Origin of the sequence: Cohnella soli (genome assembly GCF_042655525.1) — a bacterium.
GTDB classification, from domain to species: Bacteria; Bacillota; Bacilli; order Paenibacillales; family Paenibacillaceae; genus Cohnella; species Cohnella soli.
This window is the reverse complement of the sequence record NZ_JBHSMI010000020.1, coordinates 1-57,671: the sequence shown is the minus strand read 5'-3', so window position 1 is coordinate 57,671 and position 57,671 is coordinate 1. Positions and strand designations below refer to the sequence as shown.

The window sequence follows — 57,671 nt, the reverse complement described above, 5'->3', positions numbered from 1 at the left end:
AAGCGTGTCTACTTTCTCTTTAAGCGCTTCGATGCCAAGGTCCGCCTGCGCAGACCGCTTGCGGCCTTCGAAAGTAAAAGGACGAGTGACGACGCCAACGGTCAGCGCGCCGCATTCTTTAGCCAATTCTGCGATAACAGGCGCTGCGCCCGTACCGGTGCCGCCTCCCATGCCCGCCGTTACGAACACCATGTCCGCGCTCTTCAGCGAATTTGTAATAAATTCGCGGGATTCCTCAGCCGCCTTCTTGCCGACTTCCGGGTTCGCCCCCGCGCCAAGGCCACGGGTCAGCTTGTCCCCGATTTGCAGCTTCTGCTCGGATTTCGTCAAGTGCAACGCTTGCGCGTCCGTGTTCACGGTAATGAACTCTACGCCCTTGACGCCGTTCTCTATCATTCGGTTAACGGCGTTGCTGCCGCCGCCACCGACCCCGATGACTTTGATCTTCGCGAGAGGCTCCATTTCAAAATCAAACTCCAACATAATTGCCTACTCCTCCTTGCTTCGTATGAATGGTTCCTTGTTTGCGGCGGCTTAAATGAATTCCTTGAACATGTTCTTGAACCATTCAACTATACCAGGCTTGGGAGCCGCGCTCGCATTGCCGGAGGCTTTCGCCTTCGGTGCGCGCTTCGTTCCCACCGCGCCGCGTGTACGTACATATTTGGTTACGTATTGAATCATGCCAACCCCGCTACTGAAAGAAGGGTCTCTTACGCCGATGTAATCCGGCACCGCGATGCGGACGCTGGACTCAAGCTCGATCTGGGCAAGTGGAAGCACGCTCGGTAAGGACACCGAACCGCCCGTTAGCACGTAACCGTTAATCTTGTCATGATAGCCGAGCCGCTTCACTTCTTGGCGAATCATCTGGAAAATCTCCTGCATGCGAGGCTCGATGATATTCGCAAGATCGAGTTGAGAGAATTCCTTCTCCACGTTGCTGCCGACTCTCATCACTTTGAACTTCAAATCTTCAGCGGAGTCGTCCGTACGGGCACAGCCATACTTCAGCTTTATTTTCTCCGCGTGTTCCGTTTGCGTTTTCAGTCCGTAACAAATATCGCTGGTCACATAGTCGCCGCCAATAGGCAAAGTCGACACGGCGGCCAGGCTGCCGCTTTCGAAAATCGCTAATGTGGTCGAACCCGCGCCGATATCGGCGAGAACCGTTCCCATCATTTTCTCGTCTTTCGTCAGCGCCATCATGCCGGACGCGAGTGACATCAAAATAAGGCCTGAAATACGAAGACCAGCTTTCTCTACGCATCTCATTAAATTATGTACGGCGGCCTTCGTTCCCGTAATAATCGTACATTCGACTTCCAACCTTACGCCAATCATGCCGCGTGGATCTTGAATCCCCGCGAGCCCGTCTACTAAAAATTGCTTGGGGACGAGTCCAATGATTTCCCGTTCAGGCGGTAATGCGACTACTTTAGCCGCTTGCAACACGCGTTCAATATCTTCTTCGCCGATTTCGCGATCTTCGTTGGAAACAGCGACGACGCCGTGATTGCTTTGCAAGGCAATATGATTACCGGATATCCCGACGTAAACCTCGCTAATTCCGATGCCGACCATGCGTTCGGCATGATCGACTGCGTTGCGGATGGACTGCACGGTTTGGTCAATATCTACAATGGCGCCTTTACGAATTCCATCAGAATCCGCGGAACCGACACCAATGATGTTAATGGCCCCGTTGCTGATCTCCCCGATAATCACCCGGATTTTCGACGTTCCGATATCCAAGCTGACAATGAGGTCGTTGTTACTCAACCGGTGGCACCTCCCGTAAATCGGTGAAAATGGCTACGTACAAGGGATGCATCTACTACGTATTCCACATGCACGAGGTTTTCCCTCTTTTTTCTACAATTTTTTTATATGTTCGATTCCGTTGCCGGATCGTGCTCTCGGAAAGCTCTCCCGGTTCGCCCATAAAAGAAATTCTAGCATTATTTTCGCCTATTGAGTAGAGTCCTTTTCCTTAACTTTATCGGCCTCGGGACCATTGTTTGTAACATTTTCCGCCGAATACGGCAAATAACTGTCCGCATCCAACATTGTTATTTTTCCAGGCTCCCGATTTTGCACGATATCGCTGAGAAAAGGAATTTTGTCTTGCAACTTGTCGATTGCCGTTATGACTTCGAACCGAGAACGGGTATACAACTTAATTCGTTTCGGATACGCGTTGGAAGGATCGGGATGAATCTCGGACAAATCCGCAAGCAAGTAGGCAGGAAGCGCGTTCAGCACTTGGCACAGCTCATCCAAATTCGGATCGCCGGCCTTCCAGCCTGAGAGGATCGGCTTGTCCGCCATTTTGCCTTCCGGAATCGGAATCGTCGTTCCGTTCGCGAGAACTGCAATAAGTTTTCCATTCTCCCCAAGCTGCACGGCTACTTGGGCAAATTCTTTTACTTCGACACTCACAACACCGGGAAAATGTTTGGTTACCGTTACGCTTTCGATCGGCTTGAGCTTCAGAACATTACTCTTCAGCTTCCCGGCGCTCGGAAAGAAGAAAGAATCGCCGGCGCCCGCTCCAAGCGAGTTCTTCACCTCTTCGCCCGTGATAAAATTCGTGCCCGTCACTTGCACATCCGTAATTTTGGACATCGAGGAACGGAAAAACAGAGCTACCAGAATGATTGCTACAAGTGCAATCAGTATGACCAGCAGTACCTTCCCTCTGCGCGAACGCGGAACGGCAATTTCCTTTTTTAACGCCGGAATTTTCTCTGTCATGTCCATCCCCCCCCTTTGTCCAACATCGTTTCGCAAAAATCCCCGCGCGGAAAGTGATCTGCGGCGGGGACATTCATACTTGCCGTTAGCTGTATACTTTGCTCTTATGCACTTCGCGCGTAATGTTGCCTCCGAGCTGCTGGAACATCTCTTCGATCCGGTCATAGCCCCGATCGATATGGTGTACATGCTCGACGACGGTCCGACCTTGGGCAGCCAATCCGGCGATAACAAGCGCGGCTCCCGCGCGCAAATCAGTCGCTTCGACAGTCGTGCCGTAAAGCTCGGGAACGCCCCGTATGAATGCATTGTTCAGATCGACTCGAATGTCGGCGCCCATGCGGCACAATTCGTCCACATGCTTGAATCGACCTTCGAAAATCGTTTCCTTTATGACGCTTACTCCGTCGGCCAGAGCCAATAAAGTCATTACTTGCGCCTGAAGATCGGTCGGGAACGCGGGATACGGACTTGTAACGATTCTGTCTACCGCGATCGGCCTCTTCGACGAGACGACTCTCATTATATCATTGGCAGACTCGATTTGAACACCTGCCCTGCGAAGGACATGGACGAGCGAAGTCAAGTGTGCCGGCTGCGTGTTCTCGAGCGTCACGTCTCCGCGCGTAGCCGCCGCGGCGACCATGACGGTTCCGCTGACGATGCGGTCCGGTATGACCTCGAAGTCGCAGCCGCCGAGAGACTCGACGCCATCAATCACGATCGTATCGGTGCCCGCTCCCCTCACTCTCGCGCCCATCGTGTTGAGGAACTGCTGCAAATCTTGAATTTCTGGCTCCCTGGCGGCGCCGACAATCGTCGTTCTTCCGTTCGCCAGCACAGCAGCCATCATCATGTTCTCCGTCGCGCCGACGCTAGGGAAGTCTAGGCTAATCTCGGTTCCCTTTAATCTGCGAGCCGAACAAATAATTCTGCTGCCCTTCTCCTCGATGTGCGCTCCTAGCGCTTCGAGTCCCCTCAAATGCAAATCGATTTTGCGTTCGCCTATAGCGCACCCGCCCGGCTGGTAAATCTGCACTTCTCCGAAACGCGCCAGCAGCGGCCCCATGAGAAATACCGAGGAACGCATTTTCCTCATCAGCGTCTCCGGAATGTGTGACGACGTCGCAAGCGACGTATCAACGGTGACGACCGTCCCGTCGTGACGGGCTTTGCAGCCGATATCCCGCAAAATGTCCAGCATCACCTCGATGTCGAGAAGACGAGGCACGTTGCGTATCGTCACTTTGCCTTCCGCGAGCAAGCTGGCGGCCAATATCGGCAATGCGGCATTTTTGGCTCCGTGGATACGAATGGTGCCCGAAAGCGGCTGTCCGCCTTCAATCACCAAATTGTCCAAGGGTTTCACCTCCGGGTTACCGCTCACCCAACAAAAGTACCTCTGGCACTAACGTTATTCCGTTGCGTTGTTCGATGATAGATTGCACTCGTCGGATGAGGGTTAGGACGTCCTCGGCCTTCGCTCCGCCATGGTTAACTATGAAGTTCGCGTGCACGGTCGACACTTCGGCCGCGCCTTCGCGCAGTCCCTTTAGTCCAGCCTCTTCGATCAGCCTTGCGGCATGATCGTTCGGCGGATTGCGGAATACGCTACCCGCAGTAGCCATTTGCAGCGGTTGGGTTTTACGGCGTCTGTCCTTATAGGTCGCCATCGCCGCAGCGATCTCCTTGCGGTCTCCGGCTGCAAGACCGAATATCGCCCGGGTCACGATTCCCCTTCGTTGCTGCAATACGGAATGCCGATACGAAAATGACATTTCCTCTGACTCGAGCGTCTCGCGACTTCCATCGTCCCAAACGACGTCGGCCGACTTTAAGATACGTGATACGTCCGAACCATGGGCGCCGGCGTTCATGTACACGGCACCGCCGACCGATCCGGGAATCCCCCCCGCGAATTCCAGACCGGTTAGTCCTTCCTTGCCGGCCATGACCGACAGTTTGATAAACGAATACGAGGCTCCCGCTACCACCGTTTCGCCTTCAAAACGCACTTCGTCGAATCCGTCGCCCAGCTTAATAACGGCTCCGCGAATTCCCTTATCGGACACGAGCGTATTGGAGCCTCTGCCCAGCATGCACCACGGTACGCCTTCGCGACGCAAAAGCCGCAACGCCTCCGCCAATTCGTTCTCGTCCTTCGGGACGATAAACAAATCCGCAGGGCCTCCGATTTTCCACGTCGTATGTCCGGCAAGCGGTTCGTTCATCCGCACATGACCGATCCGCGCCTGTTCTAGCTCCGCGACCAATTGCTGCATGGCATTATCCTCCTTACGAAATCCTTCGGGGCTGCGCGTTACCGTCGGTGCCGCCGCCATTGGTCGGCCGTCACGATCACGCTGTATCTTATGACGACCGATCAACGGTGGTGACAAACGCCTATTTCCGCTTCCCCTCCGGGCTTGTTTCATTGGCTGTATTTTTTTCCGCGAATGCGGATAATTTGCTCATAAATATCGGCTGCCGAATGGGGCATTCCGAGAGAACGGGATGCTTTCGACATCCGTTCCTTCTTCGCAGGATCGCTCATAATGCCGGCAATTTGTTCAAAAAGTACGTTGCCGGTGAGATCCCGCTCCAAAATCAAAACGCCAGCGCCCGCGTCAGACAAGCTGCGAGCGTTCGCTTCCTGATGATTGTTCGTCACATTAGGCGACGGAATCAGGATGGATGGCACCCCGAGCGACGTTACTTCCGCAAGGAAAGATGCTCCGGCGCGGCCAACGAACAGCGACGCGGCAGCAAGCACGTCGGGCATATTGCCGACGTAAGGAAGCACCGTCACGCGATCCGCTGCGGACAACGCCTGGCGCTTGATGGCCGCCTCCGCGTCGCGAAAAAAGCGCTCCCCCGTTACGAACACATAGTGAACGCCGCTCAGCTTGCCAAGCTGCGGAGCCATCTGCACGACTGCGTCGTTCAACGCGCGGGCCCCTCCGCTACCGCCGACGACTAGCACGAACGGCGTCCCCGGCTTAAGGCCGAGGGAGGCGTAACCCGCGGTTTTGTCAGCGCCAAGCACCCTTGTCGCGCAAGGATTGCCCGCGTGAATGACATCCGGGCATTTCTTGAACAGCGGCACCGACTCCGTGAAGCTGACGGCGACGCCGTCCACGTAACGGCTCAAAAATTTGTTGGTCAGTCCCGGCACGACGTTCTGTTCGTGGATCAACGTCGGGATCCCGAGCTTGGACGCGGCATATACAACCGGCCCGCACACGTATCCGCCGGTACCGACGACAATGTCCGGCTTAAACGCCCTTAGCAATTCCTTGGAACGCGTGACACCTTTCAGAAAACGCAAGACGGTCCGGACGTTCTCCAGGGAGAGGGAACGCCGGAACCCGGTAATGTCGATCGATTCGAACGGAATACCTTGTTCGGGCACGATTCGGCCTTCCAAGCCGCGACCGGAGCCGATGTAGAGCGTAGCGGAGCCGGGCTCCCTGGCCGAAATTTCCCGGCCGATGGCCAGCGCAGGGTAGATATGCCCTCCGGTGCCTCCTCCGGTTAACACGACGCGCATTTTCGTCACCTCGAATAACGGGATAAATTAAGTAAAAGACCAAGCGCCGTCAACAACAGCGTGAGCGACGAACCTCCGTAACTGACGAGAGGCAGCGTCACGCCCGTTATTGGGAGCATGCCGATGACGACGCCGACGTTAATAAGCACCTGTACGGCGAAAATGCCGACGATGCCCGTAGCAAGCAAACTGCCGAACGGATCGGTAATCGTAATCGCCGTCCGCATTCCCCGCCAAATCAGCAGCAGGAATAACAAAATGAGCAAGGCGCCGCCAATAAACCCGAGTTCTTCCGCCAGGATGGAAAAGATGAAGTCGGTTTGCGGCTCCGGCAAGTAATTGTATTTCTGACGGCTCATGCCTAGACCTAGGCCGACAAGACCGCCGGGGCCGATCGCGTACAGCGACTGGATGGACTGATAACCCGCGCCGAGCGGATCTTGCCATGGATCGAGAAAAGCGGTGATCCGCTGAAGCCTGTACGGCGCCGCCGCAATCAGCGCACCGAGCCCCGCTACGCCGAGAAGCGCCAACCCGCCAAGATGGGCCAGTCTCGCCCCGGACACGTAGATCGCAAGCAGCGACGCGCCGATCATAACCATGCCCGTGCCGAGATCCGGTTGCAGCATGATAAGCCCGAACGCGGTGCCCAAAATCGCCAAAGGCGGCAAAAGCCCTTTCGTGAAAAGCGTAATCTGATTTTGCCGCTCCGACAGGAATTTGGCAAGAAACAAAATCATCGCCAGCTTCATGAACTCAGACGGCTGGATGCCGAACGAACCGATGCCAAGCCAGCTTCGAGCGCCGCCGCGTACGACGCCGACTCCCGGAACGAGCACGATGACGAGCAGCCCGAAGCAGACGAGCAAACCGGGAGCCGCCCATTTGCGCCATCTCGTGTAGTCTACGTTCATCGTGATGAACATGGAAACGACACCCAACACGCCGAACACAACCTGCCTCTTGACATAATAATACGAATCCCCGTAATCGTGGAACGCCGCAACGGCACTGGCGCTGTACACCATAACGATGCCAATGGCCAGAATGCCAATCGTGGCGGCGATCATCCATAAATCGGGAATGGAACGGGTTTTGGCCATGAACCGGACACCTCGCGGAATGCAAAAGTGGGGACGAGCCCCCTTTTACAACGTATGCGCCGATTGCTTAAAAATGCGGCCCCTCACTTCATAGGACGGGAACATGTCCCAGCTCGCACATGCGGGAGACAGAAGCACGATGTCTCCCGGCTCGGCCATCGCGGCAGCTTCCACTACCGCTCGTCGCAACGTGCGCTCGGCGTCCTCTTCAGGTTCGACGATTGAGACGTTCGTTAAACCGGCAAGCGCTGCGACTCGTCCAAGTTTTTCCCGCGTTTCTCCGATTGCGGTCAATCCTTTCAGCCTGTCCCGGAAAATCGGCAGCAGCTCCATGTAGTCGGAGCCCCTGTCGAGTCCGCCAGCAACAAGAACCAGCGGGGCTGGCAAAGACAAAATCGACATCGTCGACGCCATCGGATTCGTCGCTTTGGAATCGTTGTAAAATTTCACTCCGCCAAACGAACCGACGAACTCAAGCCTGTGCTCAACTCCGCGGAAGTCTCGAAGGGGCTGTCTCAGCGCGTCCGGATCGGCCCCTGCAGCCAGCGCTATGGCGATCGCGGCGATTGCATTCGCCGTATTGTGGCGGCCCGGCAAGCCGAGCTCATCAACGCGAATAATGCGAGTTTCCTCGCCGTGAACATCTTTGTACACGATCCAACGTTCAATCTCAGGCTCGCCTTCGACCGGTTTTGTCGATGCGTACGGAGGCTCGACGCAGACGCCGTTCGGCAAACTTTGCGTTACCGAGAAAGGCCAGTGCTGCGCGTTCACGTCTTTCGTCACCTTCCGGCATGTCTCGTCGTCGGCATTGTACACTGCGATGTCGTCCGCGGTTTGCTTTGCGAATATTTTCGCCTTGGAAGCGACATAATCCGCCATCGAGCCGTGGTAATCCAGATGCGTTTCCGCCACGTTCAACAAACAAGCGATACGTGGACGGAAATCGGTTGTCCCTTTCAACTGAAAGCTGCTCAGTTCAGCGACAAGCCAGCCGTCCGCAGCGACTTCAAGAGATGCCTCGCTGAGCGGACGCCCGATATTGCCGGCGACTAGCGGCTTTAAGCGCGCAGCCTCCAGCAGAACGCCTGTCAACGTCGTCGTTGTCGTCTTGCCGTTCGAGCCTGTAATGCCAACAATCGGCGCGGGGGAAAGCTTGCCCGCCATTTCGACTTCCGTGACGACTTCAACGCCAAGTTGCAGCGCTGAGACAACCGGAGGCGCCGAGTAAGGGATGCCCGGATTCTTCACAAGCAGCGCCGTCTCCGGTCCGATCAGATCGTCCGGATGATGGCCGCACACAACAGAAATGCCCAAAGCCGTCAACTCGTCGGCTTCGGGGCATTGATCTCGATCTTTCTTGTCGTTCACCACGACGTCGGCGCCGAAGCCGCGAAACAGCTTCGCGGCCGCCACGCCGCTTCTTGCCAGGCCGAGAACGACGACGCGCCGCCCCCGGTACGATGTCAATTGCTCCATTGCGCTATAGCCCCTTTGCCTTAAACAATAGCAAGCCGGCTGCCGCAAGCAGCAAACCGACGAACCAGAATGTCGTCACCACGCGCCATTCCGACCATCCCGACAACTCGAAATGGTGATGGATCGGGCTCATTTTGAACACCCGCTTGCCTCGCGTTTTGAAAGAAATAACTTGAATGATGACCGAAAGCATTTCCAAGACAAACACGCCGCCGATAACAACAAGAAGCAATTCCGTCTTCGTCAAAATCGCAACAGCCGCGATGCCCCCGCCAAGACCGAGGGAACCTGTATCTCCCATGAAAATTTTCGCAGGGTGTGCGTTATAGACGAGGAAGCCAAGTACCGCGCCGACGACCGCCGCACTGAACACGGCCGATTGCGGCTGTGTCGCCTCTACGGCAATAATCGCGAAAGCCCCGAACGCCAATGCGCTTGTCCCTGACAGAAGCCCGTCAAGACCGTCCGTGAAGTTGACGGCGTTCGTCGAACCGAGGAACATGACGACGACTAACAAATAATACGCCCACCCGAGATCGACCGACCAGTCCGTACCCGGCACGCCGATGGCGGTGCTGTGGTCCATCCTAAAAAGCAAATAACAAAAGACGGCGGAGAACAACAATTGTCCGAACAGCTTCTGTTTCGCGGTTAAGCCGAGCGAGCGCTTGAACACGATTTTGATATAATCGTCCAGAAATCCGACAAGACCGAAGCCGAGACACGCCGTAATCAGCGCCCAATATTCCAGTCCGCGGTCGGCGAATTTCAGAAATGCCAACGTTAAGGCAACAAGGATGATAATACCGCCCATCGTCGGCGTCCCCGACTTTTTGAGATGCGTTTCCGGTCCGTCCGTGCGAACCTGTTGTCCGAATTTCAGCCTGCGCAGCAGCGGGATGAACAGAGGCCCGAACAATACGGCGAGTACGAAGGAGACGCCGAGCGTCCAGAAGATCGATGCATAGTCCATTTCGTTATCCTCTGTCCCCTTTCTGCAATATCGTTACGATTTCTTCCATTTTCATACCCCTAGATGCTTTGACGAGCACGAGATCGTCCGGGTGCAACCGGTTGAGCAGATCGTCCGCCAATTGATATTTGTCTGTATAATGTTGTACGGCGCCCGGCGGAAAGTTGGATACGGCCGCCTTATACCCGTTCTCGGATAACACCCCGTAGAACAGCGCTTCATCGGCTTTGGACGCTTCCACATAAGCGCCGACGTTGGCGTGCATAGCCGCTTCATCCGGGCCGAGTTCGAGCATGTCGCCCAGCACGATCCACTTCCTGCCATAGCCGGTTAAACCTGCGACGAGGTCGATCGCCGCGCGAACGGAAGTCGGACTCGCATTGTACGCATCGTTAAGCACAATCGCACCGTTCTTCGCGACAGTCCGCTCGATTCGCATGCCGGTCAGCTTCGCGTTCTTCAATCCTTCGCGGATATCGTCCGCCGACAGGCCGACGAGCTTGCCTACGGCAATCGCCGCTAGCGCGTTCACTGCATTATGCTTGCCCGGGATCGGCAGCTCGTACGTCTGCTCCGCTCCGTCCGCATCCGCCGCAACGAATGTCGTACCTTCGGCGGAAACTGCAACGGAACGCGCCTTCCAATCGTTGGACGCACCCACGCCGAACGTGATCTCGCTTAATCCGTCCGGCTTTCTTTTGCCAGCCAATTCCTCAACGAGCAAATGCTCGTCGCCGTAATACACAAGCGCTCCGCCCGGCTTGAGCCCGTCAACGATCTCGAGTTTCGCACGAGCGATGTTGCGCCGGGAACCAAGCTGCAGCAGATGCGATTCCCCTACGTTTGTCACAACAGCGATATCCGGCCGTCCGATCGCCGACAGCAACGCGATCTCTCCTTCGCCGCTCATGCCCATCTCCAGCACGAGAGCTTCCGTGTCCGAAGGGGCGCCGAGCAGCGTAAGCGGCAACCCGATATGATTATTGTAATTGCCCTCTGTCTTATGTACCCGCAGCGTGGTAGACAGAACGGAAGCAATTAAATCTTTCGTTGTCGTCTTGCCGTTGCTCCCCGTGACGGCGATAACCTTCGCTTGCAACGTGTTTGCGTAACCGGAAGCGAGCGCCTGAAGCGCCGTCAGCGTATCGTTGACCAGGATGAGCGGAAAACCGCTCTCCGTCAGCTCCGCCGGCACCGGCACGCTCTCGTCCCATAATGCGGCCGACGCTCCCGCGTCACGCGCCGCGACGACGTATTCGTGCCCGTCGAATTTCTCGCCCCTAAGCGGAACGAATAACTGTCCCGGCTGAATGCGCCTCGTGTCCGTCGACACGCCGGCAAGCGCAAGATTACCGTCCTCGTTACGACCTGTCGTTCCGACGGCACCGGCCCATACCGCGACGTCCCGTATGTTTGCCTGCATCACGAGCTTCTACCCCTTATCGCTTCTTTCGCCACGAGGCGGTCATCGAAGTCGTGCGTCACACCGCCGATGATTTGATAGGTCTCGTGCCCTTTCCCCGCAATCAATACTACATCGCCGGGGCTTGCCATTTCAACCGCTTTTTCGATCGCAGCGCGTCTATTGGGCTCTAGCTGATACCTATCCGGCGGTACGCCGTCCGCTTTCAAACCTTCTTCGATGTCCGCTAGGATGGCCTGCGGGTTCTCCGACCGCGGATTGTCGCTCGTCACGATTACTTTGTCGGCGAGGCGCCCCGCAATGCGGCCCATCATCGGGCGTTTCGTTCGATCGCGGTCGCCGCCGCAGCCGAATACGCAAATCACTTCTCCCGTCGCCAGTTCCTTCACCGCATTCAGCACGTTCTCGAGGCCGTCCGGCGTATGCGCGTAATCGACAACGACGGCGTACGGCTGGCCTTCGTCGACCGGCTCTACCCGTCCGGGTACGCCGGGTATGCTCTCAAGACTCCGCAACGCTTCGTCCAAGCCAATCCCTTCGCAGAGGGCCGCCCCAAGCGCCGCCAAGCTGTTGTACACGTTAAACTTGCCGACGAGCCTCAGCTTCACGCTCCTGTTGCCGCGGAAAGTCTCCAGATCAAACGAGGTACCGCTTGCTGTAATCCGCACGTTCGTCGCCTTTAGATGGGCCGGGTTATCAATACCATATGTCAACACTTCAGCCGACGTCATCTTCGCGAATATGCCGGAAGCTTCATCATCGGCGTTCAGCACCGCAAAGCTTCGTTCCGAAGGTTCATCAGCGAATGAATTGCCGAGACGGGAAAAAAACAACCCTTTCGCATCCCGGTAAGCATCCATCGTCAAATGGTAGTCCAGATGGTCTTGCGTCAAGTTCGTAAAGACGGCCGTACGGAACTTCGTTCCTTTCACGCGCCCCTGCTCAAGTGCGTGGGAGCTTACTTCCATAACGCATCTCTTTGTACCGGCTCCAACCATGGAATGGAATAACTGCTGCAATTGGAGCACGTCCGGCGTCGTGCCGGACATCGGTACGCTTTTACCCGCGTAACGGGTTTCAATCGTGCCTATAACACCGGCTTCGATGCCCGCATCCGTCCATATGCGTTCGATCAAATACGTCGTCGTCGTTTTGCCGTTCGTTCCCGTCACGCCGACGGGACGCAATATGTGGGACGGCCTGCCGTAGAAATAATCGGCTAATTGGGCCATCGCTTGCCGGGTGTCAGATACGACGAGCTGCGGAATGTCGAGCGGCAACTCCCTCGTCACGACAAGCGCCGAAGCGCCTGCCGCAACCGCTTGAGGCGCGTAGTCATGACCGTCAACCGTATGCCCGGGCAAACAGAAAAACAAGCAACCGGACGAGACTTTGCGGGAATCCGATTGCAGCGAGTCGATCTCGACGGACGGATCGCCGACGATCCGGCATACGAGCAATTGTTGCGATAATTCGTTCAGTTTCATAGCTACCGGCCTCCAGACGATCTCAATCTCATAAACAACGTATCCTCATTATGGTCCAACGACTCCCTCTCATTCAAGAGGATGAATAAACTTTCATTTAACGATTGCTCGCCGCACGATTGTTCTAATCTAAGGTTACTCCGACGCACCCAAGTAGATTCGAATGACCGAACCTTGTTCAACCTTTTCACCAGGCGCCGGCGCTTGCCGCAGTACAGTGCTGCCGCTTCCAGAAGCAGACAACTGGAAGTTCTGGTTCATATCCTCGTACAAGTCGGATACGGTTTTGCCGACAAGATTCGGAACGGTCACATACTTGACAAGGTCGGAAGGTTTATATTTTTTGTCCACCTGCGTTTTACGCGGCTGAATCCCCATGTACGGGAGCGAGTCAGCCATGATATTGCGTACGATCGGGGCAGCGACGAGTCCCCCGAACTGGATGCCTTGCGGATTATCGACGGCTACGTACACGACAAGCTGCGGATCGTCGGCCGGGGCGAAACCGATGAACGATACAATATGCTCGTTCGGCGAATAGCGGCCGTTCACAACTTTCTGCGCGGTCCCCGTCTTGCCTCCGACACGGTATCCGTCCAGGAACGCTTTGCCCCCCGTGCCTTCGGCAACGACTTTCTCAAGCGCCTCGCGGACTTTCTTCGACGTCTCGGGGCTAATGACTTCTCGAACGAGTTCCGGCTTCGTCTCTTCGAGCACAAGACCGGTGTTCGGCTGAATCCACGCTTTCGAGACGAACGGTTTAAACAGCTTGCCGCCATTGATCGCCGCCGACACCGCGGTAATTTGTTGGATCGGCGTCACCGACACGCCTTGGCCGAAAGCGGTCGTCGCCAGTTCGACCGGACCGACCTGGCTCGGCTTAAACATGATGCCGTTTTCTTCGCCCTGCAAGTCGATGCCCGTTTTTTTGCCGAAGCCGAAGTCGCTAATATAAGAAAACAGTTTCTCTTTGCCAAGACGTTGTCCAAGCAGTACGAACCCCGGGTTGCACGAGTTTTCGACGACTTCGAGGAACGTCTGGCTGCCATGACCTCCCGGCTTCCAGCACCTCAACTTCGCTCCGGCCACTTCGACGGAACCCGGATCGTAGAAATGCTCGTGCTCGAGATCGACTTTGCCCTCTTGAAGCGCGGCCGCTAGCGTTATGATCTTAAACGTCGAACCGGGCTCGTACGTCATCCAGATCGGCAGGTTGCGGTTGTACACTTCCGTCGGCACTTCCTGATACTTATCCGGTTCGAACGTCGGGCGGCTGCCCATTGCCATTATTTCACCGGTTTTCGGATTCATTGCGATCGCGATAACTGCGTTCGCCTGATACTGCAGCATCGCTTGATCGAGTTCTCTTTCGACGATCGATTGGATCGTCTTGTCGATCGTTAATTGAAGCGTCAAGCCGTCTTGCGGCGCCTCGTATTTATTCGTCGAATTCGGCATTTTGCGGCCGGCCGCGTCCACGAGCTGGGAGATGTTCCCTTTCGCCCCGGTCAGCCTGCTGTCGTAACGCAGTTCAAGGCCGGTGAGTCCTTGATTGTAGCTGCCGGTAAAACCGAGTACGTGCGAGGCCAAGTTGCCGAACGGATAATATCGTTTGTTGTCTTCGGCCACGACGATGCCGGGCAGCTCCAAAGACGCGATCTGTTGCGCCTTCGCTTCGGTCAGCTTGCGCCCCCCCGGCTTCAGTTCGACGCTGGACACGTTTTTGGACAGCAGCTTAAACAGCGAATCCTCCGACATGGCGAGCGGTCCCGCCAGCTTGCGCGCCGTCTCTCTCTTATCGATGACTTGAATCGGGATTGCATATACGGTCGGAGCGCTAACGTTGTATGCAAGCTTCGTGCCGTTGCGGTCAACGATTTCTCCCCTCTTCGCCTGAAATGGAATGTTGCGCCTCCATGAATCCTCGGCTCTTTTCGTGATTTCTTCCCCTTTGACAAGCTGCACGTAACCGAGCCGGATAACAAGCGCTCCGAACGCGAACACCGCGAACACAAGCGCGACATACAATCTTTTGCGGACGGTGACCTGAGAAATTTTCACAAGAAAAACCCCCTCCGAGGGAACATCTGGACGTGCTTTCGCCTAGTTCCAGACTATTCCCGTACGTTGGGGGTTAGAACAAGCCCCTGTCAGCCACCGGGCGAAGCTTAATCGGCTTCGTTATCAGCAGGCGGCACCGACGATCCGTTCGCCGGCGCGAGCTTGAGTTGCAGTATCCATTTGTTGTCGGCATTCTTGACCGCCTTCTGGCTGACGACATAACCTTGGCCCTCGACCGTGAACTCCACCTTCAACAGCGAGCACATTTCCATCGCGTCTCTCAGGCTAAGCCCTTTTAGATCGGGCACGTTGCCCGGCTTCGTGTCCGTCAGCAAATAAATCCGTTGCGTCGCAGGCAAAACGCTGCCTGCTTTCGGCAACTGCTGCAGCACCTTCGCGCCGCCCCCGTGTACGCCGACCGGGAATTTGCCTTGCTTAAGCCTGTCTTTCGCCTGCGCAACGGTCATACCCGTCACGTCCGGCACGATGGCTGTCACGTCGTCCGAATTTCCTTTTGTCTCGGAAGTCTTGGATTTTGGGTCCGTCTTCTCGTCTTCCGACAAGCTCGGCTTAATACCCAGATGTTGGAGCGACTTGCCCATAATTTCTTTGAAAATCGGTCCCGCAATCGAACCGCCGCCCGCATTATCTACTTGTGGCTCGTCAACGACAACGTACAGAACGACCTTCGGATTCTCGACCGGCGCGTAGCCGATAAAGGAAACGACATAACGGTTCGCCGAGTACTCGCGTTTACCCGTTTTCTCGTTCAAAACGACTTTCTGCGCCGTCCCTGTTTTGCCTGCGATCCGGTAACCGGGGATATATGCGCTTTTACCCGTGCCGATTTCCTTATCGCTGACGACCGTCTCGAGATATTCGCCGACTTTGCGCGAAGTCTCTTCGGAAATGACTTGCCTCACAACTTGCGGTTCCGTTACTTCCTTATCGCCAGTGGTCGGATCGCTGATCGTTTTCACGATATGCGGCACCATCAGCTTGCCGCCGTTCGCGACGGCAGCAACGGCCGCCACTTGCTGAATCGGCGTCACAAGCACGCTTCCTTGACCGAACGTCGCACGTGCCACGTCGCTTGCATATTGCAGGTTGATCGGTCGGGACACTTCATTCGGCAGCTCGATGCCCGTTTTCTGTCCGAAACCGAAGTTGTTGATATACTGTACAAGCTTTTCTTTCCCCAGCATTTCATAGCCAAGCTTCGCAAACGCAACGTTACTGGAGTGCTTCAGCCCATCCAAATAAGTAATGGGACCCCATCCCCTACCGTTATTATGGTCGCGGATCGGCTTCATGTTCTTGAAGCTGATCGAACCGGATTTATACGTGTCGTTCGGTTTGAACAGTCCTTCCTGAACCGCCGCGGCTAGCGTCACAATCTTAAACGTGGAACCCGGCTCGTATAGCGACTGGATGGCGTTATCTCTGAACGCCGACAAATCTTGCGCCTTCTCCCAGTACACGTTCGGATTATAATCCGGCAAGCTAGCCATACCCAAAATTTCCATCGTGGAAGGATCCGCCGCAATCGCCGTAATACTGATCGGCTTATACTTGTCGAAAGCCGCCCTTAGCGCCTGATCGATATAAAATTGAATGTCCATATCGATCGTCAGCGTCGCTGTCTTACCGTCGATCGGTTGTTTGTACTCTAATTGTCCGTTCGGCAATTGTGTACGCGTGCCGTCTTTCTGATATTTCACGAAACCCGGCGTTCCGCTCAGTTGATCGTCCAGCTTCTTCTCGAGTCCTGCGATTGCTATGCCTTGTTTGTCTTCGTAACCGAGAATGTGCGATGCGAGCGGGCCGTTCGGATACGAACGTTTCTGCTCATTCACGAAATAAAGTCCGATATTGGTAACACCGGTCAGCTTGCGCATTTCTGTTCGGAACGCAGCCAAACGATCCATGACAGTCTTATCGACTTTCCAACCGTCGGGCTGGATTTCCCGTTGATCGAGCAGGTCACCGTTTTTCTTCTTCGCAGTGACCATCTCGCGAAGCTTCGCTTCGTCTGTGCCGAGTACGGCGTGAAGTTTGGAGACGATTTGGTCTGTCAATCTCCACTCGGGATGAGACTTCTCCAGCTCCGCCAGTCTTTTCGGACCGACGGCTACCGTGTAGGCAAGCACGTTGGCGGCCAACACTCTGCCATCCCGATCAAGCAGCTTGCCCCGTTCTGGCGGCAACGTCTCGCTCGCATTCCACGTTCTCATTGCTTGATTCGTCCAGAAATCCGCTTTCACGACTTGTACCCAATAGATTCTTACGACAAGACCAAGAAAAAGGAGGGTAAATAACCCTCCCGTCAGCAACGTCCGTAGTTTAATTCTTCTTGTCATGCTTGTTCCCTCGACTTTCCCGATGACCTAGCGCTTCATCGCGACAGCGTTCTTGTCGCCGATCGCTTCAGCCTTGATCGCGTCGTCGGTAATGGGGACGAGATTCTTCTTCTCCGCCCATGCCTTGAATCTGGCCGGATCACTTAAACGATCGACTTCCCCTTGAAGTTCCTTCGTCTGCTCCGTCGCAAGTTCAATTGCCTGTTTCTTCTTTTGCACTTCGCCGTTGATTTGATAGATTTGCGCGTAGCGGAAAATAATAAATCCCGCGACGAACACGACAGCTGCGACCGCCGCCAAATACAGCAGCTTCTCGCCGATTGGAATCGTGCGCCGGCGAACGGCTTTCGACTTGGAAGGGTTGCGGTGCACGGGCTGCTGTTCGCGGCGTTCGCGTTCTTCCACCCGCTCCGGGCGCAGTGCCAAATTTCCGTAATAAGCCATTTAGTCGATACCCCTCTCTTGATTTTTAATATATGGGAGCCCTGTTTTCAGAGCTTCTCTGCTACTCTCAGCTTGGAAGAACGCGCCCGAGGGTTCGCTTCCAGCTCTTCTTCCGTCGGTAAGATCGGCTTGCGAGGCGTGAGCCTGAGCCTGCCGTCGCCTCCGCCGCATACGCATACCGGAAAATCCGGCGGGCAACTGCAACTGGCGACTTCCTTCGCGAAGGTGGTTTTGCATATGCGGTCTTCAAGCGAATGGAACGTAATGACCGCCGCCCGACCGCCTGGCTTCAGGCAATCGATCGTCTGATCGAGCGCTTCCTGGAATGCGCCGAGTTCGTCATTTACAGCGATGCGCAAAGCTTGAAAAGACCGCTTGGCAGGGTGTCCGCCCGTCCGTCTCGTCGCCGCCGGAATCGAATTTTTAACGATATCCGCCAGCCGCCCTGTCGTCTCGATCGGAGACTTTTCACGTTCTTTAACGATGTTCGCTGCGATCTTCCGCGCAAACTTCTCTTCGCCGTAATCTCTCAAAATATTCGAGATTTCCCGCTCTTCCCATTCGTTGACGATTTCTTTTGCAGTGAGCGGCTCGTCGCGGTCCATTCTCATGTCGAGTTCTGCGTCATGGTTGTAGCTGAATCCACGATCGGCTTCGTCGAGCTGCGGGCTGGATACGCCGAGATCAAACAAGATGCCGTCGACTTGCGGAACGCCGTTTAACTCTTCGACGCCCGCTTGCCTTAGCGCCGTCTTCAGGTGCCGAAAATTGCTTTTCACCAACGTTACGATATTGCCGTAGGGTGCAAGCCTTATGCGAGCGTTAGCGAGCGCGGCCTCGTCCTGATCAAGCGCGATTAATCGCCCTTGCGGACCGAGCTTGGAAGCGATCAGTTCGCTGTGCCCGGCTCCACCGAGGGTGCAGTCGACGTATATGCCGTCAAGCTTCACGTTAAGCGCCTCTACGGATTGTTCTTTCAGTACGGTTACGTGGTGAAACATCGCAATTGCCTCCCGGCACCCGGATGCGGGCCCGTCTTTCTTGTTTATGTATAGTTAAAGATGTTGTAAGCTGCTTCATCCAACCTTCTCGGTGCTGATCATCGAACTTTTTGAACCTGCACTAGAAGTTAAAATCAAAATCGACGAGCTTCTCGGCGATTTCGTTAAACGAATCGGCAGACGCCCTGGAATACTCCTCCCATGTCGCCTTGTCCCAAATTTCAACTCGGCTGGATACGCCGATAACCGTACATTCCTTGTCCAGCTTAGCGTAATCGCGCAAATGGCTGGGCACGTTTACCCTTCCCTGTTTGTCCCACTCGCATTCGGACGCACCGGCGAACAGCAGCCTGGAGAACGCCCTGGCGTTAGCGGCCATGGAAGGCAAACTTTTTATTTTCTGTTCCAGCTGGGTCCATTCCGAGCGGGGGTAAACGAATAAGCAGCCGTCCAGGCCACGAGTAACGATAAAGTCCGTGCCGAGAGCTTCGCGGAATTTCGCCGGGATCGTAATGCGTCCCTTGTCGTCGATACTATGCTGAAATTCCCCTAAAAACATAAGCTCTCCACACCTCCCCCATCTTTACCCACTTTCCACCACTTTGGACCACTTTAGATGATTATTCGCCTTCAAAAATAAAAATCCTGCCTCTTGGGCAGGATTTCGAAAAATTATTTATGGGATTAACGATTATCGTCCTGGCTGTCGGCTTCGGCTTCTTGTTCCCCATTCACGTCCCCTTCAGTTGGTGGAACAGCGTTGTTCCATTGTTTGCGCCGCTCTTCCGCGAGCCGCTTCCGGGTTGCCGATCGACGACGAACGGCAAAGTAGGCGGGAATGCCGACGACGGCAACAACGATCAGAACGGGGAGCAGCGCCGCGAGCACGATCAGAACGCCTTCGCCGAACTTGCGCAACACGTTCGCGCTGCCCGACAACGCGTCGGATAGCTTGTCACCGAATCCTTTGTCTTCTTTATCTTCCTTTACGTCCGGCTTCTTCTCAGCTCCCGTCGCCTCGTAAAGCCGAAGACTGACCGTAGAGAACGCGACATTCTGTTGTAGAAATCTCATTCTTCCTTTCACCTGCTCGATCTCTTCTTGCACTTGAGCGAGCTCGTTGGAGAAGCGAACAAGATCATCGGTTTTCGTCGCTTTGTCCATAAATGAAAGCAGTCTCGCTTCGACGACTTGTTTCGCTTTCAATCGCGATTCCAGGTCGACATACTCTTCCGTCACATCGCTGCCTTCCACTTGGCGTTGGAAGTCAAGGTTTTTTATTTTCTGCAATTGACCGAGGAACGACGAGAAGCCGTCGGACGGCACTTTGATCACATAGGTCGCGCCGACTTCGTCGACGTTACGGCTATCCGAAAACTGCAGCACGTAAGCGCCGGACAGGTGGATTAAGTTCGTTAATTGCTCTTCCGCCGTTCTGAACTGCTCGACTTTCATAACGAGGTTCGCCTTGTAGATGACTTTCCGGCCAAAATCCGCATTGGCGTCCGCGATTTGTCCGATACCTGCCGTGCCCGCTTCGCCGGATTTCGCGGACGTTACCGAAATAGATGCAACAGGCGCTGAAGAAGCAATCGCTTTATCATCGGAAACGCTCATCTTAGCCGCAGGAGACGCTTCAGAGAACTGCGCGTTCACGCTGTTCCCCTCTGCTTGGGCCCCCTCGTAATCCGCCATCGGCGCTCTCTCTTTCGCGCTATCGTCCTCGTCGCTCGCACCGCTGCACGCAACAAGCCCCGACACAAGCAATAAAGCGATTACAACAAACAACAAACGCCGCACTCGAACCGCCAACTCCCCCATACCAAATTCCCCCTTTTTGGTTTCTAATATCCTAAACGCACCGGGAGTGGAATTTGTTACCTGGGAAGCAGTAGAAATTTTCTAGTTCGCGAAGACCAAAAAGGAGCCCCTACGGACTCCTCAGCAAACGCTGCGATTCCGCATGGGGCTCCTCTTCATTATTAATATGGATTAATGCGAGGCCCAGCTGTCCAAATAAGCTTTCTGGTCGTCGGACAGCGTATCGATTGTAATGCCGAGTGATTGCAGCTTCGTGCGGGCAACGAGCTCGTCGAGTTCATACGGCATGTTCACGACTTGGCTGCCGATTTTCTCGTAATTGTCGTTCACGTAACGAAGCGCCATCGCCTGAAGCGCGAACGTCATATCCATAATTTCCGCTGGATGACCGTCGCCTGCTGCCAGATTGACGAGACGTCCTTCCGCCAATACGTAGATTTTGCGACCGTCCTTTAGAACGTATTCTTCAATGTTACGGCGAACGACGCGTTTGGACACTGACATTGCCGCTAGCTCGACTAGATTAACTTCTACATCAAAATGGCCCGCGTTGGACAAAATTGCGCCGTCTTTCATGTTCGCGATATGCGCTCCGCGAATGACGTCCTTGTTGCCGGTAACCGTCACGAAAAACTCGCCGACTTTGGCCGCTTCTTCCATCGACAGAACGGTAAAACCATCCATGTAAGCTTCTACGGCACGAATGGCATCGACTTCCGTAACGACGACGTTCGCTCCAAGCCCTTTCGCACGCATCGCAACACCTTTGCCGCACCATCCATAACCGTTCACGACAACGGTTTTGCCGGCGACGACAAGGTTTGTCGTCCGGTTGATGCCATCCCATACCGATTGGCCCGTTCCATATCGGTTATCGAACAAGTATTTGCAATACGCATCGTTAACCGCGACCATCGGGAATTTCAACTGACCTTCCTTCTCCATCGCTTTCAAGCGAAGGATGCCGGTCGTCGTTTCCTCGGCGCCGCCACGCACTTGCGCCAACAAATCTTGACGCTCCGAATGTAAAATCGACACCAGATCGCCGCCGTCATCGATAATCAGATCGGGTTTCGTTTCCAGAGTCTTGACCATCAAATCTTTATATTCCTGTGGATCCGGATTGTATTTCGCATACACCGCAATGCCGTCTTCGACAAGCGCTGCGCACACATCGTCCTGCGTGGACAACGGGTTGCTGCCGGTAATGACGACTTCCGCGCCCCCGGCTTGCACGACTTTGGCCAAGTAGGCAGTCTTCGCTTCAAGATGAAGAGAAATCGCGACGCGTAACCCTTTGAACGGCTGGTCACGCTCAAACTCCTTGCGAATTTCATTTAGTACTGGCATGTGCGCCTGCACCCAGTCGATTTTTAATTTACCTTCGGGTGCGAGGGATTGATCCCGTACAATGCTTTTCAACTGCGTCTTCATGAATGAGTTCCTCCGTATCGTTGATGCTTAATTTAAATATATGTTCAAAAAGTTCGGCTTTCAGCACCGGAAGTCCCGTGCAGCATTCAAGATTCGATGTCGAATAAACTTCTTGAAATACTTCGTGATCAAAGTCGGACTTTTTGAACTACATCTCGGGCATGCCTTCTGCTAGGCGATGCCCTCCGGCCGGCTGAAATACAGCTTGGTTCCATATGGTTAGCCATTCCGGACCATAACGGTTCAAGAAATGAATCGTTCCATATACCCTCTCCTGCGGTTTGTCCAATGGAGACAATGACAGCCGAATGCGATCCCATTGCTTTAACGAAGCTTCATGGCGTTTCGCGACTGAATCGATCGAACGCGATTCCAGATAAGAAATCTGTTCGATGATTTTATCGCGGTTCGTCTCGGCAAGCTTCGCCAGCGAAGGCAAAATAGACGATACCGTGTCCATGATCGGCGCGTACAACCCATCGAACTGCCGTTTCACTTCCGCGAAACGCTCTTCAAGCTGCCATTCGTCCTGTCTTGCGAGCCATTCCGCTTTCCGCTCTTCCCATTCGGTCAAAGCTTCAGTCGCCGACAATCCGAACTTAGCCAGCAGTTTCATGACGCCTGGCTCCAAATACGTAAACGATTGGCGCGGCATAAGGATCGGTATCGACATGCCGAACGTCTCGAAAGCCGGCCCGAGAATGCCCCAATAGGCAAGTTCGGACGGCCCAAGCACCGCAGCCAGAACCGGTAGCACATAGTCTTGCATAAGCGGCCTTGTGAGCGCATTGGTGCTCAGCGTCTCCGGACAACCGGCAGCTTGCGCCGCCATCTCCTCCGCAGACAATTTCACGATGCCTTTACGGTCGACGAACGCGTCACCTTCCCTAAATAAGAGCAGTCGTCCCTGCTCATGATGCAGAAACAAATTGGCCCCGCCTAGCGCCGTCTCGGCCTGCAGCGGGAATCCTCGATCGCGTACGAGACCTTCCCCAGTCTTCAACGCATCTTCCAGTTCTCCGTTCCGTTCGATCAACCGCTTAAACATCGGCCCTTCGATCGCGCGCAACTTGGCGTCGTCGGCATCGAGCAGCAGCAATCCTTGGCTGCCGAACCAGTCCGCAAGCAGCCGGGCGAATGCAAGACTAAGCGTCGGCGCATCGGCGCAATGAGAGCGAAGCTTCTCCAGCAGCGCGGGTTTAAAGTCGGTGTCCGGCAATTGCGCCGCCAATTCCTGAAGCGCCGTCTCCCACTGTTCGTAAGAAACGGGAGTCCGGCTGACCGCAAGACGCGGACCGTCCGGCCGCTCGACTCGGACGCGACGGATGCCGCCCCCCGCGGAGAGTACGTTTACATGGTTGGCTTCATCGTAATCATGGTCTTCTCCGGCGATCCAGAACACTGGCACGACCGGTCTGCCAAGAGCGAGTTCCGCTTCGCGAGCTGCCTGAATGACGGTCAACGCCTTGTAATAAATCAGAAGCGCCCCGCCGAACAACCCGGCTTGTTGACCGCCGACAACAACAAGCGCATCGCCCTTCTCAAGCTTGCGAAGCGAAACCTCCATCTCTTCCGAAGCGGGAAGTTTCGAATGGTAGTCTCGTATGGCGCCAGCGACAGCGGCCAAACTTGCCCGCGACGACTTCTCCGCATCTAGCTTGGCGGCTCTCGCCGCCCACGCATTCCGGTCTTCGGGATGCGCACCGAATAAACGGACGACGGAATCGTCTCCTAATCTGAATTTTTCCGCGATCGTCCTTACATCCAACTGGTCATGGGCTATCATATTCAAAGGGAACTTTCCCCCCGATCTGTCGTTGTGCTATCAAAATGATTGTACACAACGGCAGATTACTCGTCAAAAGTATACGTCAATCATTCTTGTTGCGTTCGGGCTTAACGGTTCGGCTATAGGGTTCATACTTAAGCGCTTCTCGATGGCAGGAAAATTTCAAGCAACATGAGAATCAAATAAAGAGGAACGAGACAGAAAAACGTAAGCCGCCAAACGGCTCGAACAAGCTTGCCGGCGTCCACCTTGCCGCGCAATCGGTTCTGGGCGCTGCCGATCAACCCGCCTGCAACCAACATAACAAGTATAATAAAATAAAGGGTGAAACTTGAATGCAGGCGAGTGTTCAACATTCCCGCCACGAATCCAATCAGAAAAACCGTCGTCACGTCCATTGCCAGTTGAATGGACGATTTGCGGTCCAACCCTCTCGCCAAACTGATGAAATAGACGATCAGAAACGGAATGACCGGAACCGTCGCGATAAACGCGTATGCTTGGACTAACGCATGCCAGATCATTCGTCCATCTCTCCCCTACAATATCGTACCGCTTTATCGCATCGCTTTTACAAGCGCGGCCAACGAATCGTTCCACGGCGAAGGTACGCCTTGTTCCGCAGCCATCCGGCATACTGCGCCATTAATAAAATCAATCTCGGTGTCACGGCCGGCCAGAACGTCCTGAAGCATGGAGGAACGATTGACCGCAGAAGCCGCGCAGATGCGTTCGATCGATTCCCACAGCTCGTCCTCTTCGCCAATCTCTTTATGTCTTTGCAAAATGCCAAACGTCTCGCGGAACAAGGCTTTCATGACATCAATCTTCGGTTCGCTTTCGAGCAATTGTCCGTTTCGAACTCCCCAGAGCGCCGTTAGCGGATTAATGACGGCGTTCGCGAGCAGCTTGCGCATTAGAGCTTCTTCCCAGTCATTCGACGCGATGGCGGAAAATCCTGCCTGATTTAACATTCGTTCGACTTGGTTCGACCCGTCATAGCGAGGTCCATCCGATTTTCCGACTTTGAAATCACCGCGACCGGTATGCTTGACGGTCGTACCGTCGATCCGAAGTGCTCCTTCGGTCGTCACCACTGGTATAACGACGCTGTTAGGAAGCGCTTTGGCGAGTACTTCCAAATGGCCGTAGCCGTTCTGCAAGGCGACGATCGTTCCTCCGGACGGAACGGCTCGGGCGAGGCTCGCGAGAAAATCCGGTTTCAACGCCGTTTGCTTGACTGCAAGAAATAGGATCCCCGGCCCGCCCTCAGGCGGCGTCGCCGCTTCCTCCAGCGCCATCGCCTTGACGGCGATAGGCTCCTGCTGCTCGCCGGTGGAGCGCTGCAATGTAATCCCTTCCTTGCCCAGCATCTCCGCCTGTTCGACCGTCCGCGTCCACAACTCGCAATCAACGCCTACCGCGTTCATTTTCGCAGCCAGAAGCAACCCCATCGCCCCCGCCCCAACAATCGCAGCATTTGCCATATCAGTTCCCTCTCCCCGTCCGCCCATCGGCGGCATCGTATGCTTACCTTAAGATACCAAAGCAAAACCCGCGAGGATAGCCCCGCGGGTTGCATGTTTCATTGCTTTATTCGATTCGTTCGAGGTTGCCGTTCGCGTCCATCTTAAATCTCGCGCGGTCTTCATCCGCTTCTTCCGTCAGGAAGGCGAGTCTGCGAGCGCGGTCCATAATACGGATGAGCGCCTTGTAGTCATCGTTAACGACTTGATAGTCTGTCTGCACTTCGTTAACTTCTTTGGACAGCTTATCGTTGACTTCCTTGTACTCGTTAAGCCGCTCCTCTTTTTCTTTCAATTCTTTTTCCAGATGGCGAATTTGCTTGCTCATCTCTTGCACGGTGCCCTTCCACTGACGCAAATAACGGATAATCGCTTCCAATGACAAAGATTCGGCGGACAGCAAATCCGCTTTGCCGCTTTCCACTTCCTCCGTTACGAGCCTTTCTGCGCCCGAGATCGTGGATATTCCTTGCTTCTTGAGATAATTCCGTTTCTGGCGCTGCTGCTTCGCGATTACGATCGCTTCGTCGTACTTTTTGCGAACACAGCTATTCCACCTGAAACCGCAAGCTGCGGAAGTGCGGGCGATACGTTGGCCGACTTCCTCAAATGCAGATAATTGGGTGCTGCCATCACGGATATGACGCAGCGTTACTTCTGCCAGTATCAAGTCATCATCCGGACTCCATGCGTCTTGCCTTGCAGCCGTCATGGGGTTCCCTCCTTACGATACGCGTATATTTTGCTGCTTTGTTCCATCCTATGCCCGTAATAGAATTCATAGAATCTATCGGATACTTCTATTTATATCCATTTTTCGTTTCACTATACGTTAGCCCTTCGCATAAGCTGTGTTTTCCATGGGCATGCTACAATACGACCGATTTGAAAAGTTTGCCGATTCGTCACGAGTTGTCGGTTTACACGTTAAAGCCCAGCCGTTATAATATGCTTTAGAAATCGTCTTGTGCGTATGAGAGGGGACTATACGATGGCACGAATGTTTAGGGTGCTTGGCTTCTGGACACTGGTAATTGCCCTAATGGCGTTTGCAGGCGACATGTTCGAGTTTTCCATGTTGTTCTTCATGCAAACGGCCGTTTTCTTCTTGCTCGGTTACTTGAACTTCTCCGAACGTACGTATATGCTCATGTTCTGGGGTTACATGGTTCTCTCATTCCTCGGGTTCACTTATTGGACCGTGTTCGAGATGGGAATTCCGGTTTAATCGCGCGAGTGCGAGCGATATCCGGCCGCAAGATACATATTGCAGCGAAGAAAGAGGCAGCCCCAAGTCCACAAGGACGAGAGGCTGCCTCTTTAATTGTTTTTCAGAATATCCGATTTTGATCACGAAGTCTAGTTCATCGATTAGACCATATTTGAACTTTGAACAGCTCGCTCATGCCGTCCGACAGAAGCAATTGCCGAATTGCACGATTGCGTCTGACTGTCGGGTGGAACGGATCGGAGATCGCATGGTCGGACAATTGAGCCATCACGCCCGATTCGACAAGAAACTGTTTCTGCGTGCCGTACCATCGTTCAGCCCACCCGAGCCGTAACGCGACTCGGCGCAACGAGCCGAAATCCACATGCGCCGTCAAATCTTGCTCGCCCGGCCTCGCGAAAGGATCATTCAACGCACGATGCCCGCTATAACCGAGCAAAGTGCCGTCCATCCGGTGCGGGGCAAGCAACTCCTCCGTTACGTCGCCATAATCAATGAAGACGACTAATGCCTCCGCACTCGCTCGGGAGAGTTTGTCCGACAACGACGCGAACCAATCTTCCGCTGCCAAATTCACTTCGAACGACTGCCCTTCCAACGGCTTCGCCTGCGTTTCGATTAACCTTGTAAGCAGACGTTCATCCGTAAGCTCTATCTGGCAATGAACGAAACCTTCGCTTTCACGATACGCGACGCCAAGCTCCTTCATGTCACCATCGCTTATGGTTAGCCGATGTACCGGGAACGCGTCCAGCAGTTCGTTTGCGACAACGATCACGGGTCCGGAAGAGAATTGCTCTTCGATGCGTTCAACTTCGGTATCCGACAGAACGTTCGCTGTTCCGGCGGTGATATAGGCTGCCAGCGCCTCTGACGCAGCCTGTCGATGCGAAGGGTTCCCGTCCACGACCGTGCATTGGAACTGGGGCGCTTTCGCCTCCGCAAACAGCGTCGCCCAAGCGTCCAGCATCATCTTCGAGAGCCTCCCCGTTCCTCCTCCCCAGTCGAACACTTGAACTCGGGTCGCTGCCGGAAACTCGCTTTTTGCCCGTTTTGCCAACTCCGAAGCAAGCTGGCCGCCCATAATATCCCCGACGTAAGCGCTCGTGTAGAAGTCGCCCTCCCTTCCGACACGCGCCGTTCCGGAACGATAATATCCGAAATCGGGATGATAGAGACAAACCGTCATATACTGGTGAAAGGATATTGCGGACAACGTCTCTCCGTTTGCCGTTCGGCCGGTCATGTCGCTGTCAGCAATCATCTTTCGTAATACCGGTTCTAGCGGCGTAGTAAATCTGGTCTTTTCCATGCCGACCGTACCTTTCCCCGAATCTAGAGATCATATTATAATAGGGGTTGCTTCACAAACGGCGCGCCCGAGAGGAGGAACTCCGATGCGTCGAATGGCTTTTGCCGCAATCGCGGCGCTCTTATCATTATTAGTCCTATCCAGAACTGGAGCCCTGTTCCCCGTTCATGCGGAACCGATGCCCGAAAATACGAGAAAGCTGCTCGAGAAAAGCTTGTCCGTCGCCGAACTGGACCGGGAAATCGAACGCATATCCGGCTTAAAGACGCAGACGCAAAAACAAATCGGCGACAGCGAGCAAAAGCTCGCCAGGCAGGAAATCGCGATTGCCGCACAACGAGAGAAAGCCGGCAGAGTGCTTCGGTCTTATTATATGGGTTATAAAGACTTCTGGCTGGCTGCACTGCTGAACGCGAATTCCCTCCCTGACCTGATGAACGTATGGGATAAGATGGGTATGATCATGCAATCGGACCAAAGCAAGATGAACGACTATGAATCTGAATATAAGAAGTTAAAAAAAGGCTATGAACAGCTTCGGCAAGACAAGAGCGATCTCGTTGCCGTCGAGCGAGATCTCGTCGAGCAGCGCGAACGCATCACGGCGCTTCAGCGCGAAGTAGACGAGGCGCTCGCTTCGAGCGGGGATGCCGATCTGCTGCGCAAGCTGATGGACGAAATGAACGCTTATTGGAATAATGTCGGCATTTACGAAGTCAAAAAACATTTCCGCGCGCTTGCGGAGGCCATGCACAACTTACCCGACTTCGTGCAGAAGACGCCGGGTATTCTCGTAACGAGCGGCCTCAAGGCGAAGCTGACGATTACCGACGCTCAGTTAAACGAGTTTCTCCGTTCTCAGGACAGCCGATTCAACGACTTCGCGTTCAAGTTCGGAGATGGGCTGCTTACGATGAAAGGCGACAACGGCAGCATCAGTGTGTTGATCCAAGGCCGCTACGAAATCGTGGACGAACCTGAAAATGCGATTCTCTTCCATGTCGACAAGCTCGTTTTTAACGGACTGGAGCTGCCGGATACGACAAGGAAAGACCTCGAGCGTGAATTCGACCTCGGTTTCTATCCGCAAAAGCTCGTCAAGTTCGTCAAAGCGAAAAGCGTATCGATGGAAGACGGCAAACTAGTCGTTCAACTGGCCGTTGGCGGCTGAACGACTTGCCACCAGTTCGTTCCATCTCGATTTCCATTGATCGAGCGTAAGTTCGCCGCTCGATAACCCTATCCACATTTTTTGTATTGCCGCCAGTTTGTCCGGCAAGCCTGGGCCTAGAGCAAGCGTCGCTTGATTCGGAAAACTCGCGCCATTGCGGTCAGGCAGCAAGTTGGACAATGTCCGATCGCTATCGTATATCGTGCGAAACACTGGAAGTTTGCCCAGCTTCTCCAAGTTTGCGAGTTGGGTTTGCTCCCCGGTCATTTCCGAAATCCATACATAAGCCGCCTCTTCAGATTCGCTGGATGACGACACGACGAAACTTCGCCCGCGAGGCCACACCCAAGCCAAACGCCACGATTGGTGGTCGATCGCAAGTTTCGTTTCCGTAGAATCGCGAAGAGCTCCAACCGCTTCCGCGGCGTCCGAATAGGGAACGACGGCAACAGCCGTCTCTCCTCTCTTCACTGCATCGATCGCTTCGGCGGCGCTGGCAGGAAACAGGACGTTCGGTAGCCGAGACGTTAGCAATGTCATCGCGCCTCCCGCTCCTGAGGAGTTCCATGGATTGCTGCCTTGAGCCCACATGAAGTCCCCCCGCTCCCCGCCTGCGGCCTGAAGCCAGCCAAGCAGGGCAAGCGGGTCTTCCCTCTCAATCGCCAGCCATGCGTACGGCGTCGTCGACGAAGCTCCCTTGTCCGCCAAGGTAGCCCACTGTTCGAGGGCAAGAGGCAGAGAAACATCCGCACCAAGCGCATCGTGAATGAGATTTTCGTTCCATAGGAGTACATACGGATTCATGTCGAACGGCACGCCCCACATGAAGCCGTTCCATTTCAATTGCGAAGTGAGCGCATTCAACTGTTCGGCGAGCGCTTTGCCGACGAATGCAGGATCTGCCGGCAGCAAATAACCTGAAGAAGCGAACTCGTTAACCCATTCGCCGTTCAACAACATGACGTCGGCGGACTCGTTGATATCGGAAGCTTGTTTATAGTGATCGTATGCCTGATTAGGATCGATACGTGTTAGTTCGACGGCGATTTCCGGATGGCTGAGAGAGAACCGTTCGTTCTCGCCGAGAAGCACGCGAAACTCCGATTCCGTCATGGCCGCCTCGACGTGCAGCCGGGACACGGGGCGAGTCACGACAGGGGTGTCGGCCGCTTCTTCACTGCCTTCGTCCTGGAACGTCGCGACGGTCGGTTCGGGTAAAGGCGCTTTGGCCCAAGGCGAAAGGACGAGCACCATCAGCACGAATAATAGAAAGACGAGAACTGATTTGCGTCTTGCCAAGCTTTCACCTGATTTCCTCGTATACTACATTAAACCTGTCTTTATTTATGATAACAGGACAGAAGAGCGCTGTCTCCCTTTTTCCGAAAGCGCTTTATTACAACCTTTTATTCTTCGGAGGAACCTCAATGAAATGGACACGTTTGTATGGCCTGGAAGCAATAATTGCGAATCCGTCAGACGTCGCACGTTTTGAAGGCGCCGTCAATCGGCTTGAACGAACAGTTCCATTGACCGATCGGGTGAACGAATTGCTTGTCTTCCAAGAGGAACAAAACTTCGATAACGCGAGAACTTATTTGGAAAGCTGCGGAATGGCTATAGAACGGGTTGACTTGCTGTCCCTTCCCATCGAGCGAACACGCGAGGAGCCTCTGTATGCTGATTACGCTATCGTCACACCTGCCGGCAACGCGTTTCTTGACCTGGCGCTGTCTGCCCTTTTCATCTTAAACGCGGCAAAGCCGGGAGCGGAACCCGCCCCGGCTTACCAGCAATTGCAGGAGCATCTGATCGCTGTCGTTGATCTTGAAGCAGCCAGCGGAGAAATCGGCCCGCACATCGATGAGTCCGCGTACGCGATCGATCGTCAGTTGGCCGAACTTGCAGACCGCATTGCCTCCGCTTACGGTTGTTCGGTCAAGTGGCTCTTCACTTAGTAAACAACGCGGGCTATTACAGCCTTTCGGTAGCCAGCTGGGCGAGTTTGGAGCGCTCGCCCTTCTCGAGTGTGACGTGGCCGCTGATGCCTTCCTGCTTAAAGCGTTCCACGAGATAAGTCAGCCCGTTGCTTTGGGAATCCAGGTAAGGATGGTCGATTTGCTCCGGATCGCCAAGCAACACGATCTTGCTATTCTCGCCTACGCGCGATACGATCGTTTTGACTTCGTGTTTGCTCAAGTTTTGCGCCTCGTCGATAATGATGAATTGCCCCGGTATCGATCTTCCCCGAATATAAGTGAGCGCCTCCACTTGAATGCTTCCCATGCCCATTAATATTTTATCGAGATCGCCCGACTTCTTTGTATCGAACAGAAACTCCAGATTGTCGTAAATCGGCTGCATCCAAGGGCGTAGCTTCTCCTCTTTCTCACCCGGCAAATATCCGATGTCTTTGCCCATGGGTACGACCGGACGGGCAATAAGAAGTTTCTTGAACTTGTGCTCGTCTTCCACCTTCATAAGGCCTGCAGCGAGAGTAATCAGCGTCTTTCCGGTGCCCGCCCTACCCGTAAGCGTCACGAGAGGAATATCGTCGTTCAGCAGCAGTTCTAACGCCATTCGCTGTTGGGCATTCCTCGCGGTAATACCCCATACCGGGTCATTGCTCATATGCAAAGGCTCAAGTTTACGGCCGTCTGACGTTACTTTCAGCAAGGCGGATTTGGATGTTCCGAGTTCATCGCGCATAATGACGAATTCGTTCGGGTTCAATTGTACTTTCAGGCCAAGCTGATGAATAGCGATTGACCTAGTTGAGTAAAATTCGTCAATAACAGACGGATGCACATGCAGTGTCGATTGGCCTGTATATTGATCCGACACTGTAACGATTTGATCGGACAAATAATCTTCCGCAGGCATGCCGAGCACGTCCGCTTTCACCCGCACGAGCACGTCCTTGCTGACAATGATGACAGGTCTCGGATCGCCGCTCTCCTGTTCTTCCATATGATAATTCAGCGCCACCGCAAGAATACGATTATCGTTGGTCATCTCCCCGAACGATTCCTGCACTTTGACGAATCGGCGATGGTTCATTTCCACTTTCAACAATCCGCCGTTCGGCAAAGCGACTCCCTCATGCAAGCGGCCAAGCGCCCGCATGCCGTCGAGCTCCCGTGAAATATTCCGGGCGTTGCGCCCGATCTCGTCGGCCAGCCTTTTCTTGGAATCGATCTCTTCCAGCACAACGGAAGGGATAATGACTTCGTTATCCTCGAAAGCAAACAAGGAGAGCGGATCATGCAACAGTACATTCGTGTCCAGTACATAAATTTTACGCATGGCGGACCCTCCCGGTTCGGCGATTTGTTTTACATAGCGAGCGGATGACGGGGAACAATAACGATACCGCAATCTTTTGTGTGGCAGCCGAACGCGCCGGGCTTAACCGACGCCATGTCGGCTATTACGGGCATCCCTCCAAGCCAGGATGGTGAAACAGCAAATGAAGCAATCTATGTTGATCGCTTGCGGGACCGCCGCGCTTATGCTTTCAGCGTTAGCGCTCGGACCCGCAGGCTGCGGCAACCATAGCAAATCGTCCGCTCCGGAAGCTTCCAGCGTTCGTTATCAGTCGCAGCAAGCTGGAAATGCGACCAAGCAGACGCTTCGCAATCCGAAGCAAGTAGCCGCTCATCTGGAATCGTTGGCACGAGGCGTCCAAGGCGTGAAAGGCGCCAACTGCGTCGTGTTCGGCAAGTTCGCCATCGTCGGTATCGACGTCGATTCGAAAATGGAACGGTCAAGAGTCGGAACGGTCAAGTACGCAGTGGCCGAAGCATTCCGTAAGGACCCCTACGGCATCGACGCAGTCGTTACGGCCGACATCGATATGGCTCAGCGATTGCGGGAAATCCGCGCCGATACGAAAGCCGGTAGGCCGATTGCCGGATTCGCGGAAGAACTTGCGGACATCGTCGGACGCCTCGTCCCGCAAATTCCGCGAAATGTCATTCCGCCGATGGCCGGCGAGAACTATGGCACGCGCAATGTTCACAAAGCAAAGCGGCAGAGCGAATTACCCGCTCCCGTCAATAACCGTTAATCTCCAGCTTCCGACGGGAGAAGACAAAAAAAGCCCAGTGAAAGTCACTGGGCTTTTACGCATGTCGACATGCTTGGACATCCAAGCGTCGCGAGACTGTATGGATAAGAAAATTTGTTCGTTCGAAGCTTCGGTCCAGATGGTAATAGTCCCTCTCATCCGCAGCCCCCCTTGAACTTGGTGTAGCTAGATTCATTATAACATATGCATCCGAGCTTTCCAACGCATCCTGTTTTCTATTGTTTCTCCGCAGCAGCCGGGCTGCTCGACGATACGGCTGAAGCTTCGCTCGAACGTCCAGTCGGGCTTAATTCTTCCGAAAGCGCTCGACGAGCTTCCTCCAGTCGATCTTGATCCAAATAGACGTAAGGGCTTTTCCAATTGCCTGTTAAAGGCAAGAAACGAATGTCCGAGCGATTGATGCCGAAGTACGTCTTCATAAAATTCTCGATTTGCGCTTCCGGAATGTCGGTTCTCATATTGTCGCCTACAGCGTCCAATATACGACCGACTTTCGTAACCGTGCCAAGCGATTTCATGCGATCCGCAATCGCTCCAAGCACTTGGTTCTGACGCTCATTGCGCTCGAAATCGCTGGACTCGGCCGTCCCGCGGTTTGATTTCCGGTAACGGACGAAGCCAAGAGCCTGATCGCCGTTCAGCGTCCATTCACCCTTTTTCAAATCGATGTTCGTGCCATCCGCGTTATCGACATAGCGCATATCTTTGTCGACGGTTACTTTGACTCCGTTCAGCGCATCGACGACGTCGACGAACCCCCGAAAATCAATAACCGCCGTATAATCGATAGGGACGTTCACGAACCGAGAAAGCATCTCGCGAGTATCGGCCATTGCCTGCGCTTTCTGGGGTTCGCCCTTCAAGCCGTCGTTTTTGCCTGCTTGCGAGTAAAAAAGCGCATAGTAAGCGTTAGCTTTATGACGCTTGTAGCCGTCCAGCTTCAAATCGCTATCTCGCGGAATCGATACGACCGTTGCCGTCTTCGACACCGGGTTAAAGGCGGCGACCATCATGACGTCCGTGTTCAGGCTTGCTGTTGCCGGACGGTTGTCGAGACCAAGCAGCGCGATGGCGATCGGTTTCTCGGATGCTTTCTGCCCTTTCGGTATCGACGTAACCACTTTTCCGTTGTCTTCGTGTTTGGCGATTTTTTGCAAGTTCGGTTTATAGGAGCCAAAATACAAATAAACGGCGTATCCGGCCAGCACTGCAATTATCGCGATGACGACGATAACGATCAATCTGCCCCAACGTATTTTTCTTCCCGGTTTCTTGGGCGCGGACGCCTTCTTCGCTCCGGAAGAACTCCCCTTCACCCGGGAAGGCAATGGCGTATCGTGACTCAAACCGTTTCCCCCTCGTCGTCCTCTTCGGCATCTTCGGTTTCCAAGCCGACGCCGAACATATCGCGGTTTAATTGCTTGACCGCTTCAAGATCGAACCATACTTCACGGGACGTGCCGTCCTTTTGGACATACGTCACGTAAACTTTGCCCGCATCGACGGAACGAATGTCGAACGACACGATTTCGTGGTCTTCCGACAAAATCTGCGCGAAAAAGCCGGCCGTTTCCTTCGCCGCTTCGTCGTCGGGGAAAGCGTCCATGACCCATTTCATCTGCAGCCAATAAAACAACGCATCCATTAATGTCATGACCGTTTCCCCTCTCCCAAGGAAAAGTCCCGTTGGCTAGAACAAACCGCCGATCCGCTTATTGCGGATCGACGGGCTTGTTAAGCGACGTCTCGGCTTTTTTTAACCGATAATTTTTTCGTTTGTCGTACATTTGACGCATGCGCAGAAGCGCCATCATCGCCACTGCGACAGCCATGCACTGGATAATCGGCAGCTTGTCGAGCTGCAACAGGAGCAGCACGAGGCAACCGATCGCCAGAACGATATGCACGGCAATCTCCTTGGCTAGCGGCAGCTTGCCCATGCGGAAAACCGCGTTAAAAATATATTCCGTACAAGCGACGATAAGCAAATATGAGATCACGGCGTGATCGTGAAACCATTGCTGCATGGAATAGTCCCTCCCTCGAGGTTAGACGCCGGATTCCGCCATGCGGCGCTGCTTCTCGTATCTGTCGCGTTCGCTTTTGTTCAACACTTTTTTACGCAGACGAATGCTCTTCGGCGTAATTTCGCACAGCTCGTCGTCGTTCAAATACTCAAGCGCTTCTTCAAGCGACATGAGACGCGGAGACTTCAACTTGACCGTTTCCTCTTTGTTCGCCGTACGGATGTTATTCACCGCTTTTTCTTTGCAGATGTTAACGATGATATCGGTGTCGCGCGTGTGCTCGCCGACGATCATGCCTTCGTACACATCAAGCCCCGGCTCCAAAAACAGAATGCCGCGGTCTTCGACGCTCATCATGCCGTACGTTGTCGATTTGCCCGTCTCGCTCGCGATCAGCACGCCTTGGTGACGGCCGCCGACTTGTCCGCCGACCATCGGTCCATAGCTGTCGAACGCATGGTTCATGACGCCATAACCGCGCGTCAACGTCAGGAAGTTCGTGCGGTAGCCGATCAAGCCCCGAGCAGGGATGAGGAATTCCAAACGCACCTGGCCCGTACCGTTGTTGATCATGTTCACCATTTCCGCTTTGCGTGTGCCAAGGCTTTCCATGACAGCGCCCATGTTTTCTTCCGGCACGTCGATCAGCAAGCGTTCAATCGGCTCGCTCTTGACGCCGTCAATCACTTTCAGAATTACTTCCGGCTTGGACACCTGGATCTCGAATCCTTCGCGGCGCATGTTCTCGATCAGAATACCAAGGTGAAGCTCGCCGCGTCCGCTGACGACAAACATATCCGGGCTTTCCGTCTCATCTACTTTTAAGCTGACGTCCGTTTCAATTTCTTTGAACAGACGCTCGCGAAGCTTACGGGACGTTACCCACTTGCCTTCGCGTCCGACGAACGGGCTGTTGTTGACGAGGAACGTCATTTGCAGCGTCGGCTCGTCGATGGCGAGTACAGGTAATGCTTCCGGGTTGGCAAGATCGGCGATCGTCTCCCCGATGTTGATTTCTTTCAGGCCCGCGATAGCAACGATGTCGCCTGCAGCCGCTTCTTCAACTTCGATCCGTTTTAATCCTTGGAATCCGAACAACTTCTCGATGCGGGCTTGTTTCACTTGGCCTTCGCGATTAATAACCGCGACGACTTGGCCTTGAGCGATGCGGCCGCGGTTCACGCGCCCGATCGCAATACGACCCATATATTCGTTGTAATCAAGCAAAGTAACAAGGAATTGAAGCGGCGCTTCCGTGTCTTCTTTCGGATGCGGCACTTTATCGAGAACCATCTCGTACAGCGGTTCCATCGTTGGTTGCAAGTCTTCCGGCGTATTGCCTGCGATGCCGTTCAAACCGGATGCGTATACGACCGGGAAGTCCAGTTGGTCGTCGGACGCTTCGAGTTCGATGAACAATTCAAGCACCTCGTCCACGACTTCGGCCGGACGGGCTGCGGGACGGTCGACTTTGTTCACGACTACAACGGGCGTTAAGCCTTGTTGCAGCGCTTTGCGCAAAACGAACTTCGTCTGCGGCATGCAGCCTTCGAATGCGTCAACGACAAGCAGCACGCCGTCGACCATTTTCATAATCCGTTCCACTTCTCCGCCGAAGTCGGCGTGTCCAGGCGTATCGACGATGTTGATCAAATGATCCTTGTATTGAACAGCCGTGTTTTTCGCCAGAATCGTAATGCCGCGCTCGCGCTCAATATCGTTGGAATCCATTGCGCGCTCTTGCAGCTGCTCGTTTTCACGGAAAGTGCCGGACTGACGAAGCAGTTGGTCGACGAGTGTCGTCTTCCCGTGGTCAACGTGGGCAATGATAGCGATGTTGCGAATTTTGTCTCTTGGAAACATGGTTCCACTCCTTATTTATCTCTCGTCCCTGCATGCGGCTATGCGAGAATCGCCTGTTCCGTTAGGGTACGCTAAATCCACAAAACAAAACGCCGACACGAGGTCGACGTTCATACACAAGACCTGGTACGAAATCCGCTACGGGAGTATTAGAGCCCGTACAGTCTTCATCCCTTCTATTATACGCGACTTACGTCGAAAAGCCAACCATTTCATCGCCAGCTTCTCGGACGCCGAACAACGATCCATACGCCGACGCCAATCAGTGCGGCTGCGATCAAATAGATGCCCCAAGTCCAAAGCAGCATAATGACGAACAACGCGGCTGAAACTGCCGCCAAACCGATGGCTGCCGTCCATATTTGACGCGAGCGTTCATAGCTGAACACATAATATTCGTACAGGCCTACGGCAAGCGCGAGCGGAAACAGCGGCCACAGCACTTTCATCAGGCCCCATCCGAACCAATTGCCAATGAGCAGCACAATCGACACGCCCGTCAATGCGCCCGCCGGAATAAGCGCAACCGAAGGAACCATCCGACCGAAGTAAAGGACGTGAAGCAATACGCCGGGTATCAAAATGAACAGCGGCCAGAATACCGAACCGATAAAAGCAAAAACGCCCAACTTGCCCAACAAAATAATCAATCCCACAGCCGCGACGCCAATCCCGACTGCGGCGGATTGTCTGTTCACGATAGTTCCCCCGCTTCATCCATCTCTGAACGTCATGATTCGTTATTCGGAAACCGACGTCTTTTTCTTTAGTTTAATGGAATCGGACAGAAAAAACTAGCTTGCAGGAGCAAAATTTTGCCTGTCAAAATCGCTCATCCCATTCATCCCGCATTACTCCTCCTCCGTAGCAGCAGAGCCGCAATCAGCAGCGCAGCTACGGCCAGCAGCGGAAACAGCTTCTCTACATCCGGCGAAAGACGTTCGATATACGGGCGCATCCCCGGGTCGCTGAGCATCATCTCGGATGCTGTATAGCCGAGCAACCCGCCGCCGATATAGAGCACGCCCGGAAAACGGTCAAGCAGCCGGATAATAAAAGAACTGCCCCATATAATGATCGGGATGCTCATCACGATACCGATAATGATTAATATCACGTCTCCTTTAGCGACGGCGGCGACGGCTAACACATTATCAAGACTCATGACGAAATCGGCGACAACGATTGTCCATACCGCCCCGGCAAGCGTCGAAGCCGCTTTCGTTGAAGCGGAATGCCCCGGTTTATCGAGCAGCAGTTGCAACGCGATCGCGAATAATAATAGTGAGCCTGCGGTTTGCAAAAACGGAATTTTGAGCAGCACGATCGCCCCGAGGGTCAACACGCACCGAAGCGCGATTGCCGCAGCCGCCCCCCACCAAACCGCTTTTCTCCTTTGATTCGGAGGCAATCTCCTCCCCGCCATTGCGATAACGATCGCGTTATCTCCGCTGAGAAGCAAATTAATCATAACGATTTCCATAAAAACGAGCAGCATATCCATCGCGTTCATGTGCAACCCTCCCTCTTACCAGTTTTATGTACAAGCAGACGAGGATATGAGAGCACATTTTTTTTGAATCTTAACGTCCATTCGGACGTATTACCTCGGGAGAAAAGAAAAAGTCACTTTCGATGGGGGAAACTTTATGGAACTGTTCGGTTGGGATATACTCGGCTTGGAGTTTTGGTCTCTCTTACTCACGATCGTGTTCATCGATTTGCTGCTCGCCGGCGACAACGCAATCGTCATCGGGTTAGCCGCGAGAAACCTGCCGAAAGAGATGCAGAATAAAGCGGTGATGTGGGGCACGGTCGGGGCGGTCGTTATTCGTGTCATTGCAACGATGCTTGTCGTGACATTGCTCAAAATCCCATTCCTGCTTGCAGTCGGAGGCGTGCTACTGCTATGGATTGCCTACAAGCTGCTCGTACAAGGCGATGCTCATAGCGAAGTGAAATCGGGTTCGACGCTTTGGGCCGCCATCCGGACGATCGTCATCGCCGATGCAGCGATGGGTCTCGATAACGTCATTGCCGTAGCAGGAGCCGCGCACGGGGACTACTTCCTTGTCGTGCTTGGACTAATCATCAGCATACCGATTGTTGTATGGGGCAGCACGTTGTTTATTAAATTAATCGAGAAATTCCAGATAATTATTTATCTCGGATCCGGCATTCTCGCCTATACAGCTGCCAAAATGATTACCCACGCGGAAGAATTCGAAAGTTTCTTTAAAGACAATGCGGCGATATCGTGGACGTTTATTGCTATCTTGGTCGTGCTCGTCATCGTCGCCGGCGTCTGGACAAATGCACTCAAAGCAAAACGAGCATCCCATGGTAACATGAAAAAGACGACGTCAAAACAACTCGTCGTCAATAAAAGCCGCGAAACGCACTAACGTGCGTTTTGCGGCTTTTTCAATTCTGGGAGCTTAGAACCAATCGTCTTCCGGCGTGGCCTTCACGGTAGATTGGCTTTCAACGCCGCTCTCTGCCGTGTCCTTTAATTCCATCACTTCCGTACCTTCAATAGCCTCTTCGATCAATTGCAAAAAACGTTCTCCCAATCCAGCTTCGGCTTTCTCCACCTGAGCTACACTCGGATTGGTCGCTGGCGACTTCGGCAGGAATAGCGTACAGCAATCCTCGAAAGGCAATATCGACGTCTCGAATGTACCGATTCGATTCGCCATACCGACAATTTCCATCTTGTCCATCATGACAAGCGGTCGCAAAAGCGGCAACGCTGTCGCCCGTCCGATCGCGTTCATACTTCCAAGCGTCTGGCTGGCCACTTGCCCGAGACTGTCGCCCGTCACAATCGCGAGTGCGCCGTTTTGCTCCGCCAATCGCTCTGTTATTTTCAGCATTGCGCGCCTCATGAGCGTAATGGTCAAGCTATCGTTGCCCGAGTGAGCAATCGCCGTCTGCACCTCGGTGAAAGGCACGAGATGAAGGCGAAACTTGCCTCCGTAATACGCGAGCCTCCGCGCGAGCGTAATGACTTTATCTTTCGCCTGCTCGCTTGTGAACGGATAACTATGAAAGTGAACCGCATCGATCCGTAACCCTTGCTTCATCGCCATCCAGCCGGCGACTGGGCTGTCGATGCCTCCGGACAGCAGGAGCATGCCTTTGCCGTTCATGCCAAGCGGAAATCCGCCGATGGCTTTCACGATTTCGCAGTATACATACGCCGCCTCATGCTGTATATCTACTTTCAATTCGATTTCAGGTTGACGAATGTTCACCTTTAAGCCGGGTGTATTGCGCAAAATATGAGCACCTACGAGATGATTCATCTCGATCGAGTCATGAGGGTACTGCTTCCACCCGCGATTTACGCTCACCTTGAAAGTCGCAGGCGTTTTGTCCAGCCCTCGGATAAGTTGCAAAGCATGTGCGCGAATTTGCTCCAAACCGTGCTCGGAGCGAACGACGGGGCTGAACGAAACGATGCCGAATACGTCTTTCAGTCTTGCCGCCACATTCTCGTAGCTTTCGCCGTTCAAATGAATATAAACTCTCGCGTACGTCCTGACGTATTCGAGGGATGGCATCGATCTGAGCGCAACTTTGATTTGATCGAGCAGCATCGTCTCGAACCGATTGCGGTTGCGTCCCTTGATCGTGATTTCGCCGAAGCGAACGATGATCAATTCATAATTCATCCCGGCCGACTCCTTTTTTCCAGCGCCTTCAACTGCGAGATCGCTTGCTTTAATCTATTTCCCAACTCGTCCAGATCGCTTTCTTGGTGCTCATCGCCGAAGCTGATTCGAATGCCGCCGGACGCCCGATCGGTATCGTGTCCCATCGCCAGCAGCACGCGACTCGGCTTTAGACTCTTGGAAGAGCATGCCGACTGCGTCGAGAGCAGAACGCCGTTCTCTTCCAGCATATGAACGAGCACTTCGGGCCGCATGCCTGGATAACTGACATTGACGACATGCGGTGCGGTGTCTTTCTCCCGATCAGGTTCGACACCGACTCCGTTCCATACTAGCTCCGGGATTTGCGCGACAATGTCGTGCAGCTTCCGCCGTAATTCGAACAAGCGAACGCGTCTTGCATCCTGGCTTTCCAGCGATAGCCGAAGCGCCTGAGACATCGCGACGACTGCAGGAACGTTCGTCGTTCCTGCACGCAAACCATGCTCGTGCGAGCCTCCGCCGAACAGCGGCGCCAGTTCAACGCCTTCCTTGACGAGCAGAAACCCGGTACCCTTAGGTCCGCCGAACTTATGTGCCGAGCCCGAGTACAAGTGAACGCCGGATGCAGCGAAAGCGAAAGGCACTTTCCCGATTGCCTGTACGCCGTCGACATGGAATTTGACGTGAGGGAACTCCTTCAGCGCATGTGCAATTTCTTCTATCGGCTGCACCGCTCCCACCTCATTATTCACATGCATAACGCTTACGAGCACCGTATCTTTGCGGAGCGACCGGATGATATCCGCAACATCGACTCGTCCTTTCCCGTCTACAGGCACGATCGTCAATTGTACCCCTTGCGCTTCAAGTTGGCGTGCGCATTCGAGCACGGACGCGTGTTCGACTGCGGATACGATAATATGTTTGTTCGCTCTCGTCGATTTGCCGACGACGCCTTTAAGCGCAAGATTGTTGCTTTCCGTACCACCCGATGTAAAGACGACTTCTTGCGGCTTTGCCATCATCCGTTCGGCGACGCTCGCCCTTGCCCGTTCTGCAAGTTTGGAGGCTTCAACGCCTGAACGGTGCATCGATGACGCATTCGAGTAATGCAGCTTCATCAATTCTGTCATCGTGTCGATCACTTTAGGCCACATCGGCGTCGAAGCGCTATGATCGAAATAATAAGTTTTCATGTCCGCTTCCCTTCTCCATATAAAAAAGAGGATCATACTCGAGCAGCTCACAGCCACCCGTTATGATCCCCTGTTGCCATCATTCAGAAGAACGGCGAGCGACGACGAATGACCGTCAGACGCTTGCTCCCCAGTGGCTGGCGGCATCCAGCACCTTACGAATATAATGCTGCGTCTCGTCCGGCAATTCGTTCATCCGATTCGCGACGTCCGCATCGTTCGCAATGCCGAGGCGATCGACCCGCCCGGGCCCCGCATTGTATGCGGCAAGCGCCGTCTGGACGTTGCCTTCGTATTTGCGAAGCAAATACGACAGAAATCTCGTTCCCCCGTCGATATTCTGCGCAGGATCGAACGAATCCGATACACCGAGCCCGCGGGCCGTGTCGTCCATGAGCTGCATAAGCCCTTTCGCGCCTACTGAGGAAACCGCATCGCTTCTGAAAGAAGATTCTGATTGAATGACGCCTTTAATCAAAGCGGGATCAACACCGTATTTCGCACCCGCAGCTGAAATCAGGCTGTCATATGCCGAGGATGAACCGCTGTCTGCGCCAAGCACTCCGCTCCATGACACGTTCGGCATGCCGAGCGTGGACAATCCTTGAGTCGTTCCGTCCACTCCCGTCAAGGAGGATGACGAATCAAACGTTACCTGATTCAATAACAGTTGGAAGAGACCGGATATATCATTGTTCTGACCGTCTGCGGATTTGGAGATCAGCGGATTTAATTCCGTCGTCCACTGCGCAAGCAGCATTTGTTTCATAATTCGCGGGTCTGTAGATACATTCACGTCGATTAACTCCCGGTCGTCGTAATGGATACCACCATTGTACAACAATCGGAGTAACCCGGCTAGTCCCGACAGATTTCATTCGATTCGTGCTAAAGACCTAGGACGTGTCTTAATCTTCGCGACCGCTGTCTTTCGGTGTAAAAGTCAAGCAGCAAGTAACTGAGGATGTGTTCGCAACATCCTGATGGTCTTCGAACTCGGACGCGAATTCTTCGTTCCAGCGTTGGTTCGCGTGCGCATCAATCTCGATGGCAATTTCTTTCGCCCCGCAACTGTTGCCTTCATTCCAGAACGCACAGCTGCTCACGCTGCATGCTACGTCATTCGGCATAAAAATCACCCCCCTGGCCTAGTGTGCACCCCTTCGGTGAGGGTATGCAGGCAGGGGGGGTGGAGGTTGCAGGCAACGTTGTTATTTCGCTTGGCTTTGCATGCGGCGCTGCGTCAAGTAGTCGCTCTCATAATAAGAAAGATCGTCGCGTAATTCCTCATATACCCGGGAAATGCCGAGAATGACGTCGCGGGCGGCACGCACCGGCTTCGTGCGGAAGCGGATCGCGTCCTGACCCGTATACGCGTAACGGCCGTCTTCGGAATAACATTCGTTTTTCGGATAGAAAAACGAATTAACGCCGTTATGATAGACATCGTACAAAGCGCGTTCGGCAAGCTCGACGTCGAGATTCGGGCGTCTGAGAACCGCACCGAGTTTCTCGTAAGCGACTTCGGAGAAGACGAGCAAGTGGCGAAGATCGGACAGTAACCCCGAATAGAAGTTAACGCTGTCGGCATTGTCCATTTGCGCAAGTTGCTCGATAGCATGGTAATTCAGAAATCGTTCGATTGGTTCGATCGCCGTTTTCAGTTTATCTCGGCTGGATTCGGCAAGCGCCTTGATATTGTTAGCTTGCATGAATGTTCCCCTTTCCGTAGCGCGGAAGCTTATCCATTGGTTGAAAATGGTTGAAATAATCGTAAAACGAAATAGTCCCGCTGTTCGAACGCAGAACCTTCATTATCGTACCATAAAACAAGCCGGAAAGGTACTGTCAGGGGGGAATTTGCACCGTATATTTTTCCCTTTCCCCCTTCATGCTAAAAGAAATGAATCGCCTTCCGATGAAGGTATAAGGAGTGGTTCGCCCTGCGCCGCAAAACACTAATCGGCACGCTGATCGCCGTCGTCGTCCTCATGTCAGCAATTCCTTTCGTTCCGCGAATCATGCCGGGACGCACGACAAACGAAGTCGCCCCCTCCCCCGTTCCCGAATACAGAAAAACCGCTCACGATCCAGCACGCGAAGCTCACTTCAAACAGCAACTCGTCCTCCGGGACATGGAAGCGACCGCACGAATGTCGCGCAAGCAGATCGAGCGGGACGTTGTAAGATTTCTGGGTATCGGGGGAAAAATCGGTTCCGTCGAATCACTGCTTACGCTTCATCCTGAAATCGAATATGTGGAATGGAAATTCGGCAACAAAACGGAGAAGGCTTCCGATAAGACGGTTACCGACAGTTTGATGAAGGCTGCCGAGCCGCATCTTGTCGCCGCGAGGAAAAGCATCACCGAAAAAGGCACTTCTGGTCATACTTCGCAGGCGTTCATGCACGACGGCAAAAGTTATTTCACGATTTCCCGTAAAGCGAACAACGGGCATTCGCTTGTGGCGCTCGTCTCTTCCGAAGTCGTGCAGTCGGTCGAGCGGCATCAGCGCCGCAATCTTCGTATTGTGCCTTATCCGGCCGAGGGAAGGTATCGGATCGAATCCGTCATCCCGGGCACGAACAAGGATACGACTGTACGCAAGGGCGAAGACAATGGCAATGCGAGCCACTATTCCATAGACGAAATCGTCGTGAAATTCCGCAAGCCGCCAACGGAAAAACAACTGCTAGAGCTTCGTCGTGAGCTTGATTTAACCGTCGTTCGTCGTACGGGCAGAACGTTCGTATTTCGTTCGAAGAAACATGAGATGAAAACTCTTCAATTGTATTTCAAGAAAAAATGGAATCCCGAATTTGCCGAGCCCCATTATATCTATTTAACAAATGATATCGCGCCTGCATCCGGGAAATCCGATTTTACGAACTTCGTTCCCAACGATACGTTCTATTCCCAGTACCAGTGGAACTTGCCCGAAATTGCTACGGTTAACGGTTGGAACGTAACCATGGGCAGCAAAGACATCGTTGTCGCCGTGCTGGATACGGGCGTGCAGGCGGATCACCCGGACTTGAAAGGACGTATCGTGAAAGGCGTCAACATCGTCGACCCTTCCGCGCAGCCGGATGACGATGTCGGACATGGCACGCACGTCGCTGGCATTATCGCTGCCGAAATCAACAATAACGAAGGCGTCGCCGGAATGACGTGGTATACGAAAATTATGCCGGTCAAAGTGCTTGATAGCTCGGGGGCGGGCTCTACTTACTCCGTAGCGGAAGGAATTATTTGGGCGACAGACCATGGCGCCCACGTCATTAATATGAGCCTGGGCAATTACGCCGGAGCCGAATTCCTGCATGACGCGCTGAAATACGCTTATGAACGAGGCGTCGTTATCGTCGCCGCTAGCGGTAACGACAATACCGACCGCCCTGGCTACCCGGCCGCTTATCCCGAAGTCATCGGCGTGTCCGCCACTGACGCCGACGAAACGCGGGCAGAATATTCGAACTACGGCGATTATATTTCAGTCGCCGCACCCGGTACGTCCATCCCAAGCACGTACCCCGGAAGCCGATATGCTTCCTTGTCTGGTACTTCGATGGCATCCCCGCACGTAGCCGCGCTCGCATCGCTCGTTAAATCGGCAAAGCCGAGCTTAACGAACGTGCAGATTGCCGACCTGTTACGCGAGACGGCGAAGGACCTTGGTAAAAAAGGCAAAGACATCGACTTCGGCTACGGCCAGATCGATGTTAACGCGGCGCTTCAAGCCGCCGTTGGGACAAACGTATCGCTTCAGCTCTTTCCGCAGCAAGTTCGCAAAGAACTTCAAAAGCTGGTAGATCAGCCGGCACCTTAATCTAGCCGATGAAAAAAACGCTTCCCATCGTCCGTCGCTTGCGCGATGACGGTAGGAAGCGTTTTGTCGCTAACACTTATTTGTTAACCGGGAAGTTTGCCGTAAGCCGGGTTCTGTGCTTCCGGTGGTCATAACGGGCTTGCACCCTCCCACGTATGGAAGCGACAATCATCTTTCTAGGCTCGGCATTGCTGCCGGGCTCAAGCGACCAACCCGAACGCACCCCGGGCAAGGGCTGGCATCGCTGCCTGCGTTCTCCTAGGTCTTGCTCCGAATGGGGTTTACCAGGGACAAAGTCGCCAGTGCCCCTCGTGGTCTCTTACACCACGGTTCCACCCTTGCCTGATCTGACTTCCCTTTCGGGGAGCAGCCATCGGCGGTCCATTTCTGTGGCCCTATCCTTCGACTCGCGTCGACTGGACGTTATCCAGCATCCTGCCCTGCGGAGCCCGGACTTTCCTCTCGCGGCGCGAAGCCGCCAGCGATTGTCTGTCAAACTTCCGGTTAGCAACGACTAGTATAACTCGATTTTGTCACGCTGGCAAACGGAGCCCGTTGGAGACGCTGGTTATTTTAACCGAAAAGGTTCCGTATCCACTGCAGATGCGATAACTTCCGTTTTGTAACTTTGGCGAGCCAACTGCTCAGCCAGCCACTTCGCAACGTGCGGTCTCATGATTTTTTCGGCGTGATGACCTGGGTCGACGATCGACATTCCCGCCGCCAGCGCGTCTTGGGCCGTATGGAAGTCGATGTCTCCCGTCACGAGCACGTCCGCCCCGGCGAAAATCGCATGACGCACATACTTGGCTCCCGAACCGCCCAGCACCGCAACTTTGCGAATTTTTTTCTCTCCGTCTCCGACCACGCGGACGAACGGCACATCAAACGCTTTTTTGACTCGTTCCGCGAATTCGTCCAGCGTCTCCGGTTCGGACAGTTTGCCTACCCGTCCCAAGCCGAACGAACGTCCCTTCAAGTCCATCGCATACAAGTCGTATGCAACCTCTTCATAAGGATGCGCCTTCAACATCGCGGCAATCGCCTTTTTCCTCACGCTGAGCGGCACGATCGTCTCGATTCGGATCTCTTTCGTCTCGGTCAACGCGCCTTGCTTGCCGATGAATGGATCGCTTCCTTCTCTCGGTAGAAACGTACCGGTTCCTTCGACATTAAAGCTACAATGACTGTAATTGCCAATCCAGCCCGCCCCAGCATTAAACAGAGCGTTTTTAACTGCTTCGTGATGGGATTCGGGCACGAATACGGCTAGTTTATACAATTGATCCGTGTGTACTTCTTCAAGCACGTCCCGACCGTTCAACTCGAGTGCTTCCGCCATCCAGTCGTTCAAGCCGCCGTCTGCCGAATCCAGGTTCGTATGGGAGATATACACTGCAATATCATTTTTGATCAGATTCGCAGTAAGCGCCCCGGATGGCGTATCCGTTCGCAGATGGGCAAGTGGTCGGAAAATGACGGCATGGTGCGCGATGATCAACTCGGCACCGAGCGCCTTCGCTTCTTCTACGACCGCTTGCGTCACGTCCAGCGTGACGAGCACTTTGCGCACTTCCTTTGATACGGAGCCAACCTGCAGTCCGATCTTATCGTCCGGCACCGCGTAATGTTTCGGAGCGAGACGCTCCATCAATTGGACGATTGTTTCGCCTCGCGCAAACATGAGAGCACCTCCTGAATTTCCCGCACGTCCTCTTCCCATTCCCGCGCCTTCTCTGCAGCTTCGGGGGCGGTTGCGTGCTTCAGCTGTAAAATCACTCTTTCTCGTTTGGCGATTTCCTGCTCCCATTTCTTAAGAAAAATCGGGGATGCTTCCTGAAGAAGATGAGGTCCCATATCATAGAGCAAAGAATCGGATAATTGGACGTTTCCGGAAGCTTGTTTACCGGCGTCGTACAGACGCTTGTTGGCCAAGGCAGCCGCATTCGCATCTTCAACTTTGGTCGCGCGAAGAAGCGTATAGATGACTCCTTCCTCCTCCAGCAACCGTTCCCGGTCAAGCACATAACTCATCTTGACCAGCCAGCGTCTAACGGCCTCTTCGGCCACATGTGGAGACAGCACAAGCGTCTTCGCCGCACCCAGCTTGTTTTTACCTTGCTCGAGAATCCGAGCCATCAAACTGCCGCCCATTCCGGCAATTGTCACCGCGTCCACTTCGCCAGGTTCAAGCACTTCAAGTCCGTCGCCTTTGCGCACGACGACGATACCGTCAAGCCCCGCGTCAGCCACTTGTTTTCTCGCCGCTTCGACAGGGCCGTCGTGAATGTCTCCCGCGACCGCATAGACGATATCCCCATTTGTTGCTAAGTAGACCGGCAGAAGCGCGTGATCCGTGCCGATGTCGGCGAATCTGGCGCCTTGAGGCACCCATTCTGCCAGCGCTGCTAGCCTGCGGGACAACTTCGGCGGTTCCTTGCGCACCGCTGCATTTGTATCCATCTCGTTCATGTTAAGCAACCCATTCCATCCATTGTTTTCTTAAACGGAACATGCAGAGACCTGCCACGAGTATTTTCACGACGATCTCCGCCTGAATCCAATTCTCTCCGATGCCGTACAAAGCCGAATACACTTCCGGCATGAACCATAATACAAGCGCGGTTGCAAACAGCACCGCTCCGGCGGACTTGACTCTGACATGTAGAAACCAACTCAGCCAGGCAAATAGAAGAGCGGCAGGCAGCCAGAACAGTTGTACTTCAGCAATGCCCGGGTCGGATACATGTCTCGCTAGAAGCAAAGCGTAAAGTACGATTGCCGCAAGCCAGCCGCCGCCCTGCAGTAACGTTGATCTAAGCGCAAGTCCGCATGCGAGCCAGATGAACGCGCAACACCCGAGCAACCACTCGGTTCCCGAATCTGAACGCCAGCCGTTAATCCCGACGATGGCATAGCCAACGCCGATCAGAAGCACCATCCCCGCCCCCATCGACAGCCAGGCACGCATCGGCGACACCTCGCGCGAACGGGCGCCGATGACAGTTAGAGCCGCTGCCGCCGCGACTGCCAATCCTATTTGCAATAGCGGGTGAAACGCGCTAAAATGAAGAACAACAACACAAATCAAGGCAAAACTTCCAAAAGAAAGAAGCCATAACTTGCCCGAAGCTTGCCCGATTTTTTTTACCGCGTTCCCGATCGGTCCGAGCGGACGTTCGTTCAGATCATCCAAATAAATATTTTGCAGGAAGTCGCAATATTGCTCCGGCAGCAGCTTGTTACGCCGCCAGGACTCGATTTCCTTGACGATCATCTCGCGTTTCTGTTCGTTCGCTTCCGCCATGCCGGCAATGCCTCCTCGCGCCATTTGAAGAAAAAGACCTTCAACCGTAACGGTAAAGGTCTCGATAGCGCCATATGGTTTCGGCTTATTCCAAGAAATCTTTCAAGCGTTTGCTGCGACTCGGATGGCGAAGCTTGCGAAGCGCCTTCGCTTCGATCTGACGAATCCGTTCGCGTGTCACTCCGAATACTTTACCCACTTCTTCAAGCGTGCGCGTACGGCCGTCGTCGAGTCCAAAACGCAACCGGAGAACGTTCTCCTCGCGCTCCGTCAGCGTGTCCAACACGTCTTCGAGCTGTTCTTTCAGAAGTTCGTAAGCTGCGGCGTCCGCCGGAGCCAGCGCCTCTTGATCTTCAATGAAGTCGCCCAGATGGGAATCGTCTTCTTCACCGATCGGCGTTTCGAGCGAAACCGGCTCTTGAGCGATTTTCATTATCTCGCGGACTTTATCTACGCTAAGCTCCATCTGTTCCGCGATTTCCTCCGGCGCCGGCTCTCTTCCGAGCTCTTGCAGCAGTTGGCGGGATACGCGAATGAGCTTGTTGATCGTTTCGACCATGTGGACGGGAATACGAATCGTTCTCGCTTGGTCCGCGATTGCCCGCGTAATCGCTTGGCGAATCCACCATGTTGCGTACGTACTGAATTTGAAGCCTTTGTCGTGATCGAATTTCTCGACGGCTTTCAGCAGACCCATATTGCCTTCCTGGATCAAATCCAGGAACAGCATGCCGCGTCCGACATAACGTTTCGCGATACTGACGACAAGGCGAAGGTTGGCTTCCGCCAGCCTTTTTTTCGCTTCTTCGCCGTCCGGTCCGCCGATCTCGATTTTCTTCGCCAGTTCAACCTCGTCATCCGCGCCAAGCAGCGGCACCCGTCCGATTTCCTTCAAGTACATCCGTACGGGATCGTTGATCTTGATGCCCGGCGGCAAGCTCAGATCGTCGTCGAAATTAAACTCGTCGCGCTCTTCCTCTTCCCCGCTGCCGTGTCTGCCCAACTCGTCGTGATCGTTGGACACTTCGATGCCGATATCCGCCAGTTGTTCGAAGAACTCGTCAATCTGCTCGGGATCCTGATCGAAGGGCGACAGCTTCTCCATAATATCTTTATAGGTCAAAGAAGATTTTTTCTTACCTTGTTCGATGAGCTGCGCTTTGACCTGTTCAAGCGTCAGTTCCGTTTCAAGTCCGGTGTGTTGATCGTTAGCCATAACCGACTCCCTCCTCCCTGAACGCGGCGCCTAATAAAGTTTGCGCTGCTTTTCCAGGGCGATAATCTCTAAACCCATTTGCGTTGCCCGAGCGTAATCGCCTTCTTTTTGAGCACGATTCAACTCTTCGGTCAGCCTTTCAACTTCCCTCGCCAGAGAAGCACGACCGATCGTTCTGATGCAATCTTCCAGTTCCCGCTCGCCATACGGGATATCTATCAATGCGATGGCGCTAGCCGCGCGTTCCAGGCGGTCGTCCTGCAGGGTCGCGACGAACCTTCCGACATCAGGATCATGGTTCTGGGCGTAAAATGCATATAAATAAGCAGCCAAAGCTGCGTGATCCTCGACATGAAACCGATCTCCGAGCTTCTGTTCCACGAGCAGCGCCGTTTCCTTGTTCTGCATCATCCAGGAAAGCAACTGTCGTTCCGCGTTGACGTTGGCCGTAACTAGCGGCGGGTTTTTGGGCGCGGATATTTTTTCATTCCATACATTATTCCACGTTCCAGACGGAATATCCCCTGAGTTTCCCAATTTCTCCTGCTGCCTAATATCCGCTGCCTCTTGCTTTAGCGTATCGATCGAAACGCCGAACTCTTGAGCGAGCTCTTTCAGCAGCAACTCCCGTTCCGTCGGAGAATCGCGTCTTGCAACGAGGCGAACCGCTTCGCGCAAATACCTAATCCTTCCATCTTCCTCTAGGAGTATATGGGATTTCCTTAAATATATAAGCTGAAATTTGATCGCGGATACAGCGCCTTCGATAATCTCCCTGACGAACGGCTCCGGCCCATAGGACGTAATGTACTCATCCGGGTCCATTCGATTCGGCAAAATTCCGACTCTAACCCTAAAGCCCGCCTCTTCCAAAATCGGAATGCTCTTGTGCGCGGCCGCTTGTCCCGCGTCGTCTCCGTCGTAGCAGATCACCGCCTCATCGGCGAACCGTTTCAGCAGTGCCGCGTGTTCGCCCGTAAGCGCCGTCCCCATCGTCGCGACACCTTGGTGAACACCGGCCGACCAAGCTTTGATGACGTCAACATAACCTTCAAGGAGCACGACTTGCCTCATTCGCCGAATCGCGGGACGGGCTTGTCCGAGTCTGTAAAGCGTACGGCTTTTGTTAAAAAGCGGCGTCTCCGGAGAGTTCAAATATTTGGGCTGCCCGTCGGTCATCAGCCTTCCCCCGAACGCAATCTCGCGTCCGTTCGCGTCGTGGATCGGGAACATAATTCGGTCTCGGAAGCGATCGACATAACCTTCGCCTTCCTGCCTACGGGACAATAGTCCGCCCGTTTCCATCTCTGCGAGAGAATAGCCTTTGCGTTCGAGCGCCTGGGTCAGCGTATCCCATCTTGCCGGGGCGTATCCGATACCGAATTCCTCGATCAAAGCATCGGTGAACCCCCGCGAATTTAAGTAAGCTTTCGCCGGCTTCGCCACTTCCATGTTCTGAAGCAAGTAATGATACAGCTTCGCGCTGTACGTGTGCGCCTCGAGAAGCGCATGCTTTTCTTTCTGCCGCGGCGACGACTCGTCCGGCACGGCCGACCAAGTGACGGGGAGGCCCGCTTCCTCGGCCAGCGACTTGACTGCCTCGGGAAACGATTCTCCTTCCATCTCCATGACGAACTTGATGACATTGCCGCCTTTACCGCAACCGTAGCAATGATAGATTTGCTTTTCCGGGGTTACGGTGAAAGAAGGCGTCTTCTCGGAATGGAAAGGGCACAAACCCTTCAAATACTTCCCCTGTTTCGTCAAATGAACGTATTTGCCTACGGTTTCCCCGATATCGTGCCGCCTCAGCACCTCGTCGATGACCGATTGTGGGATCATTCCGTTATTCATGCTTCTCACCTGATTTCCTTGCACACGGATTTATGCGGCATCGCCAGCACAGTCCGTTTACGCGCACCTCATACATTTCGCTAAAGGTCGGAATTCTCCTGCATCCCCCTCAGCAATCTTGTCAGTTTTTGTTGAAACTTCTCGCGATCTTCCGCAGTGAACGCTCGAGGCCCCTTCGTACGCATACCTCCCCGGCGCATTCGCGCCGAAAAATGACGTTGTTCGAGCAAGCCCTCGATATCGCCCTCCCGAATTTCCTTTCCTCTGTGCGTAAGCACCGCCGCTCCTCTTGCGAGTCCAAGCGCCGCCAGCCCATAGTCTCCTGTCACGAGAATATCGCTGCTTTTCAGCACATTCGCGATGTATAAATCCGCGGCCTGATCGCTGGCATCGACAGTCACGACGTCGACGGAAGGCTCCGATTGCAGGAAGTGGGCGTGACTGGACACGAGCAGCGCGGTAACGCCGCATTCTCTCACCGTTCTTGCAATTTCCGCCTTAACCGGACAAGCGTCGCCATCAACCACGACCCGAAGACGTGGCACAACCATCGACATCACCCGCGATCCACCCAAAGTTTGCCGTAATATTATATACGCTAACGGGAGCGGAAATCCTGCATTCGCTTCGCAAATTTTCTGCCGGACGGTATTCGAAAGCTGTTCGGATGCACACTGCGCGACGACTACCCAAACCCTTGAATGGCGGGCGTTTCGCGTTTTAAACGTAATGTTATTTACGTCGAAAAAGCAGAAATGATCTCCAGCGTTCGACAAACGTTCAAAATTTGCTCACATATTGCCGCAACAGATGTTCATTATTGTTGTTATCGGACATTCGACCTATTTTTTTTAGAGCAATTCGTTCTCTGTGCCCATAGCTTCGACGATTTCATTCTTCCTTATTCCATACACCGGCCATTCGGAAAACAAGAAGAGAACCTCGCGGGTTCTCTTCTCCGACCGGTCGCTTACGTTCGCTGGAAATGCTCGATGATCATACTCGCTGTTTCTTCGACCGCCTTGTTGGATACGTCTATGACAATACAGCCGATTTTGTCCATGACCGCTTTCGCATGCTCCAGTTCTTTCAGTATCCGTTCATTTGTCGCGTAAGGCGCGGAGTCCGGCAATCCGAGGGCTTTCAGCCGCTCTTTGCGGATCGCGTTAAGCGACTCCGGGTTGATGGTCAGCCCGACGACCTTCTCCGGGGGAACGAGGTACAGCTCTTTCGGCGGCACCAGCTCCGGAACGAGCGGCACGTTCGCGACTTTGAACGTTTTGTGGGCGAGCACCATCGACAACGGCGTCTTGGATGTCCTTGACACGCCGACAAGAACGATATCCGCCTTCGCGATGCCGGTCACATCCCTTGCGTCGTCATAACGTACGGCGAATTCGACCGCTTCCATTTTGCGAAAATAATCGGCATTCAGCACGTGGTTCAGCCCTGGCTCGTGCCGGGAAGGATGGCCGAGCGTTTTCTCCAAATTATCGATCAACGATCCGAGCAAGTCGATCGCCGTTACCTCTTCCGCTTGCGCCCGCTCAACCATATAATCCCGCAGGAAAGGAATGACAAGCGTATACAGGACGATACTTCTGTCCGCCTTCGCGGCGGAAAGAACGGTATCGATCCCTTCCTTCGTCTGCATGAAAGCGGCCCGGCGAATGTGAATGGTGAGCGGATGGAATTGGGCGGCGGCAGCCCGCACGGCCAATTCCCCCGTATCGCCCGCAGAATCGGAAACGACGTATACGGTAACGCTAGATTGGGTCATTTCGGTTCGCCCCTTTCTCAGCCTCTTCGTTCAGCCTGTCAACTTGGAGAAGTCCGCGAACAGCTTGACGTCGTCTGCGACAAGCGCCAGAATCGCCAGCCGGTTACGACGAAGCGCTTCGTCTTCGGCCATCACCATGACCGCCTCGAAGAAGGCGGTTACGGATTCCCGAAGCGAAGACAAGGAAGTCAGCGCGCCCGCCATGTCCGCCTTCGCCGCGGATCCGACGATTTCACCGTGCGCTTTCTGCCAGGCTTCGTACAACGCTATCTCAGCCGGATCGGCGAACAAGTTCGCATCCACCTGTTTGGCATCCGCCTTGGCCGCCAGGTTGCACACCCGGTTAAACGCTTCGACCGCAGGGCGGAATTCCGCTTTGCCTTCCCCGTCTTGCACCGCTTGTAACGCCTGAGCGCGCAATACGGCACGGCGGACATCTTTGACGCCTGCCCCGAGAATTGCATCGATGACATCGTAACGAATCGACAGATCGGACAACACGTTCTTCATTCGCAGGGAGAAAAATTCGTTCATGTCTTTCGAGACGTCGAACGCTTCGCGTTTCAAACCGCGCGCCACATGGGCCTCGAGTCCGATCGCGAACAATTCGTCCAGCGTAATCTCCAGTTCATGAGAAAGAAGTGTATTCACGATACCCGCCGCTTGGCGACGAAGCGCATAAGGATCTTGCGACCCGGTCGGAATAATGCCGATCGAGAAGCAGCCCGCGATCGTATCAAGCTTGTCGGCGATGCCGACGATCGCGCCAACGAGAGAGGCCGCTGGACGGTCGCCCGCATTGCGCGGTGAATAATGCTCGTTGATCGCTTTGGCGACGGCTTCCCGCTCGCCGGCTTTGCGGGCATAATCTTCGCCCATGATGCCTTGCAGTTCGGGGAATTCGTAGACCATCTGCGACACAAGGTCGAATTTGCAAATGTCGGCAGTACGCATAACGTCCGCCAGCGTCTGTTCGTCTACGCGCAGATGGCGGGCGATGCGTTCCGCAACGGCGCGGACGCGACGGACTTTATCCGCAACCGAGCCGAGTTCTTCGTGATAAACGATATTTTCAAGCTTCGCCAACGCGTCCGCGATGACGAGTTTTTTGTCTTCCTCATAGAAAAACTTCGCGTCGGACAAACGGGCACGAAGCACTTTCTCGTTACCCCGAGAGACGACGTCCAAAGATCTCGCATCGCCGTTGCGTACCGTTACGAAATGCGGCAGCAGCTTGCCTTCGCCATCCAGCACCGGGAAATAGCGTTGATGCTCGCGCATCGAAGTAATGAGCACTTCCTGCGGAATATTCAAGAACGACGGGTCGAACGAACCGGACAGCACGGTTGGCGTCTCTACGAGGAAAAGCACTTCCTCAAGGAGATCGTCTTTCACCGCGATATGCCAGCCTCTTTCGCCAGCCATCTGTTCTATGCCTGCAACAATCGCCTGCTCCCGTTCCGCCACGTCCGCAATAACATGCTGCCCGCGTAATTTAGCAACGTATTCGGAAGGTTCGGCGATCGCCGTCTCTCCGCCTAAAAAGCGGTGGCCGCGAGTGATGTCTCCGCTCTTCACCCCAGTGATCTCGAACGGCACGACTTCGGAACCGTGGAGCGCAACGAGCCAGCGAATCGGCCGAACATATCGCAGCTCGTAACCGCCCCATCTCATATTTTTGGGGAACGTCAGCGATGTGACTAGCGCTGGCAAAGCTTCGGAAAGCAGGCTGGCCGTCTCGACGCCGATGCTGCTTTTATTCGCAAACAAATATTCGACGTTCGCGACTTCGCGGATGAACAGCGATGCGGGATCTACCCCTTGACTGCGCGCAAAACCGAGCGCCGGCTTGCTCAACTCGCCGTTCTCGTCATACGCGATTTTACGAGACGGGCCTTTGACTTCTTCGCTTACGTCTTCTTGTTTGTCGGCGATCTGCGAAACAAGCACCGCCAACCTGCGCGGCGTTGCGTATGCTTTCACTTCTTCGTATGCGATGCGGCTGTCCGACAGCCACTTCTCCGTCTTCTCCTTCAATTGCTCCATCGCCGCCCGCACGAAGCGGGCCGGAACTTCCTCCAGACCGATCTCCAGCAATAAATCTTTAGCCAATGTTCGCCGCCCCTTTCTTCAGCAGTGGGAAACCAAGACGTTCGCGCTCTTGCAAGAACGTCGCCCCAACCTGACGCGCCAAATTGCGAACGCGTGTAATGTAGCCTGTACGTTCCGTTACGCTGATAGCCCCCCGAGCATCGAGCAAATTAAACGTATGCGAGCATTTGAGAACGTAATCGTAAGCTGGGAACACGAGGTCCGCTTCCATTGCGCGCTTGGCTTCGCCTTCATATGTCGAGAATAATTGGAACAGCATCGCAACATCCGATACTTCGAACGTATATTTGGAATGCTCATATTCCGGATGTTTGAACACATCGCCGTAATTGACGCCTTCAACCCACTCCAGATCAAACACGTTTTCCTTATCTTGAATATAGGAGGCGAGACGCTCCATCCCATATGTGATTTCTACCGCTACCGGATGACAATCAATGCCACCAACTTGCTGGAAGTACGTAAACTGCGTCACTTCCATGCCATCGAGCCATACTTCCCATCCGAGCCCCCATGCGCCCAGCGTTGGCGATTCCCAGTTGTCCTCGACGAATCGAATATCGTGGTCAAGCGGTTCGATGCCGAGTTTCCTCAAGCTTTCCAAATAAAGCTCCTGGATGTTGTCAGGTGAAGGCTTCATAATCACTTGAAACTGGTGATGTTGGTACAGTCGGTTCGGGTTTTCCCCATACCGGCCGTCTGCCGGTCTTCTGGAAGGCTCCACGTACGCGACGTTCCACGGTTCCGGACCGATTGCCCGAAGGAATGTCATCGGATTCATCGTGCCTGCGCCTTTCTCCGTGTCATATGGCTGCACGACGATGCAGTTTTGCTCCGCCCAGAACTGCTGAAGCGTAAGCGTCATTTGCTGGAAGTTCATTGCCATCTCGCTCCTTTTTTCGTTGACGAATCCGAGTGTTTTCCGAACAACATAAAAAACTCCTGTCCCACGCCTGCTGAAAGCAGACATAGGGACGGGAGTCGATCGTTTCCCGCGGTTCCACCCTACTTGGTTTCGCGCTTGCGACGCCGGCAGCAGCCGACGAGCCCGGAAACCCGCCTTGATTGTCGCGATTGCTCGCCATGTCTCTCCAGAGCGCCATTCGTCGATCCGTAACCTCCGGGCTTGCACGATCCCCGGCTCGCTGCGCGTACGTTTGTTCGACGTCCTTCTCTTTCACAGAGACGATATAGATAATGAAAACAGTGTATACGATGCAGGCACGCTATGTCAAACGAAACGATCGCCGGAATAATCCGCGGATCGGGCACTCACGTACGAACACGCGCTCGCCTCAGTCGCGCTCTGAAAGCGGGTTTTTCCCGCTTATTTCGCCGGAGTCGTCTCAGCCGCGCTCTGCAAGCGGGTTTTTCCCGCTTATTTCGCTGAATTCACACCAGCCGCGCTCTGTACGGTGCGACCCCCTAATTCCGGAGTCTTCCGTATAAAATCGATTCATGACGTAGTTATGATCTTTATTTCGCGTTCTTTCTCGGCCAGAAGAATTTTGACCGGTCACTTAAACTCATTACCCACTCTGAAAACTTAACCGGTGGCATTTTTCGAAGGCTTGTGTGCATTCTTCGGTTGTTGTAGAAGTCCATGTATCGGTCTACAGCTGCGTAAGCCTCTTCGAACGTTGCGAACTCTTCTTTCTTGAAAACATCTCGTTCTAAAGAGCTGTGGAATGATTCAATAAAAGCATTCAGATCCCGCGTTCTTGGTGGAATGCGTTCGTGAGTGACCTCCCAGCTTTCACACATGTCTCCGAATAGGTGACTCACGAACTGTGGCCCATTGTCAGTTCGTATTAC

53 protein-coding genes and 1 other RNA gene (1 of these 54 running past the window's edge) are annotated in these 57,671 nt (G+C 54.0%); 6 read left to right on the top strand and 48 right to left on the bottom strand.

Annotated elements, in window-relative coordinates; genetic code table 11:
* From ftsZ to ACFPOF_RS09900, 22 genes are all read right to left on the bottom strand, one after another.
* On the bottom strand, nucleotides 1-483 hold the 5' end (the start) of the coding sequence (ftsZ, locus tag ACFPOF_RS10005; protein WP_378132078.1) for a cell division protein FtsZ. The gene continues 660 nt to the left of window position 1, outside the view; only the first 483 of its 1,143 coding nucleotides appear in the window; it begins with the start codon at nucleotides 481-483; its stop codon lies off the left edge, out of view.
* Nucleotides 484-534: 51 nt separating this feature from the next.
* A complete protein-coding gene (gene ftsA, locus ACFPOF_RS10000) occupies nucleotides 535-1,782 on the bottom strand; it encodes a cell division protein FtsA (RefSeq protein ID WP_378132076.1) in 1,248 nt (415 codons plus the stop codon).
* A 189-nt stretch (nucleotides 1,783-1,971) separates the two neighbouring features.
* Nucleotides 1,972-2,757 carry a cell division protein FtsQ/DivIB gene (locus ACFPOF_RS09995; protein ID WP_378132074.1) on the bottom strand — a complete coding sequence of 262 codons (786 nt, stop codon included), beginning with the start codon at nucleotides 2,755-2,757 and terminating at the stop codon, nucleotides 1,972-1,974.
* An 85-nt stretch (nucleotides 2,758-2,842) separates the two neighbouring features.
* Nucleotides 2,843-4,117, bottom strand: coding sequence for a UDP-N-acetylglucosamine 1-carboxyvinyltransferase (gene murA, locus ACFPOF_RS09990; RefSeq protein WP_378132072.1), 1,275 nt, complete (start codon nucleotides 4,115-4,117; stop codon nucleotides 2,843-2,845).
* Between the two features lie 16 nt (nucleotides 4,118-4,133).
* Complete coding sequence (gene murB, locus ACFPOF_RS09985) at nucleotides 4,134-5,039, bottom strand: UDP-N-acetylmuramate dehydrogenase (protein ID WP_378132070.1); 906 nt, start codon at nucleotides 5,037-5,039, stop codon at nucleotides 4,134-4,136.
* Between the two features lie 149 nt (nucleotides 5,040-5,188).
* A complete protein-coding gene (gene murG / locus ACFPOF_RS09980) occupies nucleotides 5,189-6,307 on the bottom strand; it encodes an undecaprenyldiphospho-muramoylpentapeptide beta-N-acetylglucosaminyltransferase (protein WP_378132068.1) in 1,119 nt (372 codons plus the stop codon).
* Nucleotides 6,308-6,312: 5 nt separating this feature from the next.
* Nucleotides 6,313-7,410 (bottom strand): stage V sporulation protein E, encoded by a 1,098-nt coding sequence (spoVE, locus tag ACFPOF_RS09975; protein ID WP_378132066.1) that lies wholly within the window; start codon nucleotides 7,408-7,410, stop codon nucleotides 6,313-6,315.
* A gap of 45 nt (nucleotides 7,411-7,455) precedes the next feature.
* A complete protein-coding gene (gene murD / locus ACFPOF_RS09970; protein WP_378132064.1) occupies nucleotides 7,456-8,889 on the bottom strand; it encodes a UDP-N-acetylmuramoyl-L-alanine--D-glutamate ligase in 1,434 nt (477 codons plus the stop codon).
* A gap of 4 nt (nucleotides 8,890-8,893) precedes the next feature.
* Complete coding sequence (mraY, locus tag ACFPOF_RS09965) at nucleotides 8,894-9,862, bottom strand: phospho-N-acetylmuramoyl-pentapeptide-transferase (RefSeq protein WP_378132062.1); 969 nt, start codon at nucleotides 9,860-9,862, stop codon at nucleotides 8,894-8,896.
* A 4-nt stretch (nucleotides 9,863-9,866) separates the two neighbouring features.
* A complete protein-coding gene (locus ACFPOF_RS09960) occupies nucleotides 9,867-11,285 on the bottom strand; it encodes a UDP-N-acetylmuramoyl-tripeptide--D-alanyl-D-alanine ligase (protein WP_378132315.1) in 1,419 nt (472 codons plus the stop codon).
* Nucleotides 11,285-12,772 carry a UDP-N-acetylmuramoyl-L-alanyl-D-glutamate--2,6-diaminopimelate ligase gene (locus ACFPOF_RS09955; protein ID WP_378132060.1) on the bottom strand — a complete coding sequence of 496 codons (1,488 nt, stop codon included), beginning with the start codon at nucleotides 12,770-12,772 and terminating at the stop codon, nucleotides 11,285-11,287. Before ACFPOF_RS09955 ends, ACFPOF_RS09960 begins: the two co-directional genes overlap by 1 nt.
* Before the next feature lie 135 nt (nucleotides 12,773-12,907).
* Nucleotides 12,908-14,833, bottom strand: coding sequence for a stage V sporulation protein D (locus ACFPOF_RS09950; RefSeq protein WP_378132058.1), 1,926 nt, complete (start codon nucleotides 14,831-14,833; stop codon nucleotides 12,908-12,910).
* A gap of 107 nt (nucleotides 14,834-14,940) precedes the next feature.
* Nucleotides 14,941-17,193 carry a penicillin-binding transpeptidase domain-containing protein gene (locus ACFPOF_RS09945; RefSeq protein ID WP_378132056.1) on the bottom strand — a complete coding sequence of 751 codons (2,253 nt, stop codon included), beginning with the start codon at nucleotides 17,191-17,193 and terminating at the stop codon, nucleotides 14,941-14,943.
* Nucleotides 17,194-17,220: 27 nt separating this feature from the next.
* The gene (ftsL, locus tag ACFPOF_RS09940; protein ID WP_378132054.1) at nucleotides 17,221-17,637 is read right to left on the bottom strand and encodes a cell division protein FtsL; all 417 of its coding nucleotides are present in this window, start codon (nucleotides 17,635-17,637) and stop codon (nucleotides 17,221-17,223) included.
* A gap of 47 nt (nucleotides 17,638-17,684) precedes the next feature.
* Nucleotides 17,685-18,638, bottom strand: a complete 954-nt coding sequence (gene rsmH, locus ACFPOF_RS09935) for a 16S rRNA (cytosine(1402)-N(4))-methyltransferase RsmH (RefSeq protein ID WP_378132052.1) — start codon at nucleotides 18,636-18,638, stop codon at nucleotides 17,685-17,687.
* A gap of 121 nt (nucleotides 18,639-18,759) precedes the next feature.
* A complete protein-coding gene (gene mraZ, locus ACFPOF_RS09930) occupies nucleotides 18,760-19,197 on the bottom strand; it encodes a division/cell wall cluster transcriptional repressor MraZ (RefSeq protein ID WP_378132050.1) in 438 nt (145 codons plus the stop codon).
* 125 nt (nucleotides 19,198-19,322) lie between these two features.
* Nucleotides 19,323-20,459 (bottom strand): DUF4349 domain-containing protein, encoded by a 1,137-nt coding sequence (locus ACFPOF_RS09925; RefSeq protein ID WP_378132048.1) that lies wholly within the window; start codon nucleotides 20,457-20,459, stop codon nucleotides 19,323-19,325.
* A gap of 171 nt (nucleotides 20,460-20,630) precedes the next feature.
* A complete protein-coding gene (locus ACFPOF_RS09920; protein ID WP_378132046.1) occupies nucleotides 20,631-21,893 on the bottom strand; it encodes an adenosylhomocysteinase in 1,263 nt (420 codons plus the stop codon).
* A gap of 148 nt (nucleotides 21,894-22,041) precedes the next feature.
* Nucleotides 22,042-23,679, bottom strand: a complete 1,638-nt coding sequence (bshC, locus tag ACFPOF_RS09915; protein WP_378132313.1) for a bacillithiol biosynthesis cysteine-adding enzyme BshC — start codon at nucleotides 23,677-23,679, stop codon at nucleotides 22,042-22,044.
* Nucleotides 23,680-23,816: 137 nt separating this feature from the next.
* Nucleotides 23,817-24,206 (bottom strand): DUF3397 domain-containing protein, encoded by a 390-nt coding sequence (locus ACFPOF_RS09910; protein ID WP_378132044.1) that lies wholly within the window; start codon nucleotides 24,204-24,206, stop codon nucleotides 23,817-23,819.
* A 33-nt stretch (nucleotides 24,207-24,239) separates the two neighbouring features.
* On the bottom strand, nucleotides 24,240-25,169 hold the full coding sequence (locus tag ACFPOF_RS09905; RefSeq protein WP_378132042.1) for a ketopantoate reductase family protein: 930 nt from the start codon (nucleotides 25,167-25,169) through the stop codon (nucleotides 24,240-24,242).
* A gap of 106 nt (nucleotides 25,170-25,275) precedes the next feature.
* Nucleotides 25,276-25,920 (bottom strand): RsfA family transcriptional regulator, encoded by a 645-nt coding sequence (locus ACFPOF_RS09900; protein ID WP_378132040.1) that lies wholly within the window; start codon nucleotides 25,918-25,920, stop codon nucleotides 25,276-25,278.
* A 279-nt stretch (nucleotides 25,921-26,199) separates the two neighbouring features.
* On the opposite strand from ACFPOF_RS09900, the gene ACFPOF_RS09895 reads away from it, so the two are divergent.
* Nucleotides 26,200-26,436 (top strand): DUF2626 family protein, encoded by a 237-nt coding sequence (locus ACFPOF_RS09895; RefSeq protein WP_378132038.1) that lies wholly within the window; start codon nucleotides 26,200-26,202, stop codon nucleotides 26,434-26,436.
* Between the two features lie 136 nt (nucleotides 26,437-26,572).
* On the opposite strand, the gene ACFPOF_RS09890 is transcribed toward ACFPOF_RS09895, so the two are convergent.
* Entirely contained in the window at nucleotides 26,573-27,751 is a 1,179-nt protein-coding gene (locus tag ACFPOF_RS09890) for a class I SAM-dependent methyltransferase (RefSeq protein ID WP_378132036.1), read from the bottom strand.
* A gap of 85 nt (nucleotides 27,752-27,836) precedes the next feature.
* Between ACFPOF_RS09890 and ACFPOF_RS09885 the strand changes: the two genes are divergently transcribed.
* On the top strand, nucleotides 27,837-28,922 hold the full coding sequence (locus ACFPOF_RS09885) for a coiled-coil domain-containing protein (protein ID WP_378132034.1): 1,086 nt from the start codon (nucleotides 27,837-27,839) through the stop codon (nucleotides 28,920-28,922).
* Here ACFPOF_RS09885 and ACFPOF_RS09880 read toward each other — a convergent pair.
* Nucleotides 28,893-30,221: an extracellular solute-binding protein gene (locus tag ACFPOF_RS09880; protein ID WP_378132032.1), complete on the bottom strand. Its 1,329-nt coding sequence runs from the start codon at nucleotides 30,219-30,221 to the stop codon at nucleotides 28,893-28,895. The two genes, ACFPOF_RS09885 and ACFPOF_RS09880, sit on opposite strands and share 30 nt — an antisense overlap.
* Nucleotides 30,222-30,349: 128 nt before the next feature.
* Between ACFPOF_RS09880 and ACFPOF_RS09875 the strand changes: the two genes are divergently transcribed.
* Complete coding sequence (locus ACFPOF_RS09875) at nucleotides 30,350-30,880, top strand: hypothetical protein (RefSeq protein ID WP_378132030.1); 531 nt, start codon at nucleotides 30,350-30,352, stop codon at nucleotides 30,878-30,880.
* A gap of 16 nt (nucleotides 30,881-30,896) precedes the next feature.
* Here ACFPOF_RS09875 and ACFPOF_RS09870 read toward each other — a convergent pair whose 3' ends face one another.
* Nucleotides 30,897-32,228, bottom strand: a complete 1,332-nt coding sequence (locus tag ACFPOF_RS09870; protein ID WP_378132028.1) for a PhoH family protein — start codon at nucleotides 32,226-32,228, stop codon at nucleotides 30,897-30,899.
* A gap of 163 nt (nucleotides 32,229-32,391) precedes the next feature.
* Between ACFPOF_RS09870 and ACFPOF_RS09865 the strand changes: the two genes are divergently transcribed.
* On the top strand, nucleotides 32,392-32,991 hold the full coding sequence (locus ACFPOF_RS09865; protein ID WP_378132026.1) for a YhcN/YlaJ family sporulation lipoprotein: 600 nt from the start codon (nucleotides 32,392-32,394) through the stop codon (nucleotides 32,989-32,991).
* On the opposite strand, the gene ACFPOF_RS09860 is transcribed toward ACFPOF_RS09865, so the two are convergent.
* The 7 genes from ACFPOF_RS09860 to ACFPOF_RS09830 form a co-directional block, all read right to left on the bottom strand.
* Complete coding sequence (locus ACFPOF_RS09860; protein ID WP_378132024.1) at nucleotides 32,965-33,150, bottom strand: hypothetical protein; 186 nt, start codon at nucleotides 33,148-33,150, stop codon at nucleotides 32,965-32,967. The two genes, ACFPOF_RS09865 and ACFPOF_RS09860, sit on opposite strands and share 27 nt — an antisense overlap.
* A gap of 77 nt (nucleotides 33,151-33,227) precedes the next feature.
* Nucleotides 33,228-34,358, bottom strand: coding sequence for an LCP family protein (locus tag ACFPOF_RS09855; RefSeq protein ID WP_378132022.1), 1,131 nt, complete (start codon nucleotides 34,356-34,358; stop codon nucleotides 33,228-33,230).
* Nucleotides 34,355-34,666 carry a hypothetical protein gene (locus ACFPOF_RS09850; protein ID WP_378132020.1) on the bottom strand — a complete coding sequence of 104 codons (312 nt, stop codon included), beginning with the start codon at nucleotides 34,664-34,666 and terminating at the stop codon, nucleotides 34,355-34,357. The genes ACFPOF_RS09855 and ACFPOF_RS09850 overlap by 4 nt, the downstream gene beginning before the upstream one ends.
* Nucleotides 34,667-34,724: 58 nt before the next feature.
* Complete coding sequence (locus tag ACFPOF_RS09845; protein WP_378132018.1) at nucleotides 34,725-35,039, bottom strand: YlaH-like family protein; 315 nt, start codon at nucleotides 35,037-35,039, stop codon at nucleotides 34,725-34,727.
* Nucleotides 35,040-35,060: 21 nt separating this feature from the next.
* The gene (gene typA / locus ACFPOF_RS09840) at nucleotides 35,061-36,902 is read right to left on the bottom strand and encodes a translational GTPase TypA (RefSeq protein WP_378132016.1); all 1,842 of its coding nucleotides are present in this window, start codon (nucleotides 36,900-36,902) and stop codon (nucleotides 35,061-35,063) included.
* 212 nt (nucleotides 36,903-37,114) lie between these two features.
* Nucleotides 37,115-37,600, bottom strand: a complete 486-nt coding sequence (locus ACFPOF_RS09835; RefSeq protein ID WP_378132014.1) for a hypothetical protein — start codon at nucleotides 37,598-37,600, stop codon at nucleotides 37,115-37,117.
* 143 nt (nucleotides 37,601-37,743) lie between these two features.
* Complete coding sequence (locus tag ACFPOF_RS09830; RefSeq protein WP_378132012.1) at nucleotides 37,744-38,415, bottom strand: TerC family protein; 672 nt, start codon at nucleotides 38,413-38,415, stop codon at nucleotides 37,744-37,746.
* Between the two features lie 136 nt (nucleotides 38,416-38,551).
* Here ACFPOF_RS09830 and ACFPOF_RS09825 point away from each other — a divergent pair, with 136 nt between their 5' ends.
* Nucleotides 38,552-39,307, top strand: coding sequence for a TerC family protein (locus tag ACFPOF_RS09825; RefSeq protein ID WP_378132010.1), 756 nt, complete (start codon nucleotides 38,552-38,554; stop codon nucleotides 39,305-39,307).
* Nucleotides 39,308-39,340: 33 nt separating this feature from the next.
* Here ACFPOF_RS09825 and thiI read toward each other — a convergent pair whose 3' ends face one another.
* From thiI to ACFPOF_RS09800, 5 genes are all read right to left on the bottom strand, one after another.
* Nucleotides 39,341-40,579 (bottom strand): tRNA uracil 4-sulfurtransferase ThiI, encoded by a 1,239-nt coding sequence (thiI, locus tag ACFPOF_RS09820; RefSeq protein ID WP_378132008.1) that lies wholly within the window; start codon nucleotides 40,577-40,579, stop codon nucleotides 39,341-39,343.
* Nucleotides 40,576-41,757, bottom strand: a complete 1,182-nt coding sequence (locus ACFPOF_RS09815) for a cysteine desulfurase family protein (RefSeq protein ID WP_378132006.1) — start codon at nucleotides 41,755-41,757, stop codon at nucleotides 40,576-40,578. The genes thiI and ACFPOF_RS09815 overlap by 4 nt, the downstream gene beginning before the upstream one ends.
* 115 nt (nucleotides 41,758-41,872) lie before the next feature.
* Entirely contained in the window at nucleotides 41,873-42,553 is a 681-nt protein-coding gene (locus ACFPOF_RS09810; RefSeq protein ID WP_378132004.1) for a lytic transglycosylase domain-containing protein, read from the bottom strand.
* A 112-nt stretch (nucleotides 42,554-42,665) separates the two neighbouring features.
* On the bottom strand, nucleotides 42,666-42,887 hold the full coding sequence (locus ACFPOF_RS09805; protein WP_378132002.1) for a DUF1540 domain-containing protein: 222 nt from the start codon (nucleotides 42,885-42,887) through the stop codon (nucleotides 42,666-42,668).
* 81 nt (nucleotides 42,888-42,968) lie between these two features.
* Nucleotides 42,969-43,469 carry a DUF3907 family protein gene (locus ACFPOF_RS09800; protein WP_378132001.1) on the bottom strand — a complete coding sequence of 167 codons (501 nt, stop codon included), beginning with the start codon at nucleotides 43,467-43,469 and terminating at the stop codon, nucleotides 42,969-42,971.
* A gap of 279 nt (nucleotides 43,470-43,748) precedes the next feature.
* Here ACFPOF_RS09800 and ACFPOF_RS09795 point away from each other — a divergent pair, with 279 nt between their 5' ends.
* Entirely contained in the window at nucleotides 43,749-45,587 is a 1,839-nt protein-coding gene (locus tag ACFPOF_RS09795) for a S8 family peptidase (RefSeq protein WP_378131999.1), read from the top strand.
* A gap of 87 nt (nucleotides 45,588-45,674) precedes the next feature.
* Here ACFPOF_RS09795 and rnpB read toward each other — a convergent pair.
* The 11 genes from rnpB to ACFPOF_RS09740 form a co-directional block, all read right to left on the bottom strand.
* Nucleotides 45,675-46,088, bottom strand: an RNA gene (rnpB, locus tag ACFPOF_RS09790) — RNase P RNA component class A.
* Nucleotides 46,089-46,155: 67 nt separating this feature from the next.
* Entirely contained in the window at nucleotides 46,156-47,271 is a 1,116-nt protein-coding gene (locus ACFPOF_RS09785; RefSeq protein ID WP_378131997.1) for a Nif3-like dinuclear metal center hexameric protein, read from the bottom strand.
* Nucleotides 47,238-48,059, bottom strand: a complete 822-nt coding sequence (locus ACFPOF_RS09780) for a tRNA (adenine(22)-N(1))-methyltransferase (protein WP_378131995.1) — start codon at nucleotides 48,057-48,059, stop codon at nucleotides 47,238-47,240. Before ACFPOF_RS09780 ends, ACFPOF_RS09785 begins: the two co-directional genes overlap by 34 nt.
* Nucleotide 48,060: 1 nt before the next feature.
* Nucleotides 48,061-48,894 (bottom strand): hypothetical protein, encoded by an 834-nt coding sequence (locus ACFPOF_RS09775; protein ID WP_378131993.1) that lies wholly within the window; start codon nucleotides 48,892-48,894, stop codon nucleotides 48,061-48,063.
* Nucleotides 48,895-48,979: 85 nt separating this feature from the next.
* Nucleotides 48,980-50,110, bottom strand: a complete 1,131-nt coding sequence (gene rpoD, locus ACFPOF_RS09770) for an RNA polymerase sigma factor RpoD (RefSeq protein WP_378131991.1) — start codon at nucleotides 50,108-50,110, stop codon at nucleotides 48,980-48,982.
* A 30-nt stretch (nucleotides 50,111-50,140) separates the two neighbouring features.
* A complete protein-coding gene (dnaG, locus tag ACFPOF_RS09765) occupies nucleotides 50,141-51,964 on the bottom strand; it encodes a DNA primase (RefSeq protein WP_378131989.1) in 1,824 nt (607 codons plus the stop codon).
* 80 nt (nucleotides 51,965-52,044) lie between these two features.
* Nucleotides 52,045-52,515, bottom strand: a complete 471-nt coding sequence (locus ACFPOF_RS09760; RefSeq protein WP_378132312.1) for a YaiI/YqxD family protein — start codon at nucleotides 52,513-52,515, stop codon at nucleotides 52,045-52,047.
* A gap of 419 nt (nucleotides 52,516-52,934) precedes the next feature.
* Complete coding sequence (locus tag ACFPOF_RS09755) at nucleotides 52,935-53,744, bottom strand: pyruvate, water dikinase regulatory protein (RefSeq protein ID WP_378131987.1); 810 nt, start codon at nucleotides 53,742-53,744, stop codon at nucleotides 52,935-52,937.
* 30 nt (nucleotides 53,745-53,774) lie between these two features.
* Nucleotides 53,775-55,856, bottom strand: coding sequence for a glycine--tRNA ligase subunit beta (glyS, locus tag ACFPOF_RS09750; RefSeq protein WP_378131985.1), 2,082 nt, complete (start codon nucleotides 55,854-55,856; stop codon nucleotides 53,775-53,777).
* The gene (glyQ, locus tag ACFPOF_RS09745; RefSeq protein WP_378131984.1) at nucleotides 55,849-56,736 is read right to left on the bottom strand and encodes a glycine--tRNA ligase subunit alpha; all 888 of its coding nucleotides are present in this window, start codon (nucleotides 56,734-56,736) and stop codon (nucleotides 55,849-55,851) included. The genes glyS and glyQ overlap by 8 nt, the downstream gene beginning before the upstream one ends.
* Nucleotides 56,737-57,332: 596 nt before the next feature.
* On the bottom strand, nucleotides 57,333-57,671 hold a 339-nt coding region (locus ACFPOF_RS09740; protein WP_378131982.1), incomplete at its 5' end, for an integrase core domain-containing protein.

Bases quoted from the DNA above. Each gene is read 5' to 3' on its own strand.
- ACFPOF_RS09795 (WP_378131999.1), top strand. From the start codon at position 43,749: ATGTCAGCAATTCCTTTCGTTCCGCGAATCATGCCGGGACGCACGACA.
- typA (WP_378132016.1), bottom strand. From the start codon at position 36,902: ATGTTTCCAAGAGACAAAATTCGCAACATCGCTATCATTGCCCACGTT.
- murD (WP_378132064.1), bottom strand. From the start codon at position 8,889: ATGGAGCAATTGACATCGTACCGGGGGCGGCGCGTCGTCGTTCTCGGC.
- ACFPOF_RS09945 (WP_378132056.1), bottom strand. From the start codon at position 17,193: ATGACAAGAAGAATTAAACTACGGACGTTGCTGACGGGAGGGTTATTT.
- mraY (WP_378132062.1), bottom strand. From the start codon at position 9,862: ATGGACTATGCATCGATCTTCTGGACGCTCGGCGTCTCCTTCGTACTC.
- ACFPOF_RS09825 (WP_378132010.1), top strand. From the start codon at position 38,552: ATGGAACTGTTCGGTTGGGATATACTCGGCTTGGAGTTTTGGTCTCTC.
- ACFPOF_RS09995 (WP_378132074.1), bottom strand. From the start codon at position 2,757: ATGACAGAGAAAATTCCGGCGTTAAAAAAGGAAATTGCCGTTCCGCGT.
- murG (WP_378132068.1), bottom strand. From the start codon at position 6,307: ATGCGCGTCGTGTTAACCGGAGGAGGCACCGGAGGGCATATCTACCCT.
- ACFPOF_RS09760 (WP_378132312.1), bottom strand. From the start codon at position 52,515: ATGGTTGTGCCACGTCTTCGGGTCGTGGTTGATGGCGACGCTTGTCCG.
- ACFPOF_RS09895 (WP_378132038.1), top strand. From the start codon at position 26,200: ATGGCACGAATGTTTAGGGTGCTTGGCTTCTGGACACTGGTAATTGCC.
- thiI (WP_378132008.1), bottom strand. From the start codon at position 40,579: ATGAATTATGAATTGATCATCGTTCGCTTCGGCGAAATCACGATCAAG.
- glyQ (WP_378131984.1), bottom strand. From the start codon at position 56,736: ATGAACTTCCAGCAAATGACGCTTACGCTTCAGCAGTTCTGGGCGGAG.
- ACFPOF_RS09925 (WP_378132048.1), bottom strand. From the start codon at position 20,459: ATGGGGGAGTTGGCGGTTCGAGTGCGGCGTTTGTTGTTTGTTGTAATC.
- ACFPOF_RS09955 (WP_378132060.1), bottom strand. From the start codon at position 12,772: ATGAAACTGAACGAATTATCGCAACAATTGCTCGTATGCCGGATCGTC.
- ACFPOF_RS09860 (WP_378132024.1), bottom strand. From the start codon at position 33,150: ATGAGAGGGACTATTACCATCTGGACCGAAGCTTCGAACGAACAAATT.
- spoVE (WP_378132066.1), bottom strand. From the start codon at position 7,410: ATGGCCAAAACCCGTTCCATTCCCGATTTATGGATGATCGCCGCCACG.
- ACFPOF_RS09830 (WP_378132012.1), bottom strand. From the start codon at position 38,415: ATGAACGCGATGGATATGCTGCTCGTTTTTATGGAAATCGTTATGATT.
- ACFPOF_RS09780 (WP_378131995.1), bottom strand. From the start codon at position 48,059: ATGAACGAGATGGATACAAATGCAGCGGTGCGCAAGGAACCGCCGAAG.
- ACFPOF_RS09910 (WP_378132044.1), bottom strand. From the start codon at position 24,206: ATGATCTGGCATGCGTTAGTCCAAGCATACGCGTTTATCGCGACGGTT.
- ACFPOF_RS09905 (WP_378132042.1), bottom strand. From the start codon at position 25,169: ATGGCAAATGCTGCGATTGTTGGGGCGGGGGCGATGGGGTTGCTTCTG.
- ACFPOF_RS09885 (WP_378132034.1), top strand. From the start codon at position 27,837: ATGCGTCGAATGGCTTTTGCCGCAATCGCGGCGCTCTTATCATTATTA.
- ACFPOF_RS09755 (WP_378131987.1), bottom strand. From the start codon at position 53,744: ATGACCCAATCTAGCGTTACCGTATACGTCGTTTCCGATTCTGCGGGC.
- ACFPOF_RS09775 (WP_378131993.1), bottom strand. From the start codon at position 48,894: ATGGCGGAAGCGAACGAACAGAAACGCGAGATGATCGTCAAGGAAATC.
- ACFPOF_RS09875 (WP_378132030.1), top strand. From the start codon at position 30,350: ATGAAATGGACACGTTTGTATGGCCTGGAAGCAATAATTGCGAATCCG.
- ACFPOF_RS09960 (WP_378132315.1), bottom strand. From the start codon at position 11,285: ATGCAGGCAAACATACGGGACGTCGCGGTATGGGCCGGTGCCGTCGGA.
- rsmH (WP_378132052.1), bottom strand. From the start codon at position 18,638: ATGTTTCACCACGTAACCGTACTGAAAGAACAATCCGTAGAGGCGCTT.
- ACFPOF_RS09870 (WP_378132028.1), bottom strand. From the start codon at position 32,228: ATGCGTAAAATTTATGTACTGGACACGAATGTACTGTTGCATGATCCG.
- mraZ (WP_378132050.1), bottom strand. From the start codon at position 19,197: ATGTTTTTAGGGGAATTTCAGCATAGTATCGACGACAAGGGACGCATT.
- ACFPOF_RS09845 (WP_378132018.1), bottom strand. From the start codon at position 35,039: ATGCAGCAATGGTTTCACGATCACGCCGTGATCTCATATTTGCTTATC.
- murB (WP_378132070.1), bottom strand. From the start codon at position 5,039: ATGCAGCAATTGGTCGCGGAGCTAGAACAGGCGCGGATCGGTCATGTG.
- ACFPOF_RS09805 (WP_378132002.1), bottom strand. From the start codon at position 42,887: ATGCCGAATGACGTAGCATGCAGCGTGAGCAGCTGTGCGTTCTGGAAT.
- dnaG (WP_378131989.1), bottom strand. From the start codon at position 51,964: ATGAATAACGGAATGATCCCACAATCGGTCATCGACGAGGTGCTGAGG.
- bshC (WP_378132313.1), bottom strand. From the start codon at position 23,679: ATGATAGCCCATGACCAGTTGGATGTAAGGACGATCGCGGAAAAATTC.
- ftsL (WP_378132054.1), bottom strand. From the start codon at position 17,637: ATGGCTTATTACGGAAATTTGGCACTGCGCCCGGAGCGGGTGGAAGAA.
- ACFPOF_RS09900 (WP_378132040.1), bottom strand. From the start codon at position 25,920: ATGACGGCTGCAAGGCAAGACGCATGGAGTCCGGATGATGACTTGATA.
- ACFPOF_RS09920 (WP_378132046.1), bottom strand. From the start codon at position 21,893: ATGAAGACGCAGTTGAAAAGCATTGTACGGGATCAATCCCTCGCACCC.
- ACFPOF_RS09815 (WP_378132006.1), bottom strand. From the start codon at position 41,757: ATGAAAACTTATTATTTCGATCATAGCGCTTCGACGCCGATGTGGCCT.
- ACFPOF_RS09785 (WP_378131997.1), bottom strand. From the start codon at position 47,271: ATGTTTGCGCGAGGCGAAACAATCGTCCAATTGATGGAGCGTCTCGCT.
- ACFPOF_RS09850 (WP_378132020.1), bottom strand. From the start codon at position 34,666: ATGACATTAATGGATGCGTTGTTTTATTGGCTGCAGATGAAATGGGTC.
- rpoD (WP_378131991.1), bottom strand. From the start codon at position 50,110: ATGGCTAACGATCAACACACCGGACTTGAAACGGAACTGACGCTTGAA.
- ACFPOF_RS09865 (WP_378132026.1), top strand. From the start codon at position 32,392: ATGAAGCAATCTATGTTGATCGCTTGCGGGACCGCCGCGCTTATGCTT.
- ACFPOF_RS09890 (WP_378132036.1), bottom strand. From the start codon at position 27,751: ATGGAAAAGACCAGATTTACTACGCCGCTAGAACCGGTATTACGAAAG.
- ACFPOF_RS09800 (WP_378132001.1), bottom strand. From the start codon at position 43,469: ATGCAAGCTAACAATATCAAGGCGCTTGCCGAATCCAGCCGAGATAAA.